The 57,671-nt window shown below is 64.3% G+C and carries 44 protein-coding genes (1 of these 44 cut by a window edge); 26 read left to right on the forward strand and 18 right to left on the reverse strand.

Annotated elements, in window-relative coordinates; genetic code table 11:
- The 6 genes from pqqE to ACKWRH_RS36010 all read left to right on the forward strand — a co-directional run.
- Positions 1 to 195, forward strand: partial view of a pyrroloquinoline quinone biosynthesis protein PqqE gene (gene pqqE / locus ACKWRH_RS35985; protein ID WP_445217395.1) — the 3' end only. 1,005 nt of this gene lie to the left of the window's left edge; only the last 195 of its 1,200 coding nucleotides appear in the window; its start codon lies off the left edge, out of view; the stop codon is at positions 193 to 195.
- Complete coding sequence (pip, locus tag ACKWRH_RS35990; protein ID WP_445217396.1) at positions 185 to 1,192, forward strand: prolyl aminopeptidase; 1,008 nt, start codon at positions 185 to 187, stop codon at positions 1,190 to 1,192. Before pqqE ends, pip begins: the two co-directional genes overlap by 11 nt.
- Before the next feature lie 124 nt (positions 1,193 to 1,316).
- Positions 1,317 to 1,994: a hypothetical protein gene (locus ACKWRH_RS35995; protein WP_445217397.1), complete on the forward strand. Its 678-nt coding sequence runs from the start codon at positions 1,317 to 1,319 to the stop codon at positions 1,992 to 1,994.
- A gap of 235 nt (positions 1,995 to 2,229) precedes the next feature.
- The gene (locus ACKWRH_RS36000) at positions 2,230 to 4,029 is read left to right on the forward strand and encodes an FAD-dependent oxidoreductase (protein WP_445217398.1); all 1,800 of its coding nucleotides are present in this window, start codon (positions 2,230 to 2,232) and stop codon (positions 4,027 to 4,029) included.
- Positions 3,999 to 5,846, forward strand: coding sequence for a 2-oxoacid:acceptor oxidoreductase subunit alpha (locus ACKWRH_RS36005; RefSeq protein ID WP_014492811.1), 1,848 nt, complete (start codon positions 3,999 to 4,001; stop codon positions 5,844 to 5,846). The genes ACKWRH_RS36000 and ACKWRH_RS36005 overlap by 31 nt, the downstream gene beginning before the upstream one ends.
- The gene (locus ACKWRH_RS36010; RefSeq protein ID WP_014492810.1) at positions 5,843 to 6,898 is read left to right on the forward strand and encodes a 2-oxoacid:ferredoxin oxidoreductase subunit beta; all 1,056 of its coding nucleotides are present in this window, start codon (positions 5,843 to 5,845) and stop codon (positions 6,896 to 6,898) included. The genes ACKWRH_RS36005 and ACKWRH_RS36010 overlap by 4 nt, the downstream gene beginning before the upstream one ends.
- Here the strand turns inward: ACKWRH_RS36010 and ACKWRH_RS36015 are convergent, their stop codons facing one another.
- From ACKWRH_RS36015 to ACKWRH_RS36025, 3 genes are all read right to left on the reverse strand, one after another.
- Entirely contained in the window at positions 6,899 to 7,345 is a 447-nt protein-coding gene (locus tag ACKWRH_RS36015) for a DUF4399 domain-containing protein (protein ID WP_445217399.1), read from the reverse strand.
- A gap of 17 nt (positions 7,346 to 7,362) precedes the next feature.
- Positions 7,363 to 8,934, reverse strand: a complete 1,572-nt coding sequence (locus ACKWRH_RS36020; protein WP_445217400.1) for an SUMF1/EgtB/PvdO family nonheme iron enzyme — start codon at positions 8,932 to 8,934, stop codon at positions 7,363 to 7,365.
- A 209-nt stretch (positions 8,935 to 9,143) separates the two neighbouring features.
- On the reverse strand, positions 9,144 to 9,728 hold the full coding sequence (locus tag ACKWRH_RS36025; RefSeq protein ID WP_445217401.1) for an STM3941 family protein: 585 nt from the start codon (positions 9,726 to 9,728) through the stop codon (positions 9,144 to 9,146).
- A 208-nt stretch (positions 9,729 to 9,936) separates the two neighbouring features.
- Here ACKWRH_RS36025 and ACKWRH_RS36030 point away from each other — a divergent pair, with 208 nt between their 5' ends.
- The 6 genes from ACKWRH_RS36030 to ACKWRH_RS36055 all read left to right on the forward strand — a co-directional run bounded on the left by ACKWRH_RS36030 (position 9,937) and on the right by ACKWRH_RS36055 (position 12,742).
- Positions 9,937 to 10,557: a hypothetical protein gene (locus tag ACKWRH_RS36030; RefSeq protein ID WP_445217402.1), complete on the forward strand. Its 621-nt coding sequence runs from the start codon at positions 9,937 to 9,939 to the stop codon at positions 10,555 to 10,557.
- Positions 10,558 to 10,596: 39 nt separating this feature from the next.
- A complete protein-coding gene (locus ACKWRH_RS36035) occupies positions 10,597 to 11,046 on the forward strand; it encodes a DsrE family protein (protein ID WP_445217403.1) in 450 nt (149 codons plus the stop codon).
- Positions 11,047 to 11,284: 238 nt separating this feature from the next.
- Positions 11,285 to 11,608: an ArsR/SmtB family transcription factor gene (locus ACKWRH_RS36040; protein ID WP_445217404.1), complete on the forward strand. Its 324-nt coding sequence runs from the start codon at positions 11,285 to 11,287 to the stop codon at positions 11,606 to 11,608.
- On the forward strand, positions 11,605 to 12,036 hold the full coding sequence (locus ACKWRH_RS36045) for an SRPBCC family protein (RefSeq protein ID WP_445217405.1): 432 nt from the start codon (positions 11,605 to 11,607) through the stop codon (positions 12,034 to 12,036). The genes ACKWRH_RS36040 and ACKWRH_RS36045 overlap by 4 nt, the downstream gene beginning before the upstream one ends.
- A gap of 44 nt (positions 12,037 to 12,080) precedes the next feature.
- Positions 12,081 to 12,299: a hypothetical protein gene (locus ACKWRH_RS36050; protein WP_085405218.1), complete on the forward strand. Its 219-nt coding sequence runs from the start codon at positions 12,081 to 12,083 to the stop codon at positions 12,297 to 12,299.
- Positions 12,300 to 12,301: 2 nt separating this feature from the next.
- Positions 12,302 to 12,742, forward strand: a complete 441-nt coding sequence (locus tag ACKWRH_RS36055; RefSeq protein WP_445217406.1) for a DUF1801 domain-containing protein — start codon at positions 12,302 to 12,304, stop codon at positions 12,740 to 12,742.
- Between the two features lie 228 nt (positions 12,743 to 12,970).
- Here ACKWRH_RS36055 and ACKWRH_RS36060 read toward each other — a convergent pair whose 3' ends face one another.
- The 4 genes from ACKWRH_RS36060 to ACKWRH_RS36075 all read right to left on the reverse strand — a co-directional run bounded on the left by ACKWRH_RS36060 (position 12,971) and on the right by ACKWRH_RS36075 (position 18,715).
- Positions 12,971 to 14,506: a SpoVR family protein gene (locus ACKWRH_RS36060; RefSeq protein WP_445217407.1), complete on the reverse strand. Its 1,536-nt coding sequence runs from the start codon at positions 14,504 to 14,506 to the stop codon at positions 12,971 to 12,973.
- Positions 14,503 to 15,780 (reverse strand): YeaH/YhbH family protein, encoded by a 1,278-nt coding sequence (locus ACKWRH_RS36065; protein ID WP_445222537.1) that lies wholly within the window; start codon positions 15,778 to 15,780, stop codon positions 14,503 to 14,505. Before ACKWRH_RS36065 ends, ACKWRH_RS36060 begins: the two co-directional genes overlap by 4 nt.
- A gap of 28 nt (positions 15,781 to 15,808) precedes the next feature.
- Positions 15,809 to 17,752 carry a PrkA family serine protein kinase gene (locus tag ACKWRH_RS36070; protein WP_445217408.1) on the reverse strand — a complete coding sequence of 648 codons (1,944 nt, stop codon included), beginning with the start codon at positions 17,750 to 17,752 and terminating at the stop codon, positions 15,809 to 15,811.
- Between the two features lie 300 nt (positions 17,753 to 18,052).
- Positions 18,053 to 18,715, reverse strand: a complete 663-nt coding sequence (locus ACKWRH_RS36075) for an STM3941 family protein (protein WP_445217409.1) — start codon at positions 18,713 to 18,715, stop codon at positions 18,053 to 18,055.
- 304 nt (positions 18,716 to 19,019) lie between these two features.
- Here ACKWRH_RS36075 and ACKWRH_RS36080 point away from each other — a divergent pair, with 304 nt between their 5' ends.
- Genes ACKWRH_RS36080 through ACKWRH_RS36105 form a run of 6 tightly spaced genes read left to right on the forward strand, consistent with a single transcriptional unit; the run spans position 19,020 to position 26,536 of the window.
- Positions 19,020 to 21,869, forward strand: coding sequence for a bifunctional transaldolase/phosoglucose isomerase (locus ACKWRH_RS36080; protein WP_445217410.1), 2,850 nt, complete (start codon positions 19,020 to 19,022; stop codon positions 21,867 to 21,869).
- 12 nt (positions 21,870 to 21,881) lie between these two features.
- A complete protein-coding gene (gene gnd / locus ACKWRH_RS36085; RefSeq protein WP_445217411.1) occupies positions 21,882 to 22,880 on the forward strand; it encodes a phosphogluconate dehydrogenase (NAD(+)-dependent, decarboxylating) in 999 nt (332 codons plus the stop codon).
- Between the two features lie 40 nt (positions 22,881 to 22,920).
- Positions 22,921 to 24,432 (forward strand): glucose-6-phosphate dehydrogenase, encoded by a 1,512-nt coding sequence (gene zwf / locus ACKWRH_RS36090; protein ID WP_445217412.1) that lies wholly within the window; start codon positions 22,921 to 22,923, stop codon positions 24,430 to 24,432.
- Positions 24,432 to 25,181, forward strand: coding sequence for a 6-phosphogluconolactonase (pgl, locus tag ACKWRH_RS36095; protein WP_445222538.1), 750 nt, complete (start codon positions 24,432 to 24,434; stop codon positions 25,179 to 25,181). The genes zwf and pgl overlap by 1 nt, the downstream gene beginning before the upstream one ends.
- A complete protein-coding gene (locus ACKWRH_RS36100) occupies positions 25,168 to 25,698 on the forward strand; it encodes a gluconokinase (protein WP_445217413.1) in 531 nt (176 codons plus the stop codon). Before pgl ends, ACKWRH_RS36100 begins: the two co-directional genes overlap by 14 nt.
- A gap of 25 nt (positions 25,699 to 25,723) precedes the next feature.
- On the forward strand, positions 25,724 to 26,536 hold the full coding sequence (locus ACKWRH_RS36105; protein ID WP_445217414.1) for an HAD family hydrolase: 813 nt from the start codon (positions 25,724 to 25,726) through the stop codon (positions 26,534 to 26,536).
- 1 nt (position 26,537) lies between these two features.
- Here ACKWRH_RS36105 and ACKWRH_RS36110 read toward each other — a convergent pair whose 3' ends face one another.
- Entirely contained in the window at positions 26,538 to 28,343 is a 1,806-nt protein-coding gene (locus ACKWRH_RS36110; RefSeq protein ID WP_445217415.1) for a glycoside hydrolase family 15 protein, read from the reverse strand.
- A 30-nt stretch (positions 28,344 to 28,373) separates the two neighbouring features.
- Positions 28,374 to 30,335: a 4-alpha-glucanotransferase gene (gene malQ, locus ACKWRH_RS36115; RefSeq protein WP_445217416.1), complete on the reverse strand. Its 1,962-nt coding sequence runs from the start codon at positions 30,333 to 30,335 to the stop codon at positions 28,374 to 28,376.
- 204 nt (positions 30,336 to 30,539) lie between these two features.
- Between malQ and ACKWRH_RS36120 the strand changes: the two genes are divergently transcribed.
- From ACKWRH_RS36120 to treY, 6 genes are read left to right on the forward strand one after another with little or no spacing between them, the layout of a single operon-like run.
- Positions 30,540 to 32,486, forward strand: coding sequence for a maltotransferase domain-containing protein (locus ACKWRH_RS36120; protein WP_445217417.1), 1,947 nt, complete (start codon positions 30,540 to 30,542; stop codon positions 32,484 to 32,486).
- 10 nt (positions 32,487 to 32,496) lie between these two features.
- On the forward strand, positions 32,497 to 35,787 hold the full coding sequence (treS, locus tag ACKWRH_RS36125; protein WP_445217418.1) for a maltose alpha-D-glucosyltransferase: 3,291 nt from the start codon (positions 32,497 to 32,499) through the stop codon (positions 35,785 to 35,787).
- Positions 35,780 to 37,927 carry a 1,4-alpha-glucan branching protein GlgB gene (glgB, locus tag ACKWRH_RS36130; RefSeq protein WP_445217419.1) on the forward strand — a complete coding sequence of 716 codons (2,148 nt, stop codon included), beginning with the start codon at positions 35,780 to 35,782 and terminating at the stop codon, positions 37,925 to 37,927. Before treS ends, glgB begins: the two co-directional genes overlap by 8 nt.
- Positions 37,928 to 37,930: 3 nt before the next feature.
- Positions 37,931 to 40,009, forward strand: a complete 2,079-nt coding sequence (gene glgX, locus ACKWRH_RS36135; protein ID WP_445217420.1) for a glycogen debranching protein GlgX — start codon at positions 37,931 to 37,933, stop codon at positions 40,007 to 40,009.
- Positions 40,006 to 41,760 carry a malto-oligosyltrehalose trehalohydrolase gene (gene treZ / locus ACKWRH_RS36140; RefSeq protein ID WP_445217421.1) on the forward strand — a complete coding sequence of 585 codons (1,755 nt, stop codon included), beginning with the start codon at positions 40,006 to 40,008 and terminating at the stop codon, positions 41,758 to 41,760. The genes glgX and treZ overlap by 4 nt, the downstream gene beginning before the upstream one ends.
- Position 41,761: 1 nt before the next feature.
- A complete protein-coding gene (treY, locus tag ACKWRH_RS36145) occupies positions 41,762 to 44,548 on the forward strand; it encodes a malto-oligosyltrehalose synthase (RefSeq protein ID WP_445217422.1) in 2,787 nt (928 codons plus the stop codon).
- Between the two features lie 3 nt (positions 44,549 to 44,551).
- On the opposite strand, the gene ACKWRH_RS36150 is transcribed toward treY, so the two are convergent.
- Positions 44,552 to 44,869: a polyhydroxyalkanoic acid system family protein gene (locus ACKWRH_RS36150; protein ID WP_445217423.1), complete on the reverse strand. Its 318-nt coding sequence runs from the start codon at positions 44,867 to 44,869 to the stop codon at positions 44,552 to 44,554.
- 182 nt (positions 44,870 to 45,051) lie between these two features.
- Between ACKWRH_RS36150 and ACKWRH_RS36155 the strand changes: the two genes are divergently transcribed.
- Positions 45,052 to 45,216: a DUF3309 family protein gene (locus tag ACKWRH_RS36155; RefSeq protein WP_007595743.1), complete on the forward strand. Its 165-nt coding sequence runs from the start codon at positions 45,052 to 45,054 to the stop codon at positions 45,214 to 45,216.
- A 130-nt stretch (positions 45,217 to 45,346) separates the two neighbouring features.
- Here the strand turns inward: ACKWRH_RS36155 and ligD are convergent, their stop codons facing one another.
- Positions 45,347 to 48,007 (reverse strand): DNA ligase D, encoded by a 2,661-nt coding sequence (gene ligD, locus ACKWRH_RS36160; RefSeq protein ID WP_445217424.1) that lies wholly within the window; start codon positions 48,005 to 48,007, stop codon positions 45,347 to 45,349.
- A gap of 117 nt (positions 48,008 to 48,124) precedes the next feature.
- Here ligD and ku point away from each other — a divergent pair, with 117 nt between their 5' ends.
- Positions 48,125 to 49,009 carry a non-homologous end joining protein Ku gene (gene ku, locus ACKWRH_RS36165; protein WP_445217425.1) on the forward strand — a complete coding sequence of 295 codons (885 nt, stop codon included), beginning with the start codon at positions 48,125 to 48,127 and terminating at the stop codon, positions 49,007 to 49,009.
- A 102-nt stretch (positions 49,010 to 49,111) separates the two neighbouring features.
- Here the strand turns inward: ku and ACKWRH_RS36170 are convergent, their stop codons facing one another.
- The 7 genes from ACKWRH_RS36170 to ACKWRH_RS36200 all read right to left on the reverse strand — a co-directional run bounded on the left by ACKWRH_RS36170 (position 49,112) and on the right by ACKWRH_RS36200 (position 57,499).
- Entirely contained in the window at positions 49,112 to 49,801 is a 690-nt protein-coding gene (locus tag ACKWRH_RS36170) for a response regulator (RefSeq protein WP_445217426.1), read from the reverse strand.
- Positions 49,798 to 52,521, reverse strand: coding sequence for a DUF4118 domain-containing protein (locus ACKWRH_RS36175; protein WP_445217427.1), 2,724 nt, complete (start codon positions 52,519 to 52,521; stop codon positions 49,798 to 49,800). The genes ACKWRH_RS36170 and ACKWRH_RS36175 overlap by 4 nt, the downstream gene beginning before the upstream one ends.
- Before the next feature lie 40 nt (positions 52,522 to 52,561).
- Positions 52,562 to 53,167: a K(+)-transporting ATPase subunit C gene (locus tag ACKWRH_RS36180; RefSeq protein WP_445217428.1), complete on the reverse strand. Its 606-nt coding sequence runs from the start codon at positions 53,165 to 53,167 to the stop codon at positions 52,562 to 52,564.
- Between the two features lie 57 nt (positions 53,168 to 53,224).
- Complete coding sequence (gene kdpB / locus ACKWRH_RS36185; RefSeq protein WP_445217429.1) at positions 53,225 to 55,339, reverse strand: potassium-transporting ATPase subunit KdpB; 2,115 nt, start codon at positions 55,337 to 55,339, stop codon at positions 53,225 to 53,227.
- Between the two features lie 18 nt (positions 55,340 to 55,357).
- A complete protein-coding gene (kdpA, locus tag ACKWRH_RS36190) occupies positions 55,358 to 57,061 on the reverse strand; it encodes a potassium-transporting ATPase subunit KdpA (protein WP_445217430.1) in 1,704 nt (567 codons plus the stop codon).
- A 112-nt stretch (positions 57,062 to 57,173) separates the two neighbouring features.
- Positions 57,174 to 57,263 carry a K(+)-transporting ATPase subunit F gene (locus ACKWRH_RS36195; protein ID WP_041953522.1) on the reverse strand — a complete coding sequence of 30 codons (90 nt, stop codon included), beginning with the start codon at positions 57,261 to 57,263 and terminating at the stop codon, positions 57,174 to 57,176.
- 11 nt (positions 57,264 to 57,274) lie between these two features.
- Positions 57,275 to 57,499, reverse strand: a complete 225-nt coding sequence (locus ACKWRH_RS36200) for a hypothetical protein (protein ID WP_445217431.1) — start codon at positions 57,497 to 57,499, stop codon at positions 57,275 to 57,277.
- Positions 57,500 to 57,671 lie beyond the last annotated feature (172 nt).

The following is a 57,671-nucleotide window of genomic DNA, read 5'->3' on the forward strand; positions in this document are numbered from 1 at the left end:
ATCGATTTCGGCGGCTGCCGCTGCCAGGCCTTTGCGCTGACGGGCGACGCCGCCAACACCGATCCGGCCTGCGCGCTGTCGCCGCTGCACGAGACCATCTTCAAGCAGGCCGAGCGCGAGGCCGAGGGCGAGACCAACCGCTTCCTCTATCGCAATTTCGCCGGCGGCACTCTGGAATCCGGGAATGATGCCTGACGCCGATGCGGCCGCATCCGCCAAACGTGCCGATCCCTTTGCGCCGCTGACCTCCGACATGCTCGACGTCGGCGACGGCCACGAGCTCTATGTCGAGAGCGTCGGCCGCGCCGATGGCATCCCCGCGATCTACCTGCATGGCGGGCCCGGCAGCGGTTGCCAGCCGGATCACCGCCGCCTGTTCGATCCCGACCGCTTCTGCGCCGTGCTGTTCGACCAGCGCGGCTGCGGCCGCAGCCGGCCCAAGGGATCGCGGGACCGCAACACCACCGCGCATCTGATCGCGGACATGGAGAAGATCCGCGAGAAATTCGGCTTCAAACGCTGGATGGTGGTCGGCGGCTCCTGGGGCGCGACGCTGGCATTGGCCTATGCCGAGGCCCATCCCGACCGCGTTTCCGGCATTGCGCTCCGCGCAACCTTCCTGGGCACCCGTGCCGAGGTCGAAACCGCTTTCACATCGCGCCTGTCGCAATTCTATCCAGCGCTCTACGAGGATTTTCTCAGTGTGCTGCCGCCCGATGAGCGCGCACACCCGGTGGACGCCTATTGGCGCCGCATCCTCGATGCCGATCCGGCCGTGCATGGCCCCGCCGCGCGGGCCTGGCACGACACCGAGCGCGTCTTGTCCGAGCACAAGGCGGCCAAGACGCGGCTGGACCTCGCATCGCTGAACGTGTGGCGCACGCTGCCTGCGACGCCGTTCATGGAGGCGCATTATTTCGTCCACGACAGCTTCATGACGGAAAACCAGTTGTTGCGGGATGCGGGCAAGCTCGCCGGCATTCCCGGCATCATCGTGCAGGGCCGCTACGATCTGTTGTGCCCTCCTGAGACATCCGAGCGGCTTGCGAAAGTTTGGCCGGGTTCCGAGATTCGGATCGTGGAAGAAGCCGGACATTCGCTCTATGATGCCGGCGTGCGGGACGCTGTCATGAAGTCGATCGCCGATCTCGCGTCGAAAGCCGCGCGCAAGAGATCTGCCTCCTCATCCTGAGGAGCGCTCCAAGGGAGCGCGTCTCGAAGGTTGCAGGCCGAGATGTAGCAGCGGGGCCTTCATGGTTCGAGACGCCACTTCGTGGCTCCCCACCATGAGGGTCTGAATGGGAAGGACAAGAACAATGCCGCTCGCCGGGCAAGGCATGCTGCTGACGTCGATGAACATCGACGTTCCAGATGAGGCCGATTTCAACCGCTGGTACGATCGCGAGCATCTGGAAGAGCGCGTCGCGATCGAGGGTTTCCTGGAGGCGCGGCGCTATGTCGCGCATGCCGCCAATCCCAAATATCTCTCGCTGTACTCGACCGCGACGCTCGACGTCCTCGACAGTCCCGCCTACCGGGCCCGCCTCGCCAACCAGACCGAATGGTCGCGGCGGACCATGGCGCATTTCAAGAACATGCTGCGCGTGGTCGCGCGTATCACCATCAGCAAGGGCACCGGCCGCGGCGCAGCGCTCGGTGTGGTGCGGCTGCGGCCGAGCGCCGACAATGCCGGGACATGGCGTAATGCACTGCACGAAAAGCTGACGCCCGGGGACCGCGAGGGCATCATCTCGATGCATCTGCTCGAAAGCGAGCCGGAATTGTCGGGCGCAACGGCCGACATTCCAGCGGTGCGCAATGAGGGCGCGCACGACTGGTTCGTGCTGATCGACGGCACGCATGTCGGCGCGGTCTCCGCCGTCATTGCCGAACGGTTCACCGGCCCCGCCGCATCGCCCTTCCCGCTTCCTGTCTCCGTCGGCACTTACAGCCTGATGTGGGATCTCGCGAAGAGCGATATCGCGCCCGGCTAGCGGCCATCCGCAACGCAACATATTGCACCGCACGCATCATGCGTGCGGCCGTTAATGCTGAGCGCGCGCAGCACCTATGAAAGCAGGTGATCGCGCAAATTTGCCGTTGTACTTCGGAACGGTTCTAATAAGCTAACCCAATGACGTCATTCATAAACCAGATCGACGCGCATTAGCGTTCGCCAAGCTCAAGAAAAGGCCGCCGGGTCTTTGGGCCTGTGCGGACAGGGTAGGAATGAAACCGACCGATATCGCGGCCCCCGACTACTTTCACAAAGTGGTCGATTGCCAGTGGGCCTGTCCTGCACACACCCCGGTTCCCGAATACATCCGACTGATCGCACAAGGCCGCTACAGCGACGCCTACATGATCAATTGGAAATCGAACGTGTTTCCCGGAATTCTGGGACGCACGTGCGATCGTCCGTGCGAGCCGGCGTGCCGGCGCGGACGCGTCGAGGAGACGCCAGTGGCGATCTGCCGCCTCAAGCGCGTCGCCGCCGACTTCAAGGATGACATCAGGCAGCGCCTGCCGCGCCCCTCGCCGAAGAACGGCAAGCGCGTTGCGTTCGTCGGCGGTGGCCCCGCCTCGCTGACGGTGGCGCGCGATCTTGCCCCGCTCGGCTATCACTGCACGGTGTTCGACGGCGATCCGGAAGCCGGCGGCATGATGCGCACGCAAATCCCGAAATTCCGCCTGCCCAATTCGGTCATCGACGAGGAGACCGGCTACATCCTGGGTCTCGGCGTCGAGTTCAAAGGCGGTCATCGCATCGAGAGCATGAAGGCGCTGCTCGCGGAGAAATACGACGCGATCTTCGTCGGCTCCGGCGCGCCGCGCGGACGCGAGCTCGACGTTCCCGGCCGGAAGGAGGCTGCCGCCAACATCCATATCGGCATCGATTGGCTATCCTCGGTGTCGTTCGGCCACACCGACAAGATCGGCAAGCGTGTGATCGTGCTCGGCGGCGGCAACACCGCGATGGATTGCTGCCGCACCGCGCGCCGCCTCGGCGGCGCAGACGTGAAAGTCATTGTGCGCTCCGGCTTCGAGGAGATGAAGGCCTCGCCCTGGGAGAAGGAAGACGCGATCCACGAGGACATCCCGATCCTCAACTACATGGTGCCGGTGGCATTCAAGCATGTCGCCGGCAAGCTCATCGGCGTCACCTTCCAGCACGTCAAAGCCGAATACGACGCCAAAGGCCGCCGCAATCTGGTGCCTTCGGGCGACCCCGATCAGACCATTCCCTGCGACGACGTGCTGGTCGCGGTCGGCCAGGAAAACGCCTTCCCCTGGATCGAGCAGGATTGCGGCATCGAGTTCGACAAATGGCACATGCCCAAGGTCGATCCGAAGACGTTCGTCTCGACCAATCCGAAAGTGTTCTTCGGTGGCGACGCCGCGTTCGGCCCGAAGAACATCATCTGGGCCGTGGCGCAGGGCCACGACGCCGCGCTGTCGATCCACAAGATGCTCTCGGGCGACGACATCACCGAACGGCCGCTGCCGGAGGTGCAAATCTCCTCGCAGAAGATGGGCATCCACGAATGGAGCTATGACAACGACATCTCCAACGACAAGCGCTTCAAGGTTCCGCACCGCGACAAGGTGATCGCGCTGAAGGACATCCGCACCGAGGTCGAGCTCGGCTACGACGTCAAGCTGGCGCTGGGCGAAGCCGAGCGCTGCCTGAACTGCGACGTCCAGACCGTGTTCTCGACCTCGCTCTGCATCGAGTGCGACGCGTGCGTCGACATCTGTCCGATGGATTGCATCACCTTCACTGACAACGGCGAGGAAAATGACCTGCGCCAGCGCCTGAAGGCGCCCTCACCGCATCCGGACCAGGATCTCTACGTCTCCAGCGACCTCAAGACCGGGCGCGTGATGGTCAAGGACGAGGACGTCTGCCTGCATTGCGGGCTGTGCGCCGAGCGTTGTCCCACCGGAGCCTGGGACATGCAGAAATATTTCATCGAGATGACTTACGCAGGTTCGACATGTCCGACAAAAAGCCGCTCAGCAGCGTAAACGACTTCGTCGTCCGTTTCGCCAACGTCAACGGCTCGGGCTCGGCCAGCGCCAACGAGATGTTCGCTCGCGCGATCCTGCGTCACGGCGTTCCGGTCTCCCCCCGCAACATCTTCCCCTCCAACATCCAGGGCCTGCCGACCTGGTACGAGGTGCGGGTGACGGAAGACGGCCATCTCGGCGCCCGGGGCGGCGTCGACATGATGGTGGCGATGAACCCGCAGACCTGGGACAAGGACGTCGCCGGCATCGAGCCCGGCGGCTATCTGTTCTACGATTCCACCAAGCCGATGCCGTCGACCAAATTCCGTGACGACATCACCGTGATCGGCGTGCCGCTCACCGCGATCACCAACTCGACCTACACCGACCCGCGCCAGCGCCAGCTGTTCAAGAACATCATCTATCTGGGCAGCCTCTCGGCGCTGCTCGACATGGACCCGAAGCTGATCGAGCAGCTGATCGGCGAGCAGTACAAGGGCAAGGAGAAGCTGCTCTCCTCCAACGTCCATGCGCTGCATCTCGGCCGCGACTGGGCGCTGCAGAATTTGAAATGCCCGATCGGGCTGCGGGTGAAGAAAACCGACAAGGTCGGCGACCGCATCTTCATCGAGGGCAACAGCGCCGCCGCGCTCGGCGCGGTCTATGGCGGCGCCACCGTGTGCGCCTGGTATCCGATCACGCCGTCCTCGTCGGTGGCGGAAGCTTTCACCGCCCACTGCAAGAAGTACCGGCACGATCCCGAGACCGGCAAGGCCAAATACGCCATCGTGCAGGGCGAGGACGAGCTGGCTTCGATCGGCATCGTCATCGGCGCCTCCTGGAACGGCGCCCGCGCCTTCACCGCGACCTCCGGCCCCGGCATCTCCTTGATGACCGAGTTCATCGGCCTCTCCTATTTCGCGGAGATCCCGGCCGTGATCATGAACATCCAGCGCGCCGGTCCCTCGACCGGCATGCCGACCCGCACCCAGCAATGCGACATCATCGCCTGCGCCTATGCTTCGCATGGCGACACCAAGCACGTGCTGCTGTTCCCGGAAGATCCGGCTGAGGCCTTCGAGTTCGCGGCGGCCGCATTCGATCTTGCCGAGCGGCTCCAAACCACGATCTTCCTGATGCTCGACCTTGACATCGGGATGAACCACCGTCTCTGCCGCCCGCTGAAGTGGGACGACGCGAAACAGTATGACCGCGGCAAGGTGATGACCACGGAGATGCTGGAGGAAGGTCGCGACTTCGGCCGCTATCTCGACGTCGACGGTGACGGCATTCCCTACCGCACCTATCCCGGCACGCATCCGACCAAGGGCTCCTATTTCACCCGCGGCACCTCGCGCGACCGCTATGCGCGCTACTCCGAGGAAGGCTCGGTCTATGCCGACAACATGCAGCGTCTGGTGCGCAAGTTCGAGACCGCGCAGGACCTGGTCCCGCGCCCGCTCCAGGCCAACGCGGAACGGCCGACCAAATATGGCGTGATCTATTTCGGCTCGACCTCGCCCGCGATGGACGAGGCGATCGGCCTGCTGGAAGCGCGCGGGCATCAGCTCGACCGCCTGCGCATCCGCGCCTTCCCGTTCCACTCGAGCGTGGCGAGCTTCCTCGCCGAGCACGACTTCGTCTACGTGGTCGAACAGAACCGCGACGCCCAGCTCCGCCAGCTCATCGTCAACGAGAACGGCATCGACCCGGTGCGCCTCGTGCCGATCGTGCATTATGACGGTACCCCGATCACCGCCCGTTTCATCGCAAAAGCCATTGGCGACCACCAGGATCACCTCAAGGTGACCCCGCTCCGCAAGGCCGTGTCATGACCTATATTGCAAAGCCGAAGTTCCATCATCCGGGCCTCAAGAAGAACGAGCTCGGCTACACGCACCGCGACTACGAGGGCAAGATCTCGACGCTGTGCGCCGGCTGCGGCCATGACTCGATCACGGCCTCGATCATCGAGGCCTGCTACGAGCTCTCGATCGAACCGCATCGGGTCGCGAAGATTTCGGGCATCGGGTGCTCGTCGAAGACGCCGGACTATTTCCTCGGCAACTCGCACGGCTTCAACTCGGTGCACGGCCGCATGCCCAGCGTGCTCACCGGCGCCAACCTCGCCAACCGCGACCTGATCTATCTCGGCGTCTCCGGCGACGGCGATTCCGCCTCGATCGGCTTCGGCCAGTTCGCGCATTCGATCCGGCGCGGCGTCAACATGACCTATATCGTCGAGAACAACGGCGTCTACGGCCTGACCAAGGGCCAGTTCTCGGCGACCGCCGACCGCGGCTCGAAGTCCAAGAAAGGCGTCACCAACACCGACAACGCGATCGACCTCGTCGCGATCGCGCTGCAGCTAGGGGCCACCTTCGTCGCGCGCTCGTTCTCCGGCGACAAGACCCAGCTGGTGCCGCTGATCGCCGCCGCGATCCGCCACAAGGGCGCGTCCTTCATCGACGTCATCAGCCCCTGCATCGCCTTCAACAACCACGCCGGCTCGACCAAGAGCTTCGACTATGTGCGCGAGCACAATGACGCCGTGAACCGGCTCGACGTGCTGGTCGGCCGCGATCCCATCGCCGTCGATTACGCGCCGGGAACGGTGCAGGTGGTCGAGCAGCATGACGGTAGCAAGATCGCGCTGCGCAAGATCGACGCGGATTACGACCCGCACGACCGGCTCGGCGCCCAGACCTTCCTGCAGAAGCACGCCGCCAAGGGCCAGATCGTCACCGGTCTGCTCTACGTCGATCCCGACGCGGAAGACCTGCACGCGCATCTCAACACTGTCGAGACGCCGCTCAATACGCTGGAAGCGGACACGCTGTGCCCGGGCTCGGCGGCGCTGGACAAGTTCAACGCCAGCCTGCGGTGATCATCTCCCGCGCTCGTACGGCTGCCTGACGCGTATGGTGATCTTCTCCGATACGACGGGCGGCTCGAACGGATAGTGCTTCGCGTCGCCCAGCACCAATTGCAGCGTGTGCGTGCCGGGTGGAAGTTCGAGCTGGGTTTCGGTCTGCCCCGCCCCGAAGTGCAGATGCGACTTGTCCTGCGGGATTGGCTCCTTGGGATCGATGGGATCTTTGACGTCGACCAGCAAATGATGATGGCCGGCGTTCTGGTACTCGTCGCCGGCGTGCGTCACGCCCATGTTGCGCAAGCCGAACCGGACCCAGAACCCGCCGCGAACCTTCTGCCCGTCACGCGGGGTGATGAAATAAAGCTTGGCATCCTTGGGAGCGGTCTTGCCCTGCGGATAGGCGACGCCTGGGAGCAATGCGAGCGCCGCCGCCAGGGCGGCGCAACGTATGATCTGCATCGAAACGACTCCACCACTTAAGGACTTAGAGCAACGCGGAATCCATGCGTCGGATAACGAACATTGGTATCGTAGCCATCGCGGTTGGACGGCCTCACATATCTCGAATCGTTCTTCCATGAACCCGAGCGCAGGACATGCGACGAGCAGTCCCCGCCGGTCCATGCCGAGCCGTCACCGGGGGCGCCCTGATAGGTCCTGCGCCAGCAGTCCTCGACCCACTGGTCGACACCGCCACCCATGTCGTGGAGGCCGAACGGATTCGGCTTGAAGCTGCCGACCTTTGCCGGCTGCTCGGCCGCGAGGTCACCGCAATCCTTGCATCCCGCCATACCCGGCTGGAGCTTGTCGCCCCACCAATATTTCGTCTGCGTCCCGCCGCGCGCGGCGTATTCCCATTCGGCTTCGCTCGGAAGCCGATACGACTTCTTCGTGGTCCGCGCGAGCCAGGCCGCATATTGCTGCGCGTCGGTCCAGCTCACATTGCTGATCGGCGCATCGTCCTTGCCGATGGCGGTGAAGCCGCACGCCTTTGCAGCCGCGCATTCGTTCCATTCCTGCACGGTCACCGGATATTTTCCGATCGAGAACGGCTTGACCGTGACCTGGTGGACGGGACGTTCGGTGGGGTCGTCATTGCTTCCCATCGCGAAGCTGCCGCCGCGAATGGCGATCATCTCGGGTTCGCGGAACGGCGTGGCCGATGGGCTTGGTGCTGGACTTGGTGCCGAAGCACTTGACGCCGAAGCACTTGGCGCCGGAGCGGGCGATGGAGACGATGCCGCCAATGAAGGAGACGGCTGCGGCGTTTGTGTCGCTGCTTCTCGCGGTGGAGGTTGCGGGCTCGGTGATGCGACCGGAGCCGCAGTCGGTGCGGCGGCCTGCTCCTTCACCCTGCCCGACGGCTGCGCCAGCAGATACCACAGCACACCGGAAGCGATCACGAGGAGCGTGACGCCGAGAAGGAAGATCAGGGTATTCTCGCGCCGGCCTCGCGTCCTCCCGACCGCATCTGCGTCCGGCAGCACGCGATAGACGCGCACCGGATCGGTGATGTTCTTGACCTTGCGGTCGCCGAGCGACTCATAGCCGCACACCACCTTGTGCTTGATCTGCTCGTAGATCGCGCCCGAGATATAGACCTGACCGGGCTCGGCGATACCCTCGATGCGTGTGGCGATGTTGACTCCGTCGCCGTAGATATCGTCCGGCTCCACGATGACATCGCCAAGATTGACGCCAATCCGATATTCGATCCGGGATTCCTTCGGAAGCGACGCGTTGCGCCCGACGAGGTTCTGCTGAATGACGATGCTGCAGCGAACGGCCTCGACGGGACTGTCGAAGATCGCGATGAAGCCGTCTCCCGTCGTCTTCACCAACGCTCCATGGTGCTCGACGATGCTGGGCTGGATGAGATCCCGCTCGATCCGCTTGACGCGAACATGCGTGCCTTCCTCGTCGGCCTGCATCAAGCGGCTGTAGGAAGCGATGTCACCGACGATGATTGCGGCGAGACGACGAGGCATCGAGCCGTGTGGAGGCGGCTCGTCATGATTTCCGGATCTGAAGTTACGAATCTCGCCCATCGCGGGAACTCCACAAACGCGGGTGAGCTTACGACGTCGAATTTCAGCTGTCTGTGAAGACTATCACATTGATGATCCGCGACAATCTCGTAGAAATCAGCGGCGCCGAGTTCCCGGGCAGAATCGCCGCAAGGATTGAACCTTCTCGGACCGACAGCGGACTAAGGCTCGCGCGACCACCCGGCAGCGCGGCCTATTCCTCGGCCGCTTCAGCTGACAGCCTCGGGCGCCGGTTCAGGCTCCGGCACGGGGTGGTCCGAAGGGGCCGGTCGTCCGGCACCCCAATATTGCTTGCAGGTCTCGAGCAATGTCTTGACGTCCATGGTCAGGCCGCCCGCATTGACGATCACGCCGTCAGCCCCGAGCGTCTTGTTCATCAGCGACAAGGCACGCCCCAGGAAGCCCCCGGAGAATCGCCCGGCTACAAGGGGATCGAGCTTGAGCACCACGAACTTCTGCACGCGCTGCTCCCAGATCTGTATCTTCCGCACGGAGCTCCAGGCGATGGTCTCGTCGGCGAGCCTGAGGTCGCGAATGCCGACACGGCTGATGAAGACGACCGGCGACCTGGCGGAGATCAACCTCCAGAGCATCCTGAAGGTAGCGAGGCCGAAAAACACCGCGCCGACATAGCAGGCGGCGACCTCGAATGTGGTGATGTTCTTGCCTTGCTGCCACGTGAATGCGAGCGCAGCACAGAGCAGCGTCAGCAGCAGACCGGCGCCGAAAGACACCAGCAGCCGTCCCCGGGAATAGCCGATCGTAATGTTGGGCAAGTTCTGACCTACGGACATGTTCGACCGCCACCAGCCTTTTGCGACAACCCAGGGTTTACGAACGCCCCGTCTTCCAAGTCATTAGGACTGGAACCTTGCGCGAGGCTCTCCACGGGAAGGCAAGGCACCGGCACTTGAACGCGTGGCGTTCGGCTTGCGACTAACCGCCAGTCGGCTCTCACCCCCTCCGATGCGGCCGTCAACAGTTCACGCGCCCGGTGCGACCATGAAGCTTGCCCTCCTCCTTCCGCTTGTCCTTGCCGCCTTCGTCGGCGCCGCCCGCGCCGAGGAGGCCGACGATATCCGCGAGCCGACCAAGGCCGAGGCCGCAACCTTCAACATGCGCATGTATGCCGGGACACCCGGCAGCAAGGCCTATGCCTGCTTCGTCCGCCGCTACGATGCCGCGCATCTGGCGCGGCATCCGAAGCAGAAGGTCGCCTCGATGAAGCTGCTGGTCTCGGCGGAATTGGACAAGGAGGACAAGGAGCTCCACAACTCCTTCCGGCTCGGCTTCAGATATCGCCACCGCTCCGGCGATTTCGACTCCAGCGGCTCCTGTAACCACGCTGTTTTCACCAAGGACGGCATCGAGATCCGGCTCGGCTGCGGTGTCGACTGCGAAGGCGGCGGTATCGGCGTTGCGCTCTCCAGGGACGACAAGTCGGCGATGGTACGGCTGGCGCGGGTCAGGGTCTGGCAGAACAACAAGCCGGATGACGAAGCCGAGCAATCGCTGGTCGCTGGTGCCGACGACGGCATTTTCCGCCTCGACCGCACCGACAACAGCGAATGCGCCTCGCTGGTGACGGACCGCAAGGAACTCGCCGCGCTGCGCCACAAGTGATAGGCCTCGGCGAAATCAGGCCAGTCGAGGGAGATCGCCATGAACCGCCGGAGCATCTTGTGGAGCGCCATCTCGGCCCTGGGCGCGGCGCTTGCCGGCTCCAGCGCGAAGGCCGCGACGGAAGCCGGCGCGGGCAACAAGCTCAAGGTCGTCTATCACCTGAGCGACGCCGAGAAGGTCAATTTCGTGCTCGGCAACATCCAGAACCACATTGACGGCGTCGGCGGCCCCCAACACGTCACAATCGCGCTGGTGATTCACGGGCCGGCGCTGAAGGCGTTTCACCGGGCACAGGCCAACCCCGACGTCGGCAAGCGCGTCGGCGGTTTCTCCAAGGACGGTATCGAGCTCGCGGCGTGCGCCAACACCATGAAGGCGCAGAACGTCACGCTGACGGGTTTGCTGCCGGGCTTCGTCAGCGCGGAGAAAGGCGGCGTGGTCCGCTTGGCCGAGCTCCAGTCGCAGGGCTATCTCTATCTGCGACCCTAGGCGCCGCCACATTCTCCGTCATTGCGAGCCAACGGGTCCGCGCGAAGCGCGGCCCGATGACAGGCTCCGCGAAGCAATCCAGTCCCTCCGCGGAGGCAGGCTGGATTGCTTCGTCGCAAGGGCTCCTCGCAATGACGGTGGATAGGGTTGCGCCAGCGAGCGCCATCCCATCGCACTTGACTTACCCATAACTCTACGGTTATGAGTTTATCCATAACTTGTGGGTTATGGATTTCACATGTCCGCCGCGCACGACCTTCTGTTCAGGACGCTCGCCGATCCGACCCGGAGGGCGATCTTCGAGCGGCTGTGCCGGGAGGGCGAGCAGACGGTCGGGGCACTGACGGCGACATCCGGCGTTTCCCAGCCGGCGGTCTCAAAGCATCTCGGCGCGCTGAAGCAGGCCGGGCTGGTGCGCGACCGCCATGCAGGACGCCAGACCCATTACAGCGCGCAGCCCGACGCGCTGAATCCGCTGATCGACTGGACCGGCCAGATGGCCGGCTTCTGGCAGAACCGGCTCGATGCTCTCGACGATCTCCTGAAGAGGATGGACCAATGACCGAAGCTGCCGCCGAGATGCGCTCCGTGGTGATCGAGCGCGAATTTTCCTTCCCCGCCGAGCGGATCTGGCGCGCGCTGACGCAGCCGCATCTGATCGAGGAATGGCTGATGAAGAACGACTTCAAGCCGGTCGTCGGTCATCGCTTCATTCTTCGCGGCGAATGGGGCGGCGTGTTGGACTGCGAGGTCCTCACCATCGAGCCGCAGCGGGCGCTCGCCTATACCTGGAATTTCTCGCATGAGGACGCGGCGTTCGATCTGAAAAGCGTGGTGACCTTCACGCTGACACCGACGAACGCGGGCACGCATTTGCGCGTCGAGCAGGCGGGCTTCAGCCCGACGCAGAAGCAGGCCTATGGCGGAGCGCATGCCGGCTGGAAGCAGTTTTTCGCCAAGCTGGACGAGGTGCTGGCGCGAGCTGACTAGGTCCGTCGCCGGCTTTCATTCGATCATCTCAAGAGGAGGTTTCATTGACCGGGAATATGTGGGTTCGACAGATCCATCGCTGGCTGTCGCTTGCTTTCACGCTCGCCGTCATCGCGAACATTGTTGCCCTGACGCTGCAAATCCAGGCCACGTGGATCGGGCTGCTGGCATTCGTCCCGCTGATTCCGTTGCTCGCGACCGGGCTCTACATGTTCGCGCTGCCCTATGTCAGCCGCCGCAGCGGCGCGCGGCAAGAGGCGTGATCATGAAGAAGGCTGTGACCGCGAAGACAAGCAGCGCGACCAAGACGGAGGGCGCTTCGCCCTCCAGGATGATCGACGGCAGGATCAAGGAGCTCGGCGACTGGCGCGGCGAGATGCTGGGGCGAATCCGCGGCCTGATCAAGCAGGCCGATCCTGATGTCGTCGAGGAATGGAAATGGCGCGGCGTTCCCGTGTGGGAACACGACGGCATCATCTGCACCGGCGAGACCTACAAGGCCGTCGTGAAGCTGACTTTTGCCAAGGGCGCGGCGCTGGACGACCCGGCCGGCCTGTTCAATTCGAGCCTCGAGGGAAACGTGCGCCGCGCGATCGACATTCGCGAGGGAGAAAAGATCAACGAGAAGGCGTTGAAGGCGCTCATTCGCGCGGGGGTGGAGCTGAATGCGTCCAAGAAGAAGCCGGCGAAGAAGCGATCGACTTAGACCACATCAACTCGATGCAAATTCTTGGTGACGGCCGGAGCAAGCGCCTCTCCTTCGAGACGACCGCTCCGCGGTCTCCTCGGGATGAAGCTAGGCAGAATTGCTGTCTGTCGACATAGCTCCCGCATACTCCATCCTCATCCTGAGGCCCGCCAAAGGCGGGCGTCTCGAAGGATGGGCCGCGGGCGAGCTACCGCCACGTCGACGTTCTAGCAGCTACCAGCCGCCTCAGGCCGCCGCCGGGATCGGGCGCGGGCTTACGACATATTCGCGCAGGACCTTGTCGTTGGCATCGACCTCGATCAGTGAGACGTCGTAAGTCCAGAGATCGGCGAGGTGCTGGAGCACGCGCTTGGCGTCGGTCTCGTTGAGCTGCGAGCCCTTGATGACGTGGTGATGCAGGATCAGCCGGCGGTCGCCGGAGAGATCGACGTCGACCACTTCGATATTGGCATCGATGAAGCCGACATCGTGCTGCCGCGCCAGCTCGCGCCGCACCCGGCGGAAGCCGCGATCGTCGTGAATGGCATCGACCCGGATGCCGGCGCGCTCCTCGGGATCGTCGTGCAGGTGGAACATGCGGAAGTGCCGCATCAGCTTCGGGCTCAGGAACTGCGCGACGAAGCTTTCGTCGCGGTAGTTGGCCCAGACGTCGCGCAGCACGCCCATCACGTCGTTTTTGCCGGCGATGTCGGGGAACCACTCGCGGTCCTCGTCTTCCGGCCGGGTGACGATACGCTCGATGTCCTGCATCATGGCAAAGCCGAGCGCATAGGGATTGAAGCCGGAAAAGCGCGGATCGTCGAATTCGGGCTGGAACACCACGTTGGTGTGCGATCCTAGGAATTCGAGGAAGTTGCCGTCGGAGATGCGGCCTTGCTGATGCAGCTTGGTCATGATGCGATAATGGACGTAGGTCGCCGTCCCCTCGTTCATCACCTTGGTCTGGCTCTGCGGATAGAAATATTGCGCGATGTGGCGGACGATGCGCAAAAGCTCGCGCTGCCAGGGCGCCAGCCGCGGCGCGCTCTTCTCCAGGAAGTAGAGCAGGTTTTCCTGCGGCAGGCCGAGCAGCTTGCGGCGGCGTTCGATGCTGAGCGCGGAGCGGGTCTTCGACGCCCCCTTCGGCACGGTGCGCCAGAGGTCGTTGAAGACCTCCTCCTCGTGCTGACGGCGGCGCCCTGCCCGCTTCTCCTCGGCGCGCAGATCCAGCTTCTTCTTGCCGGGATAGCGGTCGATGCCGTGCGACATCAGCGCATGCGCGGCATCCAGGGTGCGCTCGACCTCGACGCGGCCGTAGCGCTCCTCGCAGGTCATCACGTAGTTCTTGGCAAAGTCGAGATAGTCCAGAATGCCGTCGGCGTCGGTCCACTGCTTGAACAGATAGTTGTTCTTGAAGAAGTGGTTGTGGCCGAAGGCGGCGTGGGCGATCACCAGCGTCTGCATCGTCGCCGTGTTCTCCTCCATCAGATAGGAGATACAGGGCGAGGAGTTGATCACGATCTCATAGGCAAGCCCCATCAGGCCCTTGCGGTACGAGGCCTCGTGGAACGCGAAGTGCTTGCCGAACGACCAGTGCTTGTAGAACAGCGGCATGCCGACGGACGAGTAGGCATCCAGCATCTGCTCGGCGGTGATGACTTCGATCTGGTTCGGATAGACGTCGAGCCCGAGATCCTTCGTCGCCACCTCCTCGCAGGCATCGGTGATGCGCTGCAAGGTGTGGAAATCCCAATCGGCGCCTTCGAACAAGCGTTCCGTCATGGAGCGGCTTTCTCCTGGGAGTTTTCGCGGCGCTGGAACAGATCGTGGAACACCGGGAAGATCTCGCTGCGCTCGCTGACCTTGCGCATCGAGAGCGGTGCGCCGCTGTTGCGCAGGCGGTCGTAGAGGGTCCAGAGCGAGGAGTCGGAGAGATCGAAGGCGCTGCCGCCGGACTCCCCGACCTCGAGATAGGCAAAGAACTGGCAGACCGGCAGGATCTTGTCGGTCAGCAGCATGCCCGTGAGCTCGCCGTCGGAATAGGAATTGTCGCCGTCGGAGGCTTGCGCGGCGTAGATGTTCCAGTCCGCCGGATTGAAACGCTCGCGCACGATCTCGTGCATCGCGTGGAGCGCGCTGGAGACCAGCGTGCCGCCCGAGGCCGGTCCGTAGAAGAAGGTCTGCTCGTCCACCTCCTCGGCGCGGTCGGTGTGGCGGATGAAGACGATCTCGACATGCTTGTAGCGCCGCTTCAGGAACACGTAGAGCAGCATGTAGAAGCGCTTGGCGAGATCCTTCATGTGCTCGGACATCGAGCCGGAGACGTCCATCAGGCAGAACATCACCGCCTGCGCGACCGGCCGCGGCACCTTCTCGTAGCGGCGGTAGCGGATATCGAGCGGATCGACGAAGGGAATGCGCTTGGTCTTCGCCTTCAGCTTTTCGAGCTCGGCGAGCAGCACCACACGCTCGTCCTCGTCGGTGCATGCCGCGATCGCGGCCTCCAGCTCCTCGATCTCCTCCTTGCGGGGACGCTTGAGCGCGATGCGGCGCGCCAGCGCGAGCTTCACCGTCCGGCTGACCGAGATGTTGGCGGGCGAGCCGGACGTGGTGTAGCCGGCGCGCTGGATGCCCTCGCTCTCGGTCTGCGCGATCTTACGCTTGGCAAGATCCGGCAGTTCGAGGTCGTCGAGGAACAGATCCACGAACTCGTCGCGGGAGAGGACGAAGCGGAACGCGTCCTCGCTGTCGCCTTCGCCGGGACCGGAATCCTTGGCGCTGCCCTGGCCGGATCGCTGGAGGTAATCGCCCTCGATGAACTTCTTGTTCCCGGGCAATACCATGTCGCGCGTTCCGCCTTCACGGCGGAAACGCGGCTCATGCATGCCGTCGAGCGGTATCGTGACCTCACCACCCTCCAGGACGTCCTTGATGTCGCGTTCCTGCGAGGTCTTCTTGACGGCGCCCTGCACCAGGGATTTGGCCCGACGCAAGAACCGCTGCCGGTTCTCAAGACTCTTGCCGCCTGGATTCAGGCGCCTGTCAATAATGTGAATGGGCACTTTTCCATCCGCTCCATCCGCCTCAACCGGCCTGCTTCACACGCATGTACCATTCGACGAGCCGGCGAACCTGACGCTCGGTGTAGCCGCGCTCCACCATGCGTGCGACGAACTCGCCGTGCTTCTTCTCCGTCTCGCCGTCCTTCTTCGACCCGAAGGAGATGACCGGAAGCAGGTCCTCGACCTGTGAGAATATCCGCTTTTCGATCACGTCGCGAATCTTCTCGTAGGAAATCCAGGTCGGATTCTTGCCGCTGTTCTGGGCGCGCGACCGTAACGAGAATTTGACCACCTCGTTGCGGAAGTCCTTTGGATTGGCGATACCCGCCGGCTTCTCGATTTTGGTCAGTTCCTGGTTCAAAAGCTCGCGATCGAGCAGCTGGCCGGTGTCGGCATCCTTGAAGTCCTGATCCTCGATCCAGGCATCGGCGTAGTCGACGTAGCGGTCGAACAGATTCTGGCCGTAATCCGAGTAGGATTCGAGATAGGCCTTCTGGATCTCGTTGCCGATGAACTCGGCGTACCGCGGCGCCAGGTCCGCCTTGATGAATTCGAGATAGCGCTTCTCGACTTCCTCCGGGAGCTGCTCGCGGCGGATCGACTGCTCCAGCGCGTACATCAGATGCACGGCGTCGGCAGCGACTTCCTGCGGATCGTGGTTGAAGGTCGCAGCCAGGATCTTGAAGGCAAATCGGGTGGAGACGCCGTCCATGCCTTCGTCGACGCCGGCGGCATCGCGATATTCCTGGACGCTCCGTGCCTTCGGATCGGATTCCTTCAGGCTCTCGCCGTCATAGACCCGCATCTTGCCGAACAGCGTGGAGTTCTCGTGCTTGCGCAGGCGCGACATCACCGAGAACCGCGCCAGCGTCTCCAGCGTCGAGGGTGCGCACGGCGCGGCCGCGAGCTCCGAACCCTGGATCAGCTTTTCGTAGATCTTCTGCTCTTCGGTGACCCGGAGGCAGTACGGCACCTTGATCACGCAGATGCGGTCGATGAAGGCCTCGTTGTTCTTGTTGGCCTTGAAGCTCGACCACTCGGCTTCGTTCGAGTGCGCGAGGATCACGCCGGTGAAGGGGATCGCGCCGATATTCTCGGTGCCGATGTAGTTGCCCTCCTGCGTTGCGGTGAGCAGCGGGTGCAGCATCTTGATCGGCGCCTTGAACATCTCGACGAATTCAAGGATGCCCTGATTGGCGCGATTGAGGCCGCCCGAATAGCTGTAGGCGTCGGGATCGTTCTGCGCGTAGGTCTCGAGCTTGCGGATATCGACCTTGCCGACCAGCGACGAGATGTCCTGGTTGTTCTCGTCACCAGGCTCGGTCTTGGAGACCGCGATCTGGCGCAGCCGCGACGGCTGGATCTTGGCGACACGGAATTGCGAGATGTCGCCGCCGAAGGCTTCCAGCCGCTTGTAGCACCACGGGCTCATCAGGCCGGTGAGACGCCGGCGCGGAATGCCGTACTTCTCCTCCAGCACCGGCCCGAGATGATCGGGATCAAACAGGCTGAGCGGGCTTTCAAACACCGGACTCAATTCATCGCCGGCTTTGAGCACGTAGATCGGCTGCACTTCCATCAGCGACTTGAGCCGCTCGGCGAGCGAGGATTTGCCGCCGCCGACGGGGCCGAGCAGATAGAGGATCTGCTTGCGCTCCTCCAAGCCCTGTGCCGCGTGACGGAAGAAACCGACGATGCGCTCGATGGTTTCTTCCATGCCGTAGAAGCCGGCGAAGGCCGGATAGGTCCGGATGGTGCGGTTCAAAAAAATACGGCCAAGGCGTGGGTCCTTGGCCGTGTCAATCGTCTGAGGCTCACCGATGGCTGCTAGCAGTCGCTCGGCCGCGTTCGCGTATTTCATGGGATCGCTTCGACACGATTCCAGATATTCCGCCATCGACATGTCGTGTTGGCTTCTCGCCTCGAACGACTTAGCGAAAGCGTTGAATAGAGAATCGTTATACATGATCCCTCTCCGCGTGAGTTCCGCCACAAGCTGAAACGAAAGCAGTTACCGGACCGTTCCTCAGGCCGTTTCGAATCAGCGTGAGCACATGACGATCATTGGACACCCTGGTGCCAACACGACGCAACGCACAACGTAGGCACTCGTTGAGTTACGAACAGGCACATGCCTGTAATTTGTGCGAATCTGTATCTATCTTCGCTCATTTCCAGAAAATGTCACTTGGTCGCAACATCCGGGCATTACCGGGGATGAAGCCCATCCGGCACTGCAACATGGAGCGATCTGCGAGCGGCAATCTTATGACGCTTGTACGGCGAAGCCTTGCGTGCCGCGTTCATCTTCCTGCTGCAATGCGGTGCGCGCAGCGCTCGCAGCATGACAATCGCGGCAAGCGCGCAGCAGTGTATCAAAATCGGTCGCCAAACCCTCGGAGCGGATGACAATCCGTTCATTCTGCCGTTCGTTCTCCGCGCGGGGCGCCAAGGTGCTGACGGTGCAGAGCTGCCGCTGCAAGGCCGGCGTCAGCGTCAGCACGATCGCCTTGTGGCCGCGGCATTCCTCAGCCGAAATCTCCGCAATCGAGTCCCACAGCAGAAATTCGTTGCCGATGCGGAGGTCGCGGATGCCGTAGGGGGTGACGATCACCACCGGCCCCCGCTCGGCGGGCAGCAGCCAGATCAGCCGGCCGGTCACCAGGCCGAACAGCACGACGCCGGCATAGCCGACCGTCGTATCGTAGTCGCCCAGACCGTCCCACCAGTCGAAGGCAAGGGTCGCACTGAACAGGGTCATTGCGAAGCCCGCCGCGACCAGCAGCCGCAACTGGGTCGTACATGGACTGATTTCGAGATCGTGGGTCGCATCGATGCATGCGGCCGGCGCGACCGATTGCGGGCTGTCGGCAATAGCGAGCGTCAGACGGTCATGATGTGCGTGCATGCTCTTCCCCAGCATGGCCATTCGCGGCCGAGCGACGATCTATCAGGCGGACCGTAATCCGCTGATGACACTCCATGCAGACTGGGCTGACGAGACGAAGCGGCTACGTTGCGCAACGAGCCCTTGGCCACTGCTCCGGCCGACGACTTTTTACGCAACACGGCTACTTCCGCCTGGATCGCCATGATCGCGACGGAGTTACACTGGAGGGTAAGACGCCTATCCCCTTGATTGGTTCCCTCCCGGGAGCATGTAGGCTAGAGGATAGCGCGTCAGGACCGGCGCGGAAACCCCTCGCCCGCAGGCTTGGAGATAAATAAACATCATGAATCCCGTCAAAGAACTGGAAAAGCACGGACAAGCCGTCTGGCTGGACTTCCTGGCCCGTGGCTTCATCGCCAAGGGCGACCTGAAGCGGCTGATCGACACCGACGGCGTCAAGGGCGTCACCTCCAACCCGTCGATCTTCGAGAAGGCGATCGGCAGCTCGGACGAGTATGACGCCCCGATCGGCAAGGCGCTGAAGCGCGGCGACCGGACCGTGGCCGACCTGTTCGAGGCCGTCGCGATCGAGGACATCCAGAACGCCGCGGACGTGCTCCGCCCGGTCTATGACCGCCTGAGGGGCGGCGACGGCTATGTCAGCCTGGAAGTCTCGCCCTATCTGGCGATGGACACCGCCGGCACGGTCGCCGAGGCGCGGCGGCTCTGGAAGGATGTCGACCGCAAGAACCTGATGGTGAAGGTGCCGGCGACGCCGGAGGGCCTGCCGGCGATCGAGACGCTGATCGGCGACGGCATCAGCATCAACATCACGCTGTTGTTCGCTAGGGACGTCTACCTCCAGGTTGCCGAGGCCTATCTCGCCGGTCTGGAAAAATATGTCGCCGGCGGCGGCGACCCGTCGCACGTGGCGAGCGTCGCGAGCTTCTTCGTCAGCCGCATCGACTCGGTCGTCGACAAGCAGCTCGACGAGAAGATCGCCCGCGCCAACGATCCATCCGAGAAGGAGCGGCTCGCCGCGCTGAAGGGCAAGGTCGCGATCGCCAACGCCAAGGTCGCCTACCAGGACTACAAGCGCCTGTTTTCCGGCCCGCGCTGGGACAAGCTCGCTGCCAAGGGCGCCAAGCCGCAGCGGATGCTGTGGGCCTCCACCGGCACCAAGAACAAGGACTACAGCGACGTCCTCTATGTCGAGGAACTGATCGGTCCCGACACCGTCAACACCGTGCCGCCGGCGACGCTCGACGCGTTCCGCGACCATGGCAAGCCGCGCGACAGCCTGGAAGAGAATGTCGACGATGCCCGCCGCGTGCTGGAAGAACTGGAGCGCTCGGGCGTCTCGCTCGAGGCAATCACCGAGGAACTCGTCAAGGACGGCGTCAAGCAGTTCGCCGATGCCGCCGACAAGCTCTATGGCGCCGTCGCCCACAAGCGGGCAACCGTGCTCGGGCCCGCGATCGACCACCAGCTTCTCTCGCTCGGCGACGGCCTCGGCAAGGCGGTGGCCAAGAGCACCGAGGAATGGCGCGCGTCGGCAAAGATCCGCAGGCTATGGCAGCGCGACAAATCGGTCTGGACCGGCGCCGACGAGGACAAATGGCTCGGCTGGCTCGACAGCGCGGCGAAGGCCGACGTCGCCGACTATGAGGACTATGCGAGCCGCGTGAAGGGCCAAAAGTTCTCCGATGCCGTCGTGCTCGGCATGGGCGGATCGAGCCTTGGCCCCGAGGTGCTGGCCGAGACTTTTGCGCGGAAGCCCGGCTTCCCGAAATTGCACGTGCTGGATTCCACCGATCCGGCGCAGGTCCGGGCAATGGAGGCCAGGATCGACATCGCCAACACCGTGTTCATCGTCTCCAGCAAGTCCGGCGGGACCACCGAGCCGAACGCGATGAAAGATTATTTCCACGAACGCGTCGCACAGGCGGTCGGGCCGAAAGTGAAGACCGGCCATCGCTTCATCGCGGTGACCGATCCCGGCTCGTCTCTGGAGAAGGCGGCGAAGAGCCTCAACTACGCCCGCATCTTCCATGGCGAACCCTCGATCGGCGGCCGCTATTCGGTGCTCTCGCCGTTCGGCCTGGTGCCGGCGGCAACCGCGGGCATCGACGTCAAGACGCTGATCAAACACGCGCTCTCCATGGCCCGCTCCTGCGGACCCGACGTGCCGCCAGGTGAGAACCCGGGCGTCCAGCTCGGCCTTGCCATGGGCCTCGCCGGCCTCGAAGGGCGCGACAAGGTGACGATCCTGTCGTCGAAGAAGATCGCCGATTTCGGCGCCTGGGCCGAACAGCTGATCGCGGAATCGACCGGCAAGGAAGGCAAGGGCCTGATCCCGATCGCCGGCGAGCCGCTGGGCGAGCCCGCGCTCTACGGCAACGACCGCTTCTTCATCGACATTCGCACCGAGGGCGAAGCGGACGCAGCGCATGACTCCAAGCTCGCCGCGGTCGAAGCCGCCGGCCATCCCGTCGTGCGCATCGTGATGAAATCGATCGACCATCTCGGCCAGGAGTTCTTCCGTTTCGAGATGGCGACGGCGGTGGCGGGCAGCATCCTCGGCATCAACCCGTTCGACCAGCCGGACGTGGAAGCGGCCAAGATCAAGACCCGCGAGCTCACCGCCTCGTTCGAGAAGACCGGTGCATTGCCGGCCGAGCAGCCGGTGGTCAGCACGGACGAGGCCGATCTCTACACCGACGAGGCCAACGCCACGGCGCTGCGCGCCGCCGGCGCCAACGGCGACCTCACCTCGTGGCTGAAGGCGCATCTCTCCCGCTCCAGCCATGGCGACTATGTCGCCCTGCTCGGCTACATCGCGCGCGACAAGGCGACGATCGACGCACTCCAGGCGATGCGTCTCGAAGTGCGCGAGAAGCGTCACGTCGCGACCTGCGCCGAGTTCGGACCGCGCTTCCTGCATTCGACCGGGCAGGCCTACAAGGGCGGGCCCGACAGCGGCGTGTTTCTCCAGATCACGGCCGACGATGCCAAGGACTTGTCGGTGCCGGGCCAGAAGGCGAGCTTCGGCGTGATAAAGGCCGCGCAGGCGCGCGGCGACTTCGACGTGCTCACCGAGCGCGGCCGGCGCGCGCTCCGGGTCCACCTCAAGGGCGGGCTCAAGAAAGGTCTCGCGGCGCTCAACGCGGCGCTTAACGATGCGCTGAACTAAGGGAATCTCTCGATGCAACTCGGCATGATCGGCCTCGGCCGGATGGGCGGCAACATCGTTCGCCGCCTGATGCGCCACGGTCATACGACCGTGGTCTACGACAAGGACGCCAAGGCCGTCGCGGGTCTCGCCGCAGACGGCGCACAGGGTTCGGCGACGCTGGAAGAGTTTGTCGCCAAACTGGAGCGGCCGCGCGCGGCCTGGGTGATGCTGCCGGCCGGCCACATCACCGAGACGACGATCGACACGATCGCGGGCGTGATGCAGGCCGGCGACGTCGTCATCGACGGCGGCAACACGTTCTGGCAGGACGACGTCCGCCGCGGCAAGGCGCTGAAGGAGCGCGGCATCCATTATGTCGATGTCGGCACGTCAGGCGGCGTCTGGGGGCTCGACCGCGGCTATTGCATGATGATCGGCGGCGAGAAGCAGGTGGTCGACCGGCTCGATCCGATCTTCGCCGCGCTCGCGCCCGGCGCCGGCGACATTCCGCGCACGGAGGGACGTGAGGGGCGCGATGCCCGCATCGAACAGGGCTACATCCATGCAGGTCCCGTGGGCGCCGGCCATTTCGTCAAGATGATCCACAACGGCATCGAATACGGCCTGATGCAGGCCTATGCCGAAGGTTTCGACATCCTCAAGAATGCCAACATCGAGGCCTTGCCGGCGGATCATCGCTACGATTTCGACCTTGCCGACATTGCCGAGGTGTGGCGGCGCGGCAGCGTGATCCCGTCCTGGCTGCTCGACCTCACCTCGACGGCGCTCGCCGACAGCCCTGCACTCGCGGAATATTCCGGCTTCGTCGAGGATTCCGGCGAAGGCCGCTGGACCGTGAATGCCGCGATCGACGAGGCCGTGCCGGCCGAAGTGCTGACCGCGGCCCTCTACACACGTTTCCGTTCCCGCAAGGAACACACCTTCGCCGAAAAAATTCTCTCCGCAATGCGCGCGGGTTTCGGCGGCCACAAGGAGCCGAAGCAGCCGGGCGCTGCGAAACCCAAATAAAAGCCGAAGTAACAAGTAACAGAGCGAAGGCCGATCATTCGTGACAAAAGACCCGCAGGCCAAGCGCAAGCCCGAAAATTGCGCCTTCGTCATCTTTGGCGCGACCGGTGACCTCACCCATCGGCTGGTGATGCCGTCGCTCTACAATCTCGCCGCCGAGCACCTGTTGCCGGAGAAGTTCTGCGTCGTCGGCGTGGCCCGCAACCGCCAGTCGGATGATGAGCTGCGCGACAGCCTGCTGAAGGGCCTGCGCCAGTTCGCGACCCGTCCCGTGGACGACGACATCGCCCGGAAGCTGCTGGAATGCGTGACCTTCGTCGAGGCCGACCCGAAGGATCCCCCCTCCTTCGACCGCTTGCGCGAGCATCTGGACTCGCTGGAATGCGCGCAGGACACCGGCGGCAACCGACTGTTCTATCTGGCAACGCCGCCTGCCGCGTTCGCGCCGACTGCGCGCGAGCTCGGCCGCACCGGCATGATGAAGGAAAACGGCGCCTGGCGACGTCTCGTGATCGAGAAGCCGTTCGGCACTGATCTCGTCTCGGCGCGCGCGCTGAACGCCGAGCTCCTAAAGATCATGGACGAGCACCAGATCTACCGAATCGATCACTATCTCGGCAAGGAGACGGTGCAGAACATCCTGGTGCTGCGCTTCGCCAACGGCATGTTCGAGCCGATCTGGAATCGCAACCACATCGACCACATCCAGATCACTGTGGAAGAGAAGCTCGGCGTCGGTCATCGCGGCGGCTTCTACGACGCCACCGGCGCGCTGCGCGACATGGTGCCAAACCATCTGTTCCAGCTGATGTCGCTGGTCGCGATGGAGCCGCCGGCGCGCTTCGACGCGCATTCCGTGCGCTCCGAGAAGGCCGACGTGCTGACGTCGATCCAGGAGCCGACCCGGGAAGAGGCGCTGAAGAATTCGGTGCGCGCGCAATATCTCGCCGGCCGCATCGGCGACGACGAGATCACGGACTATCGCAAGACCGAGGACGTCAAGCCCGGCAGCACCACCGAGACCTTCGTCGCGCTGAAGCTGATGATCGACAATTGGCGCTGGGCCGGCGTGCCGTTCTATCTGCGCACCGGCAAGGCGCTCGGCCACAAGCGCACGGAAGTGGCGATCAAGTTCAAGCAGGCGCCGCTGTCGATGTTCTCAGGCACGGATGTCGACCGCCTGTCGCAGAACTTCCTCACCATCGGCATCGCGCCGACCGAAACCATCGAGCTGCAGTTCAACGCCAAGATCCCGGGGCCGAGCGTCACCATCGACGGCGTCGAGATGAAATTCCGCTACGGCGACTATTTCCGCGCCGATCCCTCAACCGGCTACGAGACGCTGATCTACGACTGCATGATCGGCGACAACATCCTGTTCCAGCGCGCCGACGGCATCGAGGCCGGATGGCAGGCGGTGCAGCCGTTCCTGGACGCCTGGAAAAGTGAAGGCACCAACGGCATCGAGACCTATGACGCCGGCAGCGACGGCCCCGCCTGCGCCGATGAGCTGCTCCGGCGCGACGGGCGCAGCTGGCGGAAGTATTCGTGATGGCAGCGGCCGACCAGCCGAAGCTGATCGTCGAGGCCGACGCCGAAGCGCTGGCGCAGTCCGCAGCCGAACGGGTGATGGCGCGGATCGCCGCCAATCCCGGGCGGATCGCGATCTGCCTCACCGGCGGCTCCAGCCCGAAGAAGCTCTATCAATTGCTCGGCAGCGACGCGTATCGCGGCAAGATTCCGTGGGACCGCGTGCACTGGTTCATCGGCGACGAGCGTTTCGTGGCTTCGAGCGATCCCCTCAACAACATGGCAGTCGCGCGCGCGACCTTTCTCGACCGCAATGCGCCGTCCGGGCATATTCACCCGATCCCGACCACGGCTGAAAGCCCCGAAGCGGGTGCCGAGGCCTATGCGCGCGAGCTTCAGTCCTTCTACGGCGCCAAAAACCTCGATCCGGCACGGCCGCTGTTCGACATGGTCCTGATGGGCGCGGGCGCGGACGGCCACACTGCCTCGCTCTTCCCCGGCTACCCCGCGATCGAGGAGACCACACGCTGGGTGGTCGGCGTCCCCAAGGCCAATGTCGCGCCATTCGTGCCGCGGGTGTCGCTGACCCTGCCCGCCTTGGCCTCCTGCCGCGAAATGCTGTTCGAGATTGCCGGGCACGACAAGCAGCCGATCTTGACGCGCCTGCTCAATGGCGAGACTCTGCCGGCTGTACGCGCGCGCTCGAATGGTGAGACCGTCTGGCTGGTCGACCAGGCCGCGCTTCCGGAGGGAATTCGTGGCGGGCGTTGAAGCACCTTGTGCGTTGATCGTGATGGGCGTGTCGGGTTCAGGCAAGAGTACGGTTGCGGAGGCGCTCGGGCAGCGGCTCCGCTGGCGTTTCGAGGACGGCGACAGCTTTCACCCCGCCAGCAATGTCGAGAAGATGCGGGCCGGCCATCCCCTCACCGACGAGGACCGCTGGCCCTGGCTCAACGCCATTGCCGACGAGATCGCGCGGGTTTGCGACAGGGGCGAGCACGTGATCATCGCCTGCTCGGCGCTGAAGCACACCTATCGCGACGTGCTGCTGCGTGGACGCGACGACGTCCGCTTCGTCTTCCTGAGGGGCACCAGGGAGCTGATCGCCGCCCGCCTCGCGCAACGCAAGGGCCATTTCATGCCGCCCGAACTGCTGACGAGTCAGTTCACGACGCTGGAGCCGCCCGAGGCTGGCGAGCACGTCGTCACCGTCTCGATCGACGAATCCGTCGAGGCGATCGTTGACGGCGTGGTCCGGCAATTGAAACTGAGCGGGGCGAAACGCTGAGGCCGAGAAACCCTGAGGTCCTGCCATGACGAAAATCTCACTGGTCGTCTCCGACGTCGACGGCACGCTGCTGACCAAGGACAAGACGCTGACGGAGCGCGCGCGGTCCGCGGTCCAGCGGCTGCACAAGGCCGGCATCGGCTTCACCATCACCTCCAGCCGCCCCGCGATCGGCATGCGGTTCCTGGTCGAGCCGTTGGCGCTCTGGCTGCCGATCGGCCCGTTCAACGGCTCCTCGATCGTCGATCCCGAGATGCATCCGGTCGAGCAGCACCTGATCCCGGCGAGCGCCGCCGAACGGTCCTTGCAGATCCTCCGGGAGTTCGGCGCCGACATCTGGCTCTTCACCACCGACAAATGGCTGATCGACAACCCTGATGGTAAATACGTCGCGCACGAGCAGCACACGATCCGCTCCGACCCCACTATCGTGACGGATTTTTCGCCGTACCTTGCGAGCGCCTGCAAGATCGTCGGCGCCAGCGCCGATGCGGCCGGCCTGGAGCGTTGCGAGAAGGCGATGCAGGAGGCGCTGGGCAGCGCGGCCACCGCGGTGCGCTCCCAGACCTATTATCTCGACATCACCCCGCCCGGATTCGACAAGGGCACCTTCGTGCAGGCCATGGCCAAGCGCCTTGGTATTTCCACCGACGCGGTCGCCACCATCGGCGACATGCAGAACGACCTTGCGATGTTCCGCGTCAGCGGCACCTCGATCGCCATGGGCAATGCCACCGACAGCGTCAAGGACCAGGCCACCCACGTCACCGCGACCAACGAACAGGACGGTTTTGCGGAGGCGATGGAGGTGATTTTGAAGCGGAACGGGGTCACTTGAGTCATTGCTTCGAGCGCTGCACCGCCGGCTTCTCACTCTCCTGCCTTGCCGCCGACAGATTGTGGGCGGTGTTGATGAGCGCGATGTGGGTCAGCGCCTGCGGGAAATTGCCGGTCTGGCGTCGCGCGATGGAATCGTATTCCTCGGCCAGCAGGCCGACGTCATTTGCGAGCCCCGCCACCCGATCGAACAGCGCCTGCGCCTTGTCGAGATCGCCGGCCAGCACATAGGCGTCAGCCAGCCATAGGCTGCAGGCTAGGAACGCGCCCTCGATCGGCTGTGTTTCCCCGGACACTTCGCGCGGATCGTGGCGCAGCACGAAGCCGTCGCCTATCAAGTGTTTCTCGACCGCCGCGATGGTGCCGCGGATGCGCGGGTCCTGCGCCGGGAGGAAACCGACGGCCGGCAGCAGCAGCACGCTGGCATCGAGCAGCTTCGTGCCGTAGGACTCGACGAAGGCGTTTTCCTCTGCGTCAAATCCCCTGTTGCAGACGTCGCGATGAATGGCTTCGCGCAAGGCACGCCAGTGCAGCAGCGGCGCCTTGAAGCCGAAGGTCTCGGCACTCTTGATGCCGCGGTCGAACGCGACCCAGGTCATCACCTTGGAAAAGACGTAGTGCCTGGGCTGTCCGCGCCGTTCCCAGATGCCGTGATCGGGATGGTCCCAGACTTCGGCGAGATGGTTGAGCACGGCGCATTCCAGCGCCCAGGTCGTCTCGTCGTCGAGCTTGAGCTTGGCCATGCGCGACTGGTGGAAGGCGTCGATCAATTCACCGTAGACGTCGAGCTGAAGCTGCGCATGCGCGGCATTGCCGACGCGCACCGGCTGGGCCCCCTCATAGCCGTTGAGCCAGCCCGCTTCCCATTCCAGCAGACGCCGCTGGCCCCAGATGCCGTACATGATCTGCATGTTCGCCGGCGAGCCTGCCGCCGCGCGCAGCAGCCAATTGTGCCAAGCCAATGCTTCCTCGGTGTAACCCGAGTTCATCAGCGCCAGCAGCGTGAAGGTCGCATCGCGCAGCCAGCAGAAGCGGTAATCCCAGTTCCTGGCGCCGCCGAGCTTTTCCGGCAACGAGGTGGTGGGCGCCGCGACGATGCCGCCGGTCGGGGCGAAGGTCAGCGCCTTCAGCGTGATCAGCGAGCGTAGGATCAGATCGTGATAATCGCCGTCGCGGGTACAGTGGCTGCACCATTCGTTCCAGAATTTCTCGGTCTCCTGGAAGGCGATCTCCGGATCGATCGGCGCGGGCGGATCGAGATGCGAGGGGCCGTAGGTCAGCACGAACGGCACGGTCTCGCCCGCCTTCACGTCGAAGTCGGAGACCGTGGTCAGATCCTCGCCGCGGGTCTCCACCGGGGTGCGCAGCACCGTCATGTCCTGGCCGGCGACCGCCAGCAGCGAATGATCGATGCGTCGCACCCAGGGAATGTCGACGCCGAAGCCGAAGCGAATGACGAGCTCCATCCGCATCTTGACCGTGCCCGTGAGGCCGCGGACCAGCCGCACGATGTCGGACGCCTTGCCGCGCGGCGGCATGAAGTCGATCAGCGCAACGGTGCCGCTCTCGGTCTCGAAGCGCGTTTCGAGGATGAGGGTGTTGCCGAGATAGCGGCGCGAGATGGAGGTCGTGTCCTCGCTTGGCGCGATCAGCCAGCGGCCGTTCTTGTGCGTGCCGAGGATCGCGGCAAAGCAGGCATCGGAATCGAAGGCCGGCCAGCACAGCCAGTCGATCGAGCCGTCGCGCCCGACCAGCGCTGCGGTCTCGCAATCGCCGATCAGCGCATAGTCCTCGATCCTCTGAGCCAATGTGTTACGAGCCCCGGAAAATCCGCCGTTTCAACTCCCGCCGGTCAACGAGCGTTCCCGCGTCGCCGCCTTCAAGGCCGTAAGATCGACCTTGGCGGCGATCTTGTCCAGCGCCACCGGCAGGCGCTGGCGCCAGTTCGGATGCTCGTCGATCGTGCCGGGAATGTTGGGCTGGTCGATCACGCCGAGCAGATCCTCCAGCGACACTGCCAGCAGACGCGACGGCGTCCGCGACAGGAAGGCGAGCACCGAATAGAGATCGTTGGCGTTGATGCCGTTCTGGCGCAGGATCTCGTCGAGCCTGCCGAGCGCATCCCAGCGCGCCTGGTCGTTCTCGCCGGGGTCGAGCCCGAGCGAGCGCTTCATCTTGAGATCGCTGAAGGAGCGCCAGCCGGCATAGGTGCACAGATCATGCGTGTTCAGCGTGACCAGCGCATTGGGCCGGTAATGGTCGGCATTGCGGAAGCGGCCGGCATCGTCGCGCTCGAACATCATGACGAGGTAGGACCAGATGCCGAAATCCTGCATCGTCTCGCGGAAACCTTCCGGCACGGTACCGAGGTCCTCGCCGATCACGATGCATTTGTGCGCCGCGCTCTCGCGCACCACCGCGCCGAGCAGGGCCTCGAACGGCATCTGCACATAGGCGCCGTTGTCCGGCTTGAAGCCGCGCGGCACCAGATACAGCCGCTTCAAGCCCAGCACGTGATCGAGCCGGATCGCGCCGGCATGGCGCATCGAGGCGGCCAGCATGTCGGCAAACGGCACGAAGGATTGCGCCTCCAGACCACCGGCATTGAAGCCGGCAAGGCCCCAATCCTGTCCGACGGTGTTGAGCACGTCGGGCGGCGCACCGACGGCGAGATGGCGCGAAATCGCCATCTGCTCGTTCCAGGCATCGAAGCCATTGGACTGCACGCCGACGGCGACGTCGAGATAGAGCCCGACGCGCATGCCGAGCTGGCCGGCCAATTCCTTGGCGGCATGCAATTGGCTATCGGCCGTCCATTGCACGAATTCGACGAACGCGACCTCGCGCTTGTCGGGACCGTTGCGGAGCTCGGCGCATTTGGCTTGATCCGGCTGAAGCCACTCTTGCGGCCACTCCCACCATGGCCCGGAGAAGCGATGCCGCAGCACCTCGAAGCAGGCAAAGCGGGACAATAGCGGCGCGCGGTCCGCGCGGAAGGCGTCGAATTCCTTGCGGCGCGCCTCGCTCGCGCTTGTCACGAAACTGTTGTAGGCGGCGCGCAGGCCGAGCCATTTCAGCGCCGCCATGTCCGCATAGGGCACACGATCGCCTTCGCGCAGCCGCGCGGCGGTCGCAGCCGCGTCGGGGACGAGGTCGGCGGAAAATTCCGGGATCGCCTCGACGTCGATATAGAGCGGGTTGAGAAACAGCCGGCTGTTCGGCGAATAGGGGCTGCAATCGGCGGGGTGGTTGTCGAACAGCACATGCAGCGGATTGAGCCCGACGCCATCGGCGCCGAGCTGCCTGGCGAGGCGGACGAGGCCGGCAAGATCGGTGAAATCGCCAATGCCCCAATTGCGGTCGGAGCGAACGCTGTAGAGCTGCACGGCAAGTAGCCAGCCACGGTCGAAATCGCCGCCGAAGGCGCGTTCGGGCGCCACGATCATCGGCACCTCCTCCGCAACACCCTCGGCATCGGTCAGCGTCAACCGGTGATAACCGAGCGGCAGGCCGGCGGGCCAGGCGATCACGGGCTCGCGGGTCTCGCCTTGCGCGATCACATTGCCGTTTGCGCGCAGTTTCCATTGCAGCGGCGGCGCGCCGATTGTCGTCAATTCGGTGCGCGGATGTCCCAGGGCGCGCACTACCACGGGTCCGCCGACGAAGCGGTAAACCCGCTTCTCCGGCAGCGCCTCGAGGATGGATTTGAGGGCCACGGGATCGGTGACCCGCAGCTTTCCGAGGGCATCGACGAATTCAGACTGAACGCCCTTGATCCGGGCTTGAGCTAAAAGATCCATTCGGCACGCAGCTTGCAGGCCGTTATCCGGCCGGGGGCATGGATTTTAACGAGGTCGTGGAAGAGGTTAGTCAGGGGTAACTCGCAAACCGTGCCTGCCGTTCCCAAGGGAACCAATGACACACAAGCGGCTTTCTATATTGGTATCAAGCGTAGGTTCCCGACAAGGGAAACGGGCTCCTGCTTTCTTGTCAATGGCATCACCGTGAACAAGACAATTCAAACTGTCGAGAGTGCCGCAGCCGGCAGCGCTTTCCTCATCGAAGATATCTATCCCTCGATCGACAACGGCCGTTTCGCCGTGAAGCGGATTGCGGGCGAACGAGTCGACGTCTGGGCGGACATCTATCGCGACGGCGACGCCGTGATCGGTGCCGCACTGATCTGGCGAGCAGAACAGGACCGGGAATGGCGGAGCGAGCCGATGATCCATCACGGCAATGACCGCTGGTCCGGCGCGTTCACCCCCGTCGAGCCCGGCCAATATGTCTACGCGATCGAAGCATGGACCGACGAGTTCGCCACCTGGTCGCACGGGGTCGAGCGCAAGCGGCGCGCCGGCGCGGACGTCAGCCTCGATGCGATCGAGGGCGCCGGCCTCCTGACCAAGGCACATGGCGCCCGGCAGGACGCCGCAGCGGTCATCGTGAAGCAATGCGAGGATTATCTTCAGACCGGCGATGTCGGCTCGCTGCTTGCAACCGATCTCGGCGCGGCCATGGCCGAGAGCCAGTCGCGGCCCGACCTGACCCGCTCGCAGAACTTCCCGCTGATCGTCGACCGCGACAAAGCGCGCTTCGGCGCCTGGTATCAGATGATGCCGCGCAGCCAGAGCCAGATTCCCGGCCGGCATGGCACGCTCCGTGACTGCATCGCGCGCGTGCCCGACATCGCCGCGATGGGCTTTGACGTGCTCTACTTCACGCCCATCCACCCCATTGGCCGCACCCGCCGCAAGGGCCGCAACAATGCGCCGGTGGCGACCGAAGGCGATCCCGGCTCGCCCTATGCGATCGGCACGGCCGAGGGCGGGCACGATGCACTGCATCCCGAGCTCGGCACGATCGAGGATTTCCGCGCGCTGGTCGCGACATGTCTCGAATATGGCCTCGAGCTCGCGCTCGACTTCGCCGTGCAATGCTCGCCGGACCATCCCTGGCTGACGCAGCACCCGGCATGGTTCAAATGGCGGCCGGACCGCTCGGTGCGGACGGCGGATGATCCCTATTCGGACATCGTCATCCCCGATTTCGCCTCCGTCGACAGGGCCGGGCTGTGGAACGCGTTTCGCGATGCCATGCTGTTCTGGATCGACCACGGCGTCACCATCTTCGCCATCGACAATCACGACACCGCGCCGCTTCCGTTCTGGGAGTGGCTGATCAGCGACATCCGCCGCCGCCATCCCGAGGTGATCCTGTTCTCCAAGACCTTTGCACGGCCAAAGCTGATGAAGGGGCTCGCCAAGCTCGGCTTTGCACAATCCTTCAGCTATTTCTCCTGGCGTACGGCGAAATGGGAGCTGGAGCAATATCTGGGCGAGCTGACCCGCTATCCCGAGCGCGATTTCTATCGGGCGAACCTGTTCGTGAGCACGCCCGACCTGCTGCCCTATCATCTCCAGGGCGGCGAGCCCTGGGCATTCAAGTCGCGGGTCGCGCTGGCCGCGACGCTGTCCGGCAGTTACGGCATCTACAGCGGGTTCGAGCTGCTGGAGCATGACGCGATTCCCGGCCGCGAAGAATATCTCGATTCCGAGAAGTACCAGATCAAGCAGCGCGACTGGGACCGGCCCGGCAACATCAAGCCCTACATCGCCGCGCTCAATCGCATCCGCAATGATAACGCCGCACTTCAGCAGACGGAGAATTTGCGCTTCCTCGGTATCGAGGACGGCGAGACGATCGCCTTTGCCAAGGAAGCGGCCGATCCGGCCAACGCCGTCGTCGCGGTCATCGCCCTCTCGGGCCATGTGCGCGAAGTCTGGTTGCCGCTGGGTGACCTCACCATCGACGCCGGCGGCGCACGCCGCCACGTCACCGCACTCGAAAATCTCATCACAGGCGAACAGTCCCGCATCGAATGGGGCGGGATCAAACTGCGTATCGACCCCGACCGCGACCCGGCGCTGCTGTTCCGCTGCCTGGCGTAAGGATCACGCCATGAATGTTTTGTCTTCCGTCGAGACCCAAAAAGCCGAGGCAGCCGAGATCGTGGATGAACTCTGGTACAAGGACGCCATCATCTACCAGCTCCACGTCAAGGCGTTTGCCGACAGCAACCATGACGGCATCGGCGATTTCGCCGGACTGACCGAGAAGCTGCCCTATCTCCAGGAGCTCGGCGTCACCGCGCTGTGGCTGCTGCCGTTCTATCCGTCGCCCGGGCGCGACGACGGCTACGACATCGCCGACTACGGCTCGGTCAATCCCGATTTCGGGACGATGAAGGACTTCAAGCGCTTCATCCAGGAAGCGCAGAAGCGCGGCCTGCGCGTCATCACCGAGCTCGTCGTCAATCACACCTCCGACCAGCACAAATGGTTCAAGCGGGCGCGCCGCAGCCATCCGGGCTCGAGCGCCCGCAACTGGTACGTCTGGAGCGATACCGACCAGAAATACCAGGGCACGCGGATCATCTTCACCGACACCGAGAAGTCGAACTGGACCTGGGACCACGAGGCCGGGGCGTTCTACTGGCATCGCTTCTTCTCGCACCAGCCGGACCTCAATTTCGACAATCCGCGCGTGGTCAGCGCCCTGATCCAGGTGATGAAGCGCTGGCTGGATGCCGGCGTCGACGGATTCCGCCTCGACGCCATTCCCTATCTCTGCGAACGCGACGGCACCAACAACGAGAACCTGCCCGAGACGCATGCCATCATCAAGCGCCTGCGTCAGGAGCTGGATTCCTATTCGAAGGGCAAGCTGTTGCTGGCCGAGGCCAATCAATGGCCGGAGGACGTGCAGGAATATTTCGGCCGCGGCGACGAGTGCCACATGGCCTACCACTTCCCGCTGATGCCGCGCATCTACATGGCGATCGCGCAGGAAGACCGCTTTCCGATCACCGACATCTTGCGCCAGACGCCGGACATTCCCGCAAGCTGCCAATGGGCGCTGTTCCTGCGCAACCATGACGAGCTGACGCTGGAGATGGTCACCGACGTCGAGCGCGACTATCTCTGGACCACCTACGCCAACGATCCCCGCGCCCGCATCAATGTCGGCATCCGCCGGCGGCTGGCGCCGCTGATGGACAATGACCGCCGCAAGATCGAGCTGATGAACTCGCTGCTGCTGTCATTCCCGGGCACGCCGATCATCTATTACGGCGACGAGATCGGCATGGGCGACAACATCTATCTCGGCGACCGCAATGGCGTGCGCACGCCGATGCAGTGGAGCCCGGACCGCAATGGCGGCTTTTCCCGCTGCGATCCCGCCCGCCTCTATGCGCCGCTGATCATGGACCCCGTCTACGGCTACGAATCGGTCAACGTGGAGGCGCAGTCGCGCAGCCTGTCCTCGTTGCTCAGCGCCACCAAGCGCCTGATCTCGGTGCGCAAATCGACCCTCGCCTTCGGCCGCGGCACCATGACCTTCATCCGCCCGGCCAACCGCGCCGTGCTGGCCTATGTCCGGCAGTACAACGACGAGGTGATCCTGTGCGTCGCCAACCTCTCGCGCGCAGCCCAGGCCACCGAGCTCGACCTGTCGCCGTGGAAGGACCGCATTCCGCAGGAGATGCTCGGACGCACGCGTTTTCCGCCGATCGGCGAGCTGCCCTACATGATCACGCTGGGGCCCTACGGCTTCTACTGGTTCCAGCTCACCGAGCGCAACAAGTCCGAGCCGGTGACGCCGCGCGCGGTGCCGGAGTTCGAGACGCTGGTGGTGCCGGTCAATTCGAACTGGGTGTCGCTCGCGCGCGAGCGCGGCGTGTTCGAGCGCGACGTGCTGCCGGGCTTCCTGTCGCGGACCCGCTGGTATCCCGAGCACAATCCCAAGCACATCCAGGCCACGCTGACCTCGGCGGTGCCTTTCAGCGACATCGGCGACAACAGACCCTGGATCGCGTTCTTCGAGACCACGCAGAATGACGTTACCGCGCGTTACGTGCTGCCGATGCAGATCGAGTGGGTGCGCTTCGACCGCGAGCGGTTCAACCCGAAGGCGCTCGCTGCCGTGCGCCAGGGCGCGCGCGAAGGCACGCTGCTCGACGTAGCAACCGAGCAGATCTTCATCGGGCTTTTCCTGCGGGGCCTGTCGCAGAACCTGGTGGTGGATGAGAACAATCTGCGGCTGGAATTCAAGGCGACCAGCCGGTTCGCCGACTACATCATCAAGGAGCCCGAACGCATCCGCGCCATCGAGCAGTCAAACAGCACGGCGCTGGTCGACAACCAGTACGTCGCCAAGATCTATCGCCAGCTCGAAGGCGGCATCAATCCCGAGATCGAGATCGGCACCTACCTCACCGACGTCGCGCACTTTGCCAATACGCCGGCGCTGCTCGGCAGCGTCGAGCTGGTCGAAGGCGACAGAAGCAGCGCGGTCGGCGTGCTGCACTCCTATGTCGAGAACCAGGGCGATGGCTGGGCCGTCACCACGGGTTATCTCGACCGCTATATCGACGAGCAGCGGTTGGCGCCGATGAGCGAAGCGCCCCGAGAGACCCAGGAGCAGGCGCCTTATCTGCACTTCATGGCGCAGATCGGCCGGCGGCTCGCCGAACTGCACGTGGCTCTCGCCGCCGCAAGGCCCGACAATCTCGCGCCGGAGCCGATCGGCCCCGCCCACGTCAAACGCTGGGCCTCCGACCTCAAGGCACGGGCCGAGCGGGTTTTTGAACGGCTCGCCGACAGCCGCGACGGCCTGCGGGAGTCCGACCGCCCGCTGATCGATCAGCTCGTCGCGGTGCGTGCGACCCTGCCCGACCACGTCGACGCCCTCTTGCCATCCGGCATCGCCGGGTTGAACATCCGTCATCATGGCGACTTCCGCCTCGGGCAAATTCTGATCGTGAAGGACGATATCTTCATCATCGACTTCGACGGCAATCCGCATCTCGCGCTGGCCGACAAGCGGCGCAAGGCACCGGCCGCACGCGACGTCGCCGGCCTGATCCGCTCGATTGAGCTTTCGGTTAACACAGCGCTCAGCCGCGCGCTGACGGGCGCATCCGACGAGCAGGACCGGCTCGCCACCGCACTCGGCGAATGGCGCGAACGCGCCGCCGCGACATTCCTTAACGCTTACCGCGAAGCCATGACCGATCGCCGGCTGTGGCCGGAAGATCGGCATTCCGCGGAAGGCCTGTTAAGGTTTTTCCTGCTTGATCAAGCCTTCGACGAAGTAGAGTACGAGCTGTCCCACCGGCCTGAGGGGCTCCGTGCGCCGCTGACCGGACTGCTTCGCATTCTGTCCAATGAGAGCGAAGCCCATGCCTAAACTGCCAGCCGAGGCCTACGCGATCATCGAGGGCCGCCACTCCGACCCCTTCCATTATCTCGGGATGCATCCCGAGGGCGGCAAGAGCGTGGTGCGCGCGTTCCTCCCCGAGGCCACCAATGTCGAGGCGGTGGGCGAACATGGCGAGGTGGCGAAGCTCGATCGCGTCCACGATTCGGGCCTGTTCATCGGCGCCCTACCGAACGGCTCGAAGCGCTATCAGCTCCGCGCCAAGTTCGGCGACAACATCATCGAGTTCGAGGACGCCTATCGCTTCCCGCCGATCCTGACCGACTTCGATCTCTATCTGCTCGGCGAAGGCACCCATCAGCGCCTCTACGACAAGCTCGGCGCGCATCCGATGCGGCTCGAAGGCATCGACGGTATCGGCTTCGTCGTGCTGGCGCCGAATGCGCGGCGGGTGTCTGTGGTCGGCGATTTCAATTTCTGGGACGCGCGGCGCCATCCGATGCGGGTGCGCGGTGCCGGTTATTGGGAATTGTTCATCCCGCACGCCAAGGGCGGCGACCACTACAAGTTCGATATCATCGGGCCGCACGGCCATCAGTTACCGCTGAAGTCCGATCCCATGGCCTTTGCGAGCGAGGTGCGGCCAAAGACGGCTTCCATCGTGTTCGACGAGGCGCATCTCGCCCGCCCGCGCCCGGCGCCGGATGGCATCAACGCGCTCTCGGCACCGATGTCGATCTACGAGGTCCATCTCGGCTCCTGGCGCCGCAAGAACGGCGACGAATGGCTCACCTATCGCGAACTGGCCGAGCAGCTGCCGGCCTATGCCCGCGACATGGGCTTTACCCATCTCGAATTCCTGCCCGTCAGCGAGCATCCGTTCGACGGCTCCTGGGGCTATCAGCCGACCGGCCTCTATGCGCCGACTAGCCGCTTCGGCGGGCCTGAGGATTTTGCCGCGCTGGTCGATGCCTGCCATCGCGAGGGCGTCGGCGTGCTGCTCGACTGGGTGCCCGGCCATTTCCCGGACGATCCGCACGGGCTCGGCAGCTTTGACGGCACCTCGCTCTACGAGCATGCCAATCCGCTCCAGGGCCGCCACCTCGACTGGGGCACGCTGATCTACAATTACGGCCGCACCGAAGTGACGAACTTCCTGGTGTCGAACGCGCTGTTCTGGCTCGAGCGTTACGCGATCGACGGCCTGCGCGTCGATGCGGTCGCCTCCATGCTCTATCTCGACTACAGCCGCCCCCCCGGCGCCTGGATTCCGAACCAGTATGGCGGCCGCGAGAACATCGAGGCGATCGCGTTCCTGCGCCGCTTCAACACCGAATTGTTCGCGCGCTTCCCGCAGGCGACCACGGCGGCCGAGGAATCCACCGCGTGGCCGCAGGTCTCGCGCCCGGTCGAATTCGGCGGGCTCGGCTTCGGCTACAAGTGGAATATGGGCTGGATGCACGACACGCTGAACTACATCAGCAAGGATCCGATCCACCGCAAGCATCATCACGGCGAGATCCTGTTCGGCCTGCACTATGCTTTCTCGGAGAACTTCATCCTGCCGCTGTCGCATGACGAGGTCGTGCACGGCAAACGTTCGATCCTCGGCCGCATGCCCGGCGACGAATGGCAGCGTTTTGCGAATTTGCGCGCCTATTACAGCTTCATGTTCGGCCATCCCGGCAAGAAGCTGCTGTTCATGGGCGCGGAGATCGCGCAAAGCCGCGAATGGAACCACGACCAGTCGCTCGACTGGCACCTGCTCGAATACAAGTACCATTCCGGTATCCAGGCGCTGATCCGCGATCTCAACCGGCTCTATCGCGCGGTGCCGGCGCTGCACCAGATGGATTGCGAACAGGCCGGATTCGAATGGCTGATCACGGATGACGCCAACCGCAACGTGTTCGCCTGGCTGCGCAAGGGATTCGACGAGCACGCACGGTGTCTCGTGATCATCAACTTCTCACCCAACGTCTATCGCAACTATCGCGTCCCCGTGCCCTTCGCCGGCAAGTGGAAAGAGGTGTTCAATTCGGACTCCGCCCATTACGGCGGCACCAATGTCGGAAACATCGGCGAGGTTCATGCCGCTGACGGCAAGGCGCCCGAGGTTCGCCTCACCGTTCCGCCGCTCGCCGCGATCTTCCTCGTTCCGGAAAGCTGACCGATGCGCCTGACTGCTGGATCGCCCGCACGCCTCGGCGCAAGCTGGGACGGACGCGGTACCAATTTCGCGTTGTTCTCCGCCAACGCGCAGAAGGTCGAGCTGTGCCTGTTCGACACGCAAGGAAGGCGCGAGCTCGAGCGTGTCGAGCTGCCCGAGCGGACCGAGGACGTCTGGCACGGCTATCTCAACGACATCTCGCCGGGCCAGCTCTACGGCTATCGCGTGCACGGCCCCTACGAGCCCGAGCACGGCCACCGCTTCAACGCCAACAAGCTGCTGCTCGACCCCTACGCCAAACGGCTCGCCGGGCGGCTGGTCTGGAGCGATGCGCATTTCGCCTATCGCACCGGCTCGCCGCGCGAGGACCTCTCCTTCGACCGGCGCGACAACGCGCGCGGCATGCCCAAGGCGGTCGTCGTCGATGAGACCTTCAACTGGGGCCGTCGCGAGATCCGGCCCAACATCCCCTGGGAAGACACCATCGTCTACGAGGCCCACGTCAAGGGCTTGACGCAGAAGCGCGACGACGTGCCGCCGAATTTGCGCGGCACCTATGGCGGCCTGTCGTCGCCGGCAATGATCGAGCATTTGAAGACGCTCGGCGTCACCACCGTCGAGCTGCTTCCGATCCACAGCTTCATCGACGACCGCATTCTGGTCGAGAAGAAGCTCGCCAACTACTGGGGCTACAACACGCTGTCCTTCTTCGCGCCCGAACCGCGCTACGCCCAGGACAATGCGCTCGATTCCTTCCGCACCACGGTCGCGCGCCTGCACGATGCCGGCATCGAGGTGATGCTCGACGTCGTCTACAACCACACGGCCGAAGGCAATCACCTCGGTCCGACCCTGTGCTACCGCGGCATCGACAATGCCTCCTATTACTGGCTGAACCGCGAGAACCCGCGCTATTACGACGACTTCACCGGCTGCGGCTCGTCGGTGAATCTCACCCATCCGCGCGTGCTCCAGATGGTGATGGATTCACTGCGCTACTGGGTCGAGGTCTGCCATGTCGACGGCTTCCGCTTCGACCTCGCCACCACGCTCGCGCGCGGGCCGAACGGCTATGATCGCGGCAGCTCGTTCCTGACGGCGATCCGGCAGGACCCGGTGCTGGCGGCGGTGAAGCTCGTCGCCGAACCCTGGGATCTCGGGCTCGGCGGCTACCAGGTCGGCGCATTCCCTTCCCAATGGTCGGAGTGGAACGATCGGTATCGCAGCGCCATGCGCCGCTACTGGAGCGGCGAAGGCAGCCTGATCGGCGACATCTCCAGCCGCATGACGGCGTCATCCGACCTGTTCAACCATGACGGACGGCGACCGCGCGCCAGCATCAACCACATCACCGTGCATGACGGCTTCACGCTCGCCGACCTCTTCAGCTACAACGAGAAGCACAACGAGGCCAATGGCGAGGACAATCGTGACGGCTCCAGCGACAATCACAGCAACAATTGCGGTGTCGAGGGTCCGACCGACGATCCCGAGATTCTCGGGCTGCGGCGGCAGCTTCGCAAGAACGTGCTGGCCTGCCTGATGCTGGCGCAGGGCGTTCCGCTGATCCTGGCCGGCGACGAGGTCGGCAATTCGCAGTCCGGCAACAACAACGCCTATTGCCAGGACAACGAGGTCGGCTGGGTCGGCTGGGACAACCTCGGCAAGGACGGCGACGACATGGTCGATTTCGTCGCCGGGCTCGCCGAGATCCGCCGCCGGTTCTCGCAGCTTCGCAGCCATCGCTGGCTCGACGGCCGGCCCAAGGACGGTCTCTCCTACGGCGCGCTGTGGCTGACGCCCGCCGGCGACGAGATGACGGAGAACGACTGGAAATTCCCGGAAGGGCGGTTCCTCTCCTATGTGATGGGGCCGATGGAACCGGGGAGCGCCGCGATCTTTATCGTACTGAACGCCGCCCCCGAAGAGATCGCATTCAAATTGCCCAAAATGGCCGAGTACAACAGCTGGCAGCAGATCCTGAACACCACCGATGCCAGGCCGAACAGTGTTGATCTGCAGCCCGGAAGCGACAGCAAGGCGCCGCCGCGCTCCGTGCTCGCCTTCGCGGGGGCGCTATGAGACCATCCTTCGGGGCGAGGCCGACCAGGGACGGCGTGTCGTTCCGGCTGTGGGCGCCCGGTGCTCGCCGAGTCGATCTCCTGCTCGACAGAAGGCACGCGATGCAGCGCCGGCAGGATGGCTGGTATGTCGCCGAGATTGCCGGCCTGCCCGTCGGCAGTCCCTACCAGTTCAGGATCGACGACGAGATCGACGTGCCCGATCCCGCATCCGCCTTCCAGCCGGACGACGTTTCTGGCCCGAGCGAAGTCGTCGATCATGATGCCTTCGCGTGGCGCGCGCGCGATTGGCGCGGACGTCCCTGGGAAGAGACGGTGCTGATCGAGACCCATGTCGGCACCTTCACGCCTGAGGGCACCTATCACGCCATGATCGACAAGCTCGATCATCTCGTTGCGACCGGGATCACCGCGCTGGAATTGATGCCGCTGGCCGATTTCGCCGGCCGCCGCGGCTGGGGCTATGACGGCGTGCTCTGGTACGCGCCCGACAGCGCCTACGGCCGGCCCGAGGACCTGAAGACACTGATCGACGAGGCGCATCTGCGCGGGCTGATGGTGTTCCTCGACGTCGTCTACAATCATTTCGGCCCCGAGGGGAATTATCTCGGCCGCTATGCGCCGGCTTTCTTCACCGATGCGCATACGCCATGGGGCAGCGCGATCGATTATCGTGTGCCGCAGGTCCGGGCCTTCGCGGTCGAGAACGCGCTGTCCTGGCTCACCGACTATCGCTTCGACGGCCTGAGACTGGATGCCGCCAATCACATCATGGCGATCCCGGACGAGCAGTCGATGTTGCAGGACCTCAGTGTCGCCGCCGGCGAGCTTGCCAAGGCCACGGGGCGGCACATCCATCTCGTGCTGGAGAACGGCGACAACCGCGCGAGCCTGCTTGATGCCGCGCAGGATCCGCCCAACGGCAAATATCGCGGGCAGTGGAACGACGACTATCACCACGTCTGGCACGTGATGCTGACCGGCGAGCTCGCGGGCTACTACGGCGACTACCAGACGCCGCGCATGGATCTCGCTCGCGCGCTCGCGTCGGGCTTCGTCTACCAGGGCGAGATCTCGGAGTTCTGGGGCAAGAAGCCGCGCGGCGAGGCGAGCGGCGAGCTGCCGCCGGCGACCTTCGTCAACTTCCTGCAAAACCACGACCAGATCGGCAATCGCCCATTGGGTGATAGACTCGAGAGCCTGGCATCGCCGCGGCAGATCGAAGCCGCGCTCGCGGTGACCCTGCTCGCGCCGATGGTGCCGATGCTGTTTCAGGGCGAGGAATGGGGCTCCACGGTGCCCTTCCCGTTCTTCTGCGATTTCCGGGGCGACCTTGCCGATGCCGTGCGCAAGGGTCGCAAGCAGGAATATGACTGGGCCTACGAGAAATACGGCGACGAGGTCCCCGATCCACTCGATCCCAAAACGCTGCAATCGGCCGTGCTGGATTGGACCGGCCACACGCCGGAGCAGGATTCGCGGCTCGCGCTGGTACGGGAGCTGCTCACGCTCCGTCACAAGGAGATCGCATCACGATTGAAAGGTGCGAGGTTCGGCGATGCCGCGACGGCCGATAGCGGCCTGCTCTCCGCGCATTGGCGCATGGGCGATGGCACGACGTTGCGCCTGACCGCCAATCTCTCGGACAAGGACATCGCACGTCCCAGCGACGCAACAGGCACGCCTATCTGGGGCTCTGTCAGCGGCGATCGGCTCCCACCCTGGTCGGTGATCTGGCATCTCGGAGGTTAGCATGCCTCCTGCCATTCCCCTTGCGACCTATCGGCTTCAGCTCACCGCGGACTTCGACTTCGACAAGGCCGCCGCGGTCGTGCCTTACCTTAGGGCACTCGGGATCACGCATCTCTACGCCTCGCCGGTGATGAAGGCGCGCAAGGGCTCGACCCATGGCTACGACACCGTCGACCACAGCCAGTTCAATCCCGAGCTCGGCGGCGAGGCCGGCTTTGCCCGGCTGAGCGACGCCCTCACGCAGCACGACCTCGGCCTCATCATCGATTTCGTGCCGAACCATGTCGGCGTGCACTTTGCCGACAATCCCTGGTGGCTCGACGTGCTGGAATGGGGCCAGGCCTCGCCGCATGCGGTTTCCTTCGACATCGACTGGGATCAACTGGCCTATCGTGCCCGCGGCGGCGTGCTGCTGCCGATCCTCGGTTCGCCCTACGGCGAGGCGCTGGAGCGCGGCGACATCGAGCTGCGCTACGATCCCGATGAAGGCAGTTTTTCCGCCTGGTATTTCGAGCATCGCCTGCCGATCGCGCCGGAACGCTATGGCGAAATGCTCCGCGTGATCGTGAAGGAAGCTGACGCCGCCGAGACCGAGGCCGGCAAGCGCCTGCTTGCGCTCGCGGCCCGCTACACCGGGTTGCGTCGCCCCAACCGCAGGGAGGCGCCCGGCTTCAAGGCGGAGCTCAAGGAGATCGCAGGCAGCGCCGACATCATCGTGCGCGGCCTCGCCGCCTATCGTTCCGCCAAGGATCGTCCGGCGCAGACGCTGGCGCTGCATCATCTGCTGGAGCGCCAGCACTACAAGCTCGGGCACTGGCGGCTCGCCTCCAGCGACATCAATTATCGCCGCTTCTTCGACGTCAACGGGCTTGCGGGCTTGCGCGTCGAGGACGCGAGCACGTTCGCCGCCACGCACCGGCTGGTGAAGCAGCTCATTGCCGACGGCAAGCTGCAAGGCATCCGCCTCGATCACATCGACGGCCTGCGCGATCCCGCACAATATTGCCAGCGGCTGCGCCGGCTGGTGCGCGACGCGCAAGGCAACACCAAACCGTTCTATACCGTGATCGAAAAGATCCTGTGCGAGCACGAGCGCCTGCCGCATTTCGCCGGCGTTCAGGGCACCACGGGCTATGAGTGGATGAACGTCATCACCCATGTTCTGGTCGACGCGAAAGGGCTGGAGGCGCTGAACGAGACCTGGCGGCAGATCAGCAACCGTCCGCCGCGGCTGGCGCCCTACGTCAAGGACGCCAAGCGGCGCGTGCTGGAGACGCTGCTCACCAGCGAATTCACCGTGCTGACCCGCCTGCTCGCGCGCATCGCCAACGGGCATTACTCGACCCGCGACTTCTCCGCCGACAGCCTGCGGCAGGCGCTCGAATTGTACGTGCTGCATTTCCCGGTCTATCGCACCTATCTGACGCATAGCGGCCCGACCGCCCTCGACCGCAAGCTGATTGAGGACACCATCGAACGGGCTCGCGCGGAATGGTTCGCCGCGGATGAAGGCATCTTCGACTTCCTGCGCGACGCGCTGACGATGGACCTGCTCAAGCCCGGCCGGCCTCCGCATAGCGCTCCGCGGGTGCGCCGCTTCGCGCTGAAGGTGCAGCAGTTCACGGGACCGATGATGGCGAAGTCGCTGGAGGACACCGCCTTCTATCAATTCCACCGGCTGCTCGCCCTGAACGAGGTCGGCGGCGATCCCGCGAGCAATGGCCTCACGATACCTGCCTTCCACGAGGCCATGCGCGCACGTGCCAAGGAATGGCCGCAAGGGATGACGGCGACCGCGACCCACGACACCAAGCGCGGCGAGGATGCCCGCGCGCGCATCGCGGCGCTCAGCGAGATTCCCGGCGAATGGACCAGCGCGGTGGCGCGCTGGAAGGTGCTGAACGCGCCGCGCCTCGCGCTCAACGGCAATCTGCGCGCCCCTTCGGCGACGTTCGAATACATGCTCTACCAGACCCTGCTCGGCGCCTGGTCGCTCGGGGAGCCGGCCGATGCCGGCTTCGTCGAGCGCATCCAGGCCTACGCGCTCAAGGCCGCGCGCGAGGGCAAGGAGGAGACCAGCTGGCTCAACCCGCACGAGGCTTATGAGAACGGCGTCGAGAGCTTCATCGCGAAGATCCTCGATCCAGCGCAATCCAGCGAGTTCCTGGAGGCGCTGCAAACCCTGGCACGTCGCGTCGCGCTGCTCGGCGCCTTGAACTCGCTGAGCCAGCTCACGCTCAAGGCGACACAGCCTGGCGTGCCGGACTTCTACCAAGGCACCGAATACTGGGACCTGTCGCTGGTCGATCCCGACAACCGCCGCCCGGTGGACTTTGCCGCGCGGCAGACGGCGCTGATGTCACTGGAAGCGCCGGACTGGCGCGGGCTGATCAAGACCTGGCCGAACGGCCAGCTCAAGCTGGCATGGACGCGGCACCTGCTCAAACTGCGCAACGAACTCGCCGATGTGTTCGCGCAGGGCGAGTATCAGCCGCTGCAGGTCCGGGGCGCGCACGCAGACCACGTCATTGCCTTTGTCCGCCGACACGGCCGCACGGCTGCGATCGTCGTGGTCGGGCGCCAGCTTGCGCCGTTCACGCAAGAGGGCCGACAATGGCCCGCGTTCGAGGACGTTGACGCGACGATCGAGGTCACCGGCTACACCGGGCCGGGCTTTGCCGGCAATCGATTGCCGCTCGCGCAAGCCTTCCGGGATATTCCCGCTGCGGTCATCGAAGCACGCGCCGCCAGCACGGCGAGACCCAGGCAACAACGCGCTCGGAGCTGACGGCTACTTTCCCCCGTCCTTGGTCAGCAACACCTGCCCGCGCTTGCGGATGGTCGCCTGCGCCATCTCGGCGAAGCGCTGCAACAGCCACGGCAACACAACCTCAACCTTGACGTGGTCGTCGGCGACATCGACCTGGCCGCTCGCGATCTGCCCGAGCGCGCGGATGCGAAAATTCATGCTGTCGCCGTTCCAGCGCTCCTCCTCGACCTGCATCACGGGAATGCTGGCGGCGGCGCGGCCGAGCCCGGCCTTGAGCCGGCGCACGGCTTCCTCGCGGCCGAGACGATGCGGAATGGAGACGACAAGCGGTGCTGACATGGCCCTGCCCTGCGGTGACTGATCCTCACATAGTCATGCCGCCTGGACTGGCAAAGGTTCCATGCAAGTTGGCCCCGTTCGCCGTGTTTCATCGTGGGAACTATAAAACCTGCGGCAAGTTGCCCTCGCACCACGGGACAGGTGCAAACGACCCTTTCAACAAAGGGCTGGAGGAGACTAGCATGTCTATCGGTACGATCATTCTGATCATTTTGGTCATCGCGCTGCTCGGCGGCTTCAGCGGTATCGGCGGCGGCCCGTTCTATGGCACCGGCTATTACGGCGGCGGCGGCCTCGGACTCGTCATCGTCATCCTGCTGATCCTGCTATTGCTGGGTAGAATCTAGCAACCCAGCGAGCGGCTCGTAGGGTGGGCAAAGGCGCTCTTGCGCCGTGCCCACCTTTTCGTTCGGAGAGCAGGATGGTGGGCACGCTTCGCTTTGCCCACCCTACAAGTGTCGCGCCCGTCGTACGGACTTACTTCATCTTCCCGGCCAACTTCTTCGCCGCCGATTTGATCGAGGCGGCCGCGTCATCGTAACCATCCCACGCCTTCGAGCGCGCCAACAGACCCGGCACCGTCCGCACCGTGTACCGCTTCGGATCGAGATCACCCTTCACCTGCGCCCATGTCACAGGCACCGACACGGTCGCGCCATCGCGCGCACGGGGCGACAGCGGCGCCACCGCCGTCGACAGGCGGTCGTTGCGCAAATAATCCAGGAAGATCTTTCCGTTGCGCAGCTTCTTTGACATGTTGAGCAGATAGCGCTCGGGATCGTCGTCGGCCATCCACTGGCAAACGCCTTGCGCGAACGCCTTGGCCTCCTTCCAGCTCACCTTGTCGCGCGCACCGTGGAGCAGGGGCACCACCACGTGCAGGCCCTTGCCGCCGGTGGTCTTGCAAAAGCTCTCCATGCCGACGTCGGTGAGGCGCTGCCGCATCTCCTTGGCGGCGTCCACGACATCGGCGAATTTGACGTCCGGCGCGGGATCGAGATCGAACACCAGCCGGCCCGGCGTATCGTAGGCGTTCGGGGCACAATTCCAGGGATGCAGCTCGACACCGCCGATCTGCGCGACCGCGGCAAGCCCCTCGACGCGATCGACCTGCAAGTACGGCTTGCGATCGCCCGAGACTTTCGCGAGCTCCAGCAGGTTCGAGGTGCCCTGCATGGCATGGCGCTGGAAGAATTTTTCACCACCAATGCCGTCAGGCGCACGCACAATCGAACAGGGGCGCCCCTTGATGTGCTCGATCATCCAGGCGCCGACGGCCTCGAAATAGCGCGCGAGATCGAGTTTTGTGACGCCCTCGCCGTCCCCGCCATCCGGCCATAGCTCCTTGTCCGGCTTCGAGATGACGACACCCATCACCTCGGCCGTGCCGGCATCCTTGCGCTTGCCTGCCTTCGGCACAGCACGCTTCCTGGCCAACGGCTTTGCGAGTTCGGTATCCGCGGGTGTTTCCGCCTCGACCTCCTTGGCCGGCTTGTCCTGCCGCAAACCCTTGAAGGCGGCCTGGCGGATATTGCCGTCGGCGGTGAAGCCGGCGAACTCGATCTCGGCGACGAGCTCCGGCTTCAGCCAGTGCACGTCGCGCGTCTTTTTCGGCGCGTTCTTGCCGCCGAAGGGGCTTTGCCTGGCCTCCATGGCCTTCAAGGACGGCATGATGCGCTTGACCGTGTCCGCGCCGAAGCCCGTGCCGACCATGCCGACGAAGGCGAGATCATCGCCGCGGTGCACGCCGGCCATCAGCGAGCGGAATTTGCCGTTGGTGGTCTTCCAGCCGCCGATCACGACCTCATGGCCGGCGCGGCATTTGGCCTTGGTCCAGCTTTCCGTTCGCCCCGACCGATAAGGTGCATCGAGCTTCTTCGACACCACGCCTTCGAGCTCGAGCTTGCAGGCCGATTGCAGCACGGCATCGCCGCTGCTCTCGAAATGCTCGACATAGCGGATTTGGCTCGATTTCTTCCTGCCTGCGTCCAGGATTTGCCTGAGGCGGCTTTTGCGCTCGCCGAGGGGCAGGCGCCGGCAATCGAGCCCCTCGGCGAACAGGAGGTCGAAGGCAAAGAAGATCAGGTCCTCGGTCTTGCCGTCCGACAGCGCGGCCTGGAGCGAAGAGAAATTCGGCGCGCCGTTGTGATCGAGGGCGACGATCTCGCCGTCGATCATAACGTCGGGAAGCTCCCCCGCCTCCTTCGCGATGGCTGCGAACTTGTCGGTCCAGTCGAGGCCCTTGCGCGTCTTCAGCGTCGCCTCGCCGTCCTCGACGCGGAGCTGGACGCGATAGCCGTCGAACTTGATCTCGTGGCACCAGCCGTCGGCCGCCGGCGGCCGCTCGACCGGGGTGCAGAGCTGCGGCGCGACGAAGTCCGGCATCTCCGAGACTCTCTTCGCGTTTGTCGCGGTCGTCGCTTTCGTCTTTGCGCCCGTCCCGCGCTTCAACACCGCGCCGGGCGCCGGCCTGACGGTGCGCCCTTTCGGCTCCTCGACACGATTGGACTGCCAGACCGCATCGGCCTTGGCACCCTTCGCCAGCATGAACGGTTTTGGCGCGCGCCCCTTGCCATCGGCGATCTGCGCCATCGCGCGGCCGGAGGCCACCGACTTGTCCTCGCTGAGAATGTCGTCGCTCTCGCTGGCATATTCGTCGCGATGCTTGATCAAGAGCCAGTTGGTGCGCTTGCCCCCGGTGCGGTCATGCCTCATCCGCACCAGCACCCAGCTTCCATGCAGCTTGTCGCCGTGGAGCGTGAACTTGAGGTCGCCCTTTTGGAAGCCGCGCTCGGGATCCTCGGACTCCCAGGTGCCGCGGTCCCAGAGCATGACCGTGCCGCCGCCATACTGCCCTTCGGGAATCGTGCCTTCGAAATCGCCATAGTCGAGCGGATGGTCCTCGACCTCGACCGCCAGCCGCTTGTCATGCGGATCGAGCGAGGGTCCCTTGGTGACCGCCCACGACTTGAACACGCCGTCGAACTCGAGCCGCAGATCATAGTGCAGCCGCGTCGCGTCGTGCTTCTGGATCACGAAGCGCCGCTGCGTCGATGGCGCCACCGCGGTCTTGCCCGACGGCTCCGGTGTCTTCTCGAAATCGCGTTTCTGTCGGTAGGTGGAGAGTTTTCGCAGCACGACCGGCCCCGCATTCTCTTTCGGCGTTGAAGCCTATCACGGCAAAAGTCCCACCCGGAACCAAAACCCGATGGGGCGGTTGGGGTTCCAAAATGCCTTGGAACGCTGGAGAACGGAATGGCCCCGCGCGCCTATTGGAAAGGAACGTTAAAGCTCTCGCTCGTCAGTTGCCCGATCGTGCTCTATCCGGCGACCACAGCGGCCGAGAAGACGCGGTTTCACATGATCAACCGCGAGACCGGAAACCGGCTCAAGCAGCAGATGGTGGACTCCGAGACCGGTGACGTGGTCGAGAGCGACCAGAAGGGACGCGGCTACGAGCTGCGCAAGGGCAAATATGTCGAGATCGAGCCGGAGGAGCTCGAGGCGGTCCAGATCGAAAGCAACCACACCATCGACATCGAGAGTTTCGTGCCGAGCGACGAGATCGACCAGCGCTATCTCAATCATCCCTATTATATCGCGCCCGACGGCAAGGCTGCGGTCGATGCTTTTGCCGTGATCCGCGACGCCATGAAGGACCAGGACCGCGTGGCGCTCGCCAAGATCGTGCTCACCAACCGCGAGCACATCATCGCGATCGAACCGCTCGGCAAGGGTCTGCTCGGCACCACGTTGCGCTTCCCCTATGAGCTGCGCGACGAGGACCAGTTCTTCGACGACATCAAGAGCCCCAAGATCACCAAGGACATGGTCGAGCTCGCCGGCCACATCCTGCATACCAAGGCCGCACATTTCGACCCGAGCAAGTTCAAGGACGAGTACGAGACCGCGCTGAAGGCGCTGGTGAAGCGCAAGGCCAGCGGCAAGACAATCGAGCTGCCGGAACGCGAGGAGCGCCCGAGCAACGTCGTCAGCCTGATGGACGCGCTGAAGCAGAGCCTGAACGGACGCGGCGGGAAGAAGACGGCGGCGAAGTCCCACGCGCGTCGTGCCACCGGGGGGCGGCGCAGCGCGAAAAAGACGCACCGGTCGACGGCGCGGCAGAGAAAGGCGGGGTAGCCCCTCATTCCGGGGCGATGCGAAGCATCGAGCCCGGGCGTGACGGCCGGAGAAATGGATTCCGGGTTCGCGCTGACGCGCGCCTCGGAATGACGGCTGGAGTCATTCCCCCGCCTTCAGCCGGTACCCGATCCCCGTCTCCGTCAGCACATATTGCGGGCGTTCGGGGTCGGCTTCGATCTTCTGGCGGAGCTGGCGGACATAAACGCGCAGATATTGCGCGTCGGTGAGCTCGTCCCAGAGCTCCTTGAGCAGGAAACGATGGGTCAGCACCTTGCCGGCGTGTTGCACCAGCACGCGCAAAAGATCGTACTCCTTCGGCGACAGTTTGACGTCGCGCTCGCCGACCTTGACGATGCGGCGCACGAGATCGACGGAGAGGTCGCCGGTGCGGAATATCGGACGTTCACCCTGTACCTGGAGCTGGTGCCGCAGCGCGGCGCGCAGGCGCGCCAACAGCTCGTCCATGCCGAACGGCTTTGTCAGATAATCGTCGGCGCCGAGATCGAGCGCCTGCACCTTGCCGGCCTCGTCGCCGCGGCTCGACAGCACCACGATCGGCACGCCCTCGTTGCGGCCGCGGATGGTGCGCAGCAATTCGTGGCCCTGGATGTCCGGCAGGCCGAGATCGAGAATGATCAGCGCGGGTTCTTCAGCGAGCTTCTCGAGCGCGGTCCTTCCGTTCGACGCTTCCAGGATCTCGTAGCCTTGCGTCGAGAGTCCCATCCGCAGCAATTTTCGGATCGGCGGCTCGTCGTCGATGACCAGAACCTTGATCGGGGCGGCGCTCATGCGGCGGTATCCAATGCGTGGGTCCGTGCCGGAACGGGCAGCCGGATGGTGAGGATCGCGCCGCTGCGGTCGCCGCGGTTGGCGGCCGAGATCGTGCCCTGCATCGCCTCGACGAAGCCGCGGGAGATGGCGAGCCCCAGCCCGGTGCCGGGACGGACATGGTCGCCCTTCTGCACGCGATAGAACTTGTCGAACACGCTCTCGAGCTCGTCAGGCGGAATGCCGCCACCCTGGTCGGCGATCTCTAGCACAACATGATTCCCCTCGCGCCGGCTGCGGATCGAGATCGTCGTCTCGGGCAGCGAATATTTCGCGGCATTGTCGAGCAGATTGAACAGCACTTGCTCGAACAGCACGGCATCGAGCTGAAGCATCGGCAGATCGGCAGCCAGCACCAGTTCCACCTTGTGCGCCGTCAATATCTTGCTCGCACGCCGCAGCGCGCTGCCGACGATCTCGCCGAGATCGTGCAGTGCCGCGTTGGGCACGATGGCGCCGGATTCGAGCTTTGTCATGTCGAGCAGATTGGCGATGAAGCGGTTGAGGCGCTCGGACTCGTCGATCACGGTGGCGAGCAGATCGCGCTTCTCGGTGTCGGACAAGGCACCGGCGAGATCGCGCATGGTCGAGGCGGCGCCAAGCACGGAGGCGAGCGGCGTCTTGAGATCGTGCGAAATCGAGGTCAACAGCGCAGAGCGCAGCCGTTCGGATTCGACGGTGCGCTTGACGCGATCCACGTCCTCGACCAGCAGCACGCGCTCGATTGCCAGTGCGCCCTGGTCGACGAGTGCATCGAGCAGCCGGCGCTGGTCCGGGGTCAGCAACGGGCCGGTCCGATCATTGTCGATACCGATGACGCCGATGGGACCACGCCCGGTGCGCATCGGCAGGAACAGCCGCTTGGCACCTGGCAGCGTGTCCGAGCCGCGGCCGGCGGGACGATCATTGCTCCAGGCCCAATTGGCGGCGGCGAGATCGGCCTGGTCGATCTGGTCCTCGGGCGGATAGCCGGACTTCACCGTGAGCAGCCCTTCCTCCGGCAGCAGCAGGACCACGCGAACCTTCAGCATCAGCGCAGTTTGATAGGCAGTTGCCCAGAGCACATCGTCGAGCGTGCCGGTGCCCGTGAGCTTGCGGCTGAACGCATAGAGCTGCTCGGTCGTGCGGATGCGGCCGAGCGCGGTGTCCGCCTGCGTGCGCACCCGCCCGGCGACGTTCGACACCACGAAAGCGATCAACATGAAAAAGAAGAACGCCGCGACATTGGTCGGGTCGGTAATCGTGAAAGTGTAGACCGGCGGCAGGAAGAAGAAGTTGTACGCCAGCGACGCCGCGACGCTCGCAAGGAGCGACGGCCACAACCCGTAGCGAACAGCCACGGCGACAACCGCGGTCAGGAACATCAGGTCGACGTTTTCGATACCGAAATACGGCTTGATCGCCACCGCTGCGGCAAGGCCGAGCACGGTGATCCCGAGCGCCTTCAGATAGGGACGTGCATCAAACGCCTCTGCCCGTACCGCCGTCTGAACCGCCGTCTTCGGCGCCGGCTCGGCCGCGAGCTCATCGCCGGGAATGACGTGAACGCTGATATTGCCGGCACTGCGCACGAGATCATGCACGACGGAGCCGCGCGTCAGTTCGAACCACCGCGAGCGCGTCGATTTCCCGATCACGATCTGGGTGACGTTGTTGCCTTGCGCGAAGTTGATGACGTCGTCGGCGATGCGGCGGCCGACAGCGGGAATGGTCAGCGCTTCACCGCCCAGCGATTCGGCAAGCCGCAGCGTATCGGCGAGACGGTCGCGTTCCTCGTCCGAAAGCTGGAGCGACCGCCGGGTCTCGATCGAGATCGCGGTGAATTGCGCATGCAGCCGGTCGGCCAGCCGTTTGGTGTAACGGACGAGCCCGGCCGCGCGCGGATCCTCGCTGATGCAGACGAGGATGCGCTCGCCCGCGGCCCATGGGCCGGCGATGGCATTCGCCTGCATGTGATTGAGAAGCTGCTCGTCGACCCGCTCGGCCGTACGCCGCAGCGCCAGCTCGCGCAGCGCGGTCAGATTGCCCGGCGAGAAATAGTGCTCCAGCGCCCGCTCGGCCTGCTTGGGCACATAGACCTTGCCCTCCCGCAGCCGCTGGATCAAATCGTCGGGCGTGAGGTCGATCAGCTCGATCGCATCGGCGCGGTCGAAGACCGAGTCCGGCACGGTCTCGCGCACCCGCACATGGGTGATCTGGGCGACGACGTCGTTCAGGCTCTCGATATGCTGGATGTTGACGGCGGTGTAGACGTCGATGCCGTGGGACAGCAGCTCCTCGACGTCGAGATAGCGCTTGGGGTGGCGGCTGCCGGCGGCATTGGTATGAGCGAGCTCGTCAACCAGCGCGATCCGGGGGCGGCGCTCGATCACGGCATCGAGGTCCATCTCCTCGACGATCTGGCCGCGGTAATCGAACCTCTTGCGCGGCACCACCTCGAGCCCGCGCACCAGCGCCTCGGTCTCGGCGCGGCCATGGGTCTCGACAAAGCCGATCACCACGTCGATGCCCGCCTTGCGCCTGGCATGGGCGCTTTGCAACATCTCGTAGGTCTTGCCGACCCCGGGGGCGGCGCCGACGAAGATCTTCAGCTTGCCGCTCGCGCTCTCCTCCCGGCGCGCGGCCTCAAGCAGCGCCTCAGGGGACGGACGTTGTTCGGAATCGCGGCGCTCTCGGACCATCAGGCCAATATAATCATCCGCCCGCCGCGAGCCTAGACCGCTATTTCGCGGCAACGCGATCGAGCGCGAGGTTCAGTGCCAGAACGTTAACCCGCGGTTCGCCAAGCAGGCCGAGCAGACGGCCCTGGGTGTTGGAAGCCACGAGCTGCTGGACCTGATCATCCGGCAGATTCCGCGCCTTCGCCACCCGCGGCACCTGAAATTGCGCCGCTTCCGGCGAGATGTCCGGGTCGAGGCCGCTGGCCGAGGTGGTGACCAGGTCGACCGGCACGGCGGCGGTCGGATTTTCAGCTTTCAGCTTGTCCACGTCCTCCTTGAGCCGGTCAGCCAGCGCCTTGCTGGTCGGGCCAAGGTTGGAGCCGCCCGAGTTGGCCGCGTTGTAGGGCGCCGACACCGTCTTGGTCGAATCATTCGGGTCCGGCGCCAAAGTCGCCGAGAGGCGGCCGTGGAAATATTTGTCCTCCTTGAACTCCTGCCCGATCAGGGCGGAGCCGATCACCTTGCCATCCCGCTCGATCAGGCTGCCCTGCGCCTGTGCGGGGAAGATCGCACCGGCAATAGCGGTCATTGCGAGCGGATAGGCCAGGCCGGTGATGGCGGTGAGCACGAGCAAGAGAACAATGGCGGGGCGGATTTCTCTGAGCATGTTAGGTCTCCAAATCTTTCGTCAATGCGCGGGGCGCGGTGCGCCCCGCGACGACGATCAGGCCAGGTGCAAGGCGGTCACGACGAGATCGATCGCCTTGATGCCGATGAAGGGAATGAGGATTCCACCCAGGCCGTAGATCAGCAGGTTGCGACGGAGCAACGCGCCGGCACCGACCGCGCGGTAGGCGACGCCTTTCAGCGCCAGCGGGATCAACGCGATGATGATCAGCGCGTTGAAGATGATCGCCGACAGGATGGCGCTCTGCGGGCTCGACAAGTTCATGACGTTGAGCACGTTGAGCTGCGGGTAGAACGCCAGGAACATCGCCGGGATGATCGCAAAATACTTTGCGACGTCGTTGGCGATCGAGAACGTCGTCAGCGCACCGCGTGTCATCAGCAGCTGCTTGCCGATCTCGACCACCTCGATCAGCTTGGTCGGGTTGGAATCGAGGTCGACCATGTTGCCGGCCTCGCGGGCGGCCTGGGTGCCGGTGTTCATGGCGACGCCGACGTCGGCCTGGGCAAGCGCCGGCGCGTCGTTGGTGCCGTCGCCGCACATGGCGACCAGCTTACCCTTGGCCTGCTCGTCGCGGATCAGCTTGAGCTTGTCCTCGGGCGTTGCCTGCGCGAGGAAATCATCGACGCCCGCCTCCGCCGCGATCGCAGCGGCCGTCATCGGGTTGTCGCCGGTGATCATGATGGTGCGGATGCCCATGCGGCGCAGTTCTGCGAAGCGCTCGCGGATGCCGCCCTTGACGATGTCCTTGAGCTGGATGACGCCGAGCAGCTTGCCGTCCTTGGCGACCGCAAGCGGCGTTCCGCCTGCTTTCGATATCTCGTCGGCAATGGTCTGGACTTCACGGCCGACGTCGGAAAGCACCGCAGACTGGATGGCGCGCGCGGTGTTGCCGGAGGCAACGGCCAGCGGCGCACCGCCGCCGACATAGTTGAGCATGGCATCGACCGCGCCCTTGCGCACCGACGAGCCGCCGGCATCGACACCGCTCATGCGGGTTTGTGCCGTGAACGGAATGAAGGTAGCGCCAAGCTCGGCCATGTCCCGGCTGCGAATGGAATACTTCTCCTTCGCCAGCACGACGATGGAGCGGCCTTCCGGCGTCTCGTCGGCGAGCGAAGCGAGCTGCGCCGCATCGGCGAGCTCCTGTTCGGTGACGCCGCGCACTGGACGGAACGCGGTGGCCTGGCGGTTGCCGAGCGTGATCGTGCCGGTCTTGTCGAGCAGCAGCGTGTCGACGTCGCCGGCAGCCTCGACCGCGCGGCCGGACATCGCCAGCACGTTGAAGCGGACCAGGCGGTCCATGCCGGCGATACCGATCGCCGATAGCAGCGCGCCGATCGTGGTCGGGATTAGCGTCACGAACAGTGCGACCAGCACAACCACCGAGATCGAGCCGCCGGCATAAGCCGCATAGCTCGGAATGGTGACGGTGGCGAACACGAAGATGATGGTGAGGCCGGCGAGCAGGATGTTGAGCGCGATCTCGTTCGGCGTCTTCTGCCGCTCGGCGCCCTCGACCAGCTTGATCATGCGGTCGATGAAGGTCGAGCCCTGCGCCGCTGTGATGCGGACGCGAATCCAGTCGGACAGCACCTGCGTGCCGCCGGTCACCGCCGAGCGGTCGCCGCCGGACTCGCGGATCACGGGCGCGGACTCGCCGGTGATGGCGGCTTCGTTGACGGAAGCGACGCCTTCGATCACCTCGCCGTCGGAGGGGATGACGTCACCGGCCTCGACCAGCACGATGTCGCCGACCTTGAGGCTCGTGCCGGGCACGAGCTTGAAGGCCTGGCCGGCACCGGTCAGGAGCTTGGCCTGGCTCTCGGTGCGGGTCTTGCGCAGAGATTCCGCCTGCGCCTTGCCGCGGCCTTCGGCGACGGCCTCGGCGAAGTTGGCGAACAGCACCGTGAACCAGAGCCAGAGGATGATCTGGAACGTGAAGCCGAGGTTTCCCCCGCCGCCCACGAGGTCGCGCAGGAAGATCACCGTGGTGAGCGCAGCCACGATCTCGACCACGAACATCACGGGGTTCTTGATCATCAGCCGCGGGTCGAGCTTGGTGAAGGACGCGCTGATCGCGGGCAGAACGATCTTGGGATCGAGCATTGCCGACATCGGGGCACGTTTTTGCAGTTTCATCGTATCCATGGAGGTCACTCCAAACAATCAGAAGACGTTGCCGGCGTTCATCGCGAGTTGCTCGACGATTGGGCCGAGCGCGAGTGCCGGGAAGAAGGTCAGGCCGCCGATGATCAGGATCACGCCCACGACGAGGCCGACGAACAGCCCACCCGTGGTCGGGAACGTGCCCGCCGACGGCGGGATCGACTTCTTGGCGGCCAGCGAGCCCGCAATCGCCATCGCCGGAACGATCATGAAGAACCGGCCGACGAACATCGCGGATGCGAGCGTGAGGTTGTAGAAGAGCGTGTTGCCGGTGAGGCCCGCGAAGGCCGAGCCGTTGTTGCCGGTCGCCGAGGTGAAGGCGTAGAGCACCTCGGTGAAGCCATGCGGGCCGGCATTGGCCATGGAGGCGACCGCCGCCGGATAGACCACGCCGACCGCGGTCCAGCCGAGATACATCAGCGGCAGCACCAGGATCGCGAGCATCGCCATCTTGACCTCGCGCGCCTCGATCTTCTTGCCGACATATTCTGGCGTGCGGCCGACCATCAGGCCGGCGACGAAGATCGCGAGCACGACGAACAGCAGCATGCCATAGAGGCCGGCGCCGACGCCGCCGATGATGACTTCACCGAGTTGCATGTTGATCAGCGGGATCATGCCGCCGAGCGCGGTGAAGCTGTCATGCATGGCGTTGACCGCGCCGCAGGAGGCGGCCGTGGTCACCACGGCGAACAGCGAGGAGGCGACGATGCCGAAGCGGACTTCCTTGCCCTCCATGTTGCCGCCGGTCAGGCCGAGCGCATGCATGATCGAGGTGCCGTTGGCTTCCGCCCAGTAGGTGACGGAAACACCGGCGATGAACAGCACGCCCATCACCGCGAAGATCGCCCAGCCCTGGCGCTGGTTGCCGACCATGCGGCCGAACACATTGGTCATGGCCGCGCCGATCAGGAAGATCGAGAGCATCTGCACGAGATTCGACAGCGCGGTCGGGTTCTCGAAGGGATGGGCGGCGTTGGCGTTGAAGAAGCCGCCGCCATTGGTGCCCAGCATCTTGATTGCGACCTGCGAGGCGACCGGACCGACCGCGATGGTCTGCTTGGCGCCTTCGAGCGTCGTGGCCTCGACATAATCGCCGAGCGTCTGCGGGATGCCCTGCCAGACCAGGAACAGCGTGTAGACGACACAGATCGGCAGCAGCACGTAAAGTGTCGTGCGGGTGACGTCGACCCAGAAATTTCCGACCGTGCGCATCGAGGCGCGCGAGAATCCGCGGATCATGGCCACCGCGAGCGCGATGCCGGTCGCCGCCGACAGGAAATTCTGGTGCGTCAGGCCGAGCATCTGCACGAGATAGGATACCGTGCTCTCGCCGCCGTAATTCTGCCAGTTGGTGTTGGTGATGAAGGAAATCGCGGTGTTGAAGGAGAGATCCTGGGCGACCGCGCCCTGCCCGGCCGGGTTGAACGGCAACACCGCCTGAAGCCGCATCACGCCGTAGATGATCAGGAAGCCGCCGACATGGAACAGCAGCATCGAGACCGTGTAGGTCAGCCAATGCTGCTCGCGCCTCTCCTCGACGCCGGAAAACCAGTAGATGCCGGCCTCGATCGGCCGCAGCACCGGCGACAGGAACGTCCGCTCGCCGTTGAACACAGCCGTCATGTACCCGCCGAGCGGTTTCGTCAGCGCGACGATAATCGCGCAAAAGAGAATGATCTGGAGCCAACCGATCATGGTCATGGAATCAACCCTTTAGGACGTTTGTCCTGCGCAGGAGCGGCAGGATCAGGGCAAGCAGGCACGCGACGAGCGCGGCGTCCGCGAGCAGCAATTCGAGAAGCAGCAGCACGGGTCAGAACCGCTCGGGCCGCAGCAGCGCGTAAGTGAGGTAGAACAGGAGACCGAGCGAGACGACGGCGGCGAGCGAATAATCGAAGGTCATAGTCTGCTCCCTCACAGCCGTTCGCAGGCGTAGGTGTAGCCGATCGCGAGCGCGAAGAAGCCAAAGCCCAGCGCCAGCATCAGAATGTCCATCATGGGAATGCTCCTCGTTGCGGCTTTATGTCGGACGCAACCGTTTCTCAGACGTCCGGCGAGCGCGTGGAACGAAGGAAATGCAATGCATTTCCACCGCACCAGCCGGGACTTTTGACCGTGTTGAAGTGCCACCACCGGCATAGGTTTTCGAGATGAGGCCTATGGCGACGTTATAGGAATCTCATAAAGGCCGGCACGTCGTGGCCGGCCGCTATGTGGCACCGACACTGTATTCCGGGCGGTCGTTCCGAGCGCGCAGCGCAGCGACACAAACCACCATCGCTTTCACTACCGTTGTTAAGGCAGGCCATGG

This window comes from Bradyrhizobium sp. Pa8 (genome assembly GCF_052588265.1).

Coding starts and splice junctions, on each gene's coding strand:
- glgX (WP_445217420.1), top strand. CDS start 37,931: ATGCGCCTGACTGCTGGATCGCCCGCACGCCTCGGCGCAAGCTGGGAC.
- ACKWRH_RS36070 (WP_445217408.1), bottom strand. CDS start 17,752: ATGTATAACGATTCTCTATTCAACGCTTTCGCTAAGTCGTTCGAGGCG.
- ACKWRH_RS36150 (WP_445217423.1), bottom strand. CDS start 44,869: ATGTCAGCACCGCTTGTCGTCTCCATTCCGCATCGTCTCGGCCGCGAG.
- pip (WP_445217396.1), top strand. CDS start 185: ATGATGCCTGACGCCGATGCGGCCGCATCCGCCAAACGTGCCGATCCC.
- ACKWRH_RS36195 (WP_041953522.1), bottom strand. CDS start 57,263: ATGACCTTCGATTATTCGCTCGCCGCCGTCGTCTCGCTCGGTCTCCTG.
- gnd (WP_445217411.1), top strand. CDS start 21,882: ATGCAACTCGGCATGATCGGCCTCGGCCGGATGGGCGGCAACATCGTT.
- kdpB (WP_445217429.1), bottom strand. CDS start 55,339: ATGGATACGATGAAACTGCAAAAACGTGCCCCGATGTCGGCAATGCTC.
- ACKWRH_RS36045 (WP_445217405.1), top strand. CDS start 11,605: ATGACCGAAGCTGCCGCCGAGATGCGCTCCGTGGTGATCGAGCGCGAA.
- ACKWRH_RS35995 (WP_445217397.1), top strand. CDS start 1,317: ATGCCGCTCGCCGGGCAAGGCATGCTGCTGACGTCGATGAACATCGAC.
- glgB (WP_445217419.1), top strand. CDS start 35,780: ATGCCTAAACTGCCAGCCGAGGCCTACGCGATCATCGAGGGCCGCCAC.
- ACKWRH_RS36030 (WP_445217402.1), top strand. CDS start 9,937: ATGAAGCTTGCCCTCCTCCTTCCGCTTGTCCTTGCCGCCTTCGTCGGC.
- ACKWRH_RS36020 (WP_445217400.1), bottom strand. CDS start 8,934: ATGGGCGAGATTCGTAACTTCAGATCCGGAAATCATGACGAGCCGCCT.
- ACKWRH_RS36155 (WP_007595743.1), top strand. CDS start 45,052: ATGTCTATCGGTACGATCATTCTGATCATTTTGGTCATCGCGCTGCTC.
- malQ (WP_445217416.1), bottom strand. CDS start 30,335: ATGGATCTTTTAGCTCAAGCCCGGATCAAGGGCGTTCAGTCTGAATTC.
- ACKWRH_RS36175 (WP_445217427.1), bottom strand. CDS start 52,521: ATGGTCCGAGAGCGCCGCGATTCCGAACAACGTCCGTCCCCTGAGGCG.
- ACKWRH_RS36005 (WP_014492811.1), top strand. CDS start 3,999: ATGTCCGACAAAAAGCCGCTCAGCAGCGTAAACGACTTCGTCGTCCGT.
- ku (WP_445217425.1), top strand. CDS start 48,125: ATGGCCCCGCGCGCCTATTGGAAAGGAACGTTAAAGCTCTCGCTCGTC.
- pgl (WP_445222538.1), top strand. CDS start 24,432: ATGGCAGCGGCCGACCAGCCGAAGCTGATCGTCGAGGCCGACGCCGAA.
- ACKWRH_RS36010 (WP_014492810.1), top strand. CDS start 5,843: ATGACCTATATTGCAAAGCCGAAGTTCCATCATCCGGGCCTCAAGAAG.
- ACKWRH_RS36055 (WP_445217406.1), top strand. CDS start 12,302: ATGAAGAAGGCTGTGACCGCGAAGACAAGCAGCGCGACCAAGACGGAG.
- ACKWRH_RS36060 (WP_445217407.1), bottom strand. CDS start 14,506: ATGACGGAACGCTTGTTCGAAGGCGCCGATTGGGATTTCCACACCTTG.
- ACKWRH_RS36040 (WP_445217404.1), top strand. CDS start 11,285: ATGTCCGCCGCGCACGACCTTCTGTTCAGGACGCTCGCCGATCCGACC.
- kdpA (WP_445217430.1), bottom strand. CDS start 57,061: ATGACCATGATCGGTTGGCTCCAGATCATTCTCTTTTGCGCGATTATC.
- treY (WP_445217422.1), top strand. CDS start 41,762: ATGCCTCCTGCCATTCCCCTTGCGACCTATCGGCTTCAGCTCACCGCG.
- ACKWRH_RS36200 (WP_445217431.1), bottom strand. CDS start 57,499: ATGCCGGTGGTGGCACTTCAACACGGTCAAAAGTCCCGGCTGGTGCGG.
- treS (WP_445217418.1), top strand. CDS start 32,497: ATGAATGTTTTGTCTTCCGTCGAGACCCAAAAAGCCGAGGCAGCCGAG.
- ACKWRH_RS36015 (WP_445217399.1), bottom strand. CDS start 7,345: ATGCAGATCATACGTTGCGCCGCCCTGGCGGCGGCGCTCGCATTGCTC.
- ACKWRH_RS36035 (WP_445217403.1), top strand. CDS start 10,597: ATGAACCGCCGGAGCATCTTGTGGAGCGCCATCTCGGCCCTGGGCGCG.
- ACKWRH_RS36170 (WP_445217426.1), bottom strand. CDS start 49,801: ATGAGCGCCGCCCCGATCAAGGTTCTGGTCATCGACGACGAGCCGCCG.
- ACKWRH_RS36105 (WP_445217414.1), top strand. CDS start 25,724: ATGACGAAAATCTCACTGGTCGTCTCCGACGTCGACGGCACGCTGCTG.
- ACKWRH_RS36180 (WP_445217428.1), bottom strand. CDS start 53,167: ATGCTCAGAGAAATCCGCCCCGCCATTGTTCTCTTGCTCGTGCTCACC.
- ACKWRH_RS36000 (WP_445217398.1), top strand. CDS start 2,230: ATGAAACCGACCGATATCGCGGCCCCCGACTACTTTCACAAAGTGGTC.
- treZ (WP_445217421.1), top strand. CDS start 40,006: ATGAGACCATCCTTCGGGGCGAGGCCGACCAGGGACGGCGTGTCGTTC.
- ACKWRH_RS36075 (WP_445217409.1), bottom strand. CDS start 18,715: ATGGCCATGCTGGGGAAGAGCATGCACGCACATCATGACCGTCTGACG.
- ACKWRH_RS36025 (WP_445217401.1), bottom strand. CDS start 9,728: ATGTCCGTAGGTCAGAACTTGCCCAACATTACGATCGGCTATTCCCGG.
- ACKWRH_RS36080 (WP_445217410.1), top strand. CDS start 19,020: ATGAATCCCGTCAAAGAACTGGAAAAGCACGGACAAGCCGTCTGGCTG.